Here is a 57,671-nt window from a genome sequence, read left to right on the forward strand (position 1 = left end):
ATTTTGATACGACGACCTTGAACCATTGGTGGTTGGTGCGCATCAGTTGCATCATTCAAGATCTGAGTGATTTTCGCAGGTGATACTTTCAAATGCGAAGAATCATAAGCACGGTGGATCGATGGATAAAGATCACCAACACCTGTACCGTGAAGTGCAGAAATTAAGTGAATTTTTGCCCATGGAATAAAGTCAAAACGACGTTCAACATCTAATTTACATTGTTTACGGTCGTAGTCAGACATATTGTCCCATTTGTTGATGGCAATCACCATCGCACGGCCTGCTTCAAGCGCATAACCGATCAAATGCAAGTCTTGCTCAACGATCCCTTCACGTGCATCGACAACAATAACCACAACATGCGCATCTTTCATCGCTTGTAAAGTTTTCACAATCGAGAATTTCTCGATCATTTCGTCCACTTTACCTTTACGACGTACACCCGCAGTATCGATTAATGTGTATTTACGGCCATCACGTTCAAATGGGATATAAATCGAGTCACGTGTAGTACCTGGTTGGTCAAATGCAACCACACGGTCTTCACCCAACAAACGGTTCACTAGAGTCGATTTACCCACGTTTGGACGACCAATAATCGCTAAACGTAAGCCTGTGTCTTTATCGTGTTGTTCTTCACTTTCATCTTCAGGCACTTCAGCTAACACTTCTTCAAGCATTTGCTGAACACCACGACCATGGCTGGCAGCCACTTGAAGTGGTTCACCCATACCCAATTTGAAGAATTCAACTAAAGCTGCTTCGGCATGTACACCATCAACTTTGTTGGCAACAAGATAAACTTTTTTACCTAGCGTACGTAAGTCACGTGCAATTTGCTCATCAGATGCCAATAGGCCTGCGCGCGCATCGACCACGAAGACAATAATATCTGCTTCATTAATGGCAGTTTTTGACTGTTCTGCCATGTACGAGTCGATACCGCCCTCAGTTTCGCCAATACCCCCAGTATCAACGACGATAAAGGATTTATTTTGATAAGTCGCGTCACCATACTTACGGTCACGAGTCAGACCGGCAAAGTCAGCAACGAGAGCATCACGGCTCTTGGTTATCTGGTTAAACAACGTTGATTTTCCGACGTTCGGACGACCAATGAGCGCAATTACGGGTTTCATAGATTAACCTTTATTCCAGATCAGCCAGTTTGGTCTGGTCTGAACATCAGAAAGCTTAGGAAGAATGGAAATAGGATAAATGCCTAAAATAAATAAAAACACGGGGCATTGATGATTCAATCCCCCGCGTTAAAAATACGGTTTGGCTTATTTTAACATAAGCCGCAGAAAAATTAACGGTTCTGCCAAATGCTTAATGCACCCTTACGTGTCGACACATATAATTGGTTGTCAATTACACGTAGTGAACGTACTTCACCACTGGTTTTAGAACGACCAACCAACTCGCCTGTCGCTGGGTTGATTAAGTGAAGTACACCATCCAGATCACCAACCACAAGGTCTTGACCTAACATCACTGGGTTACTCAAATTACGATTAAGCAATTGGTCATTTTCCCACAATGTTTGACCAGTGGTAATTTCATAAGCCACAATTTTACCATCAGTTTGTGCCACAAAGACACCATTGCCCGCAACTTCAGGACGCTGAATGCTGCTCGCATCATTGCTCCAGATCACTTGTTGTGAGGCAAGATCAAGCGCTGTCACTTGGCCTTGATAACTGGTGGTAATTAAAAATTGACCTGCTACAGTCGGTTCACCGTCAATATCAATGAGACGTTGTACATCTGAACGACCGTCTGACACTGCAACACGACGCTGCATTTTCGGAATACCGCTCAATGCATCAATCACATAGATATAGGCATTTGAAGAAGCGATGAGAACATGACGTGCATCAAGTGATACCGGTGCTGCCATACCACGTAAACTAAATTGCACATTTGGCAAGTTATAGGTCCAAGTTTGTTGACCCGTTGCCACATCGTTTGCGTATACCGTACCATCGTTGGTGACTGAAATAACGCGACCTGCTTGAATCAACGACGGTGAAAGTAACGCGCCGGTTAATTGCGCCGTCCACTTTTGCTCACCTGTTGCCTGATCCAATGCAAATAATTGACCTTTTGCATTACCGACAACCACAATACCGTCAGCAGCTTCTACACCTGCAGTCAAACCTTGTTTAGAGATTTTCTTCTGCCATAAACGCTCTTTGCCTTTGTAGGCTTGAACTTCACCGTTAGGATTTACGCTAAAAACAACGCCGTTATCTGCATCCATACGTAAACGCAGTGGATCTGCTTCTTCAGTTGAAGCCACACTGTTTGAAAATACAGGTGCTAAAGTTTTTGCCTGTTCCAATTTTGGTAAAGGATTTGGTTTTACTTTTTCTACTTTTCCTTTATTTGCACAACCAGCCAAAGCAAGTGTTAAAACTGTCAGCGCACAGGTAATTTTGTATTTTCTATTCATTCAGTTGCTTCCACTTGTGTATCTATAATCGGACGTTCAATTTCAGGATCATCAACTAAAACGCCTACACTTTCGAGTTTAATTTGTAAAATTTGACGTTCTTCTTGTCGCTCAACCAAAGCATCCCATGCACTTTGATAAACTTTCTTTGCATTTTCGATATCATTTTTCGCAACATAGACATCGCCACGGGCTTCATCTGCAGTTGCTTGAAAAGCAGGTTCTTTAACCGCTTCTAAAGTTTTTAATGCTTCATCAAATTTCTTTTGTGCCAATTGTGCATACGCTAAACGTAATTTCACCAATTGAACTAAGCCCGCATCGTCAACTTTTGAATTTTCAACTTTTTTCAAAGCTTTTTCAGCGTTGGCATAATCCGCTTTATCATACGCCAATTTTGCCATAAGCAACTGAGTTTGGATGGCTTGTGGCGAATCTGGCGCTTCTTTTACAATTTTATCTGCAGTCGCAGAAAGTTGTGTAAAAGCGTCACCCGTCGCCGACTGAGCATCATCCATTAACTGCTGGACTTTGGCTGTTTGCATTTGCGATTCAGCCAAAGTTTTCTTCTGCCAGTATTCCCATCCGAAAAAGGCAATCAACGCAATTAAAATGCCGCTAACAATGGCAGAGCCATATTTTTTAGCAAACGATTTTAAATTATCAAGTTGTTCTTCTTCACTCAATGCGCTCATGAAATTACCTTTTTCCTTATGTTATAGGGATTATTTTGAAGAAATTTTTTCGATAATGAAGGCAACAAAGTCTGCCACATTCACTTCGTGTTGTTCTGCAATCGCTAGCTCTTTTACCAGCACTTGCCCTGCTGCTTGCTCACGTTCACCGTAAATCACAGCAAATAAAGCACCCGATTGGTCAGCTTTTTTCATTTGCGATTTCATTGAACCTTGTGAACCAACTTTTAAGCGAATGTTACTACCCGCTGCTTCAAGTTGATCACGTATTTGTTCAGCAAGCACCAACGCTTTACCTTGAGTTGCAGGATCTGAAACCAAGAATAGCTCACAGTCACGCACTGGGGTATTGTCTTCCACTTGTTCAAGTAGAAGAAGCAAACGCTCCATACCCATTGCAAAACCAACAGCAGGCACCGACTGGTCTGCTTTACCTTTAAGCTGACCGACTAAACCGTCATAACGACCACCAGCACATACCGTTCCTTGAGAACCTAAGTGTGTAGTTGTCCATTCAAAGACCGTTTTATTGTAGTAGTCGAGACCACGAACCAATTTTTGATTGATCACAAAACCAACACCAGCATCAGTCAAATACTGCTGCAATTGAGCAAAGTGAGCCAACGTTTCTTCACCCATAAAGTCGTGAAGTTTTGGCGCATTTTCCAAAATGCTTTGTGTTTTTGCATCTTTAGAATCCAAAATACGCAGTGGATTCGTAGTTAGACGACGCTGTGAATCTTCATCTAAGTCATTTTTATGCGACTCTAAAAATTCAACCAATGCCGCACGATAGGCAGCACGTTCATCAGACTCACCTAAAGTATTAAGTTCTAATTGAACTTTATCTGCAACGCCCATGCGTTTCCACAAACGCGCAGTCATTAAAATCAATTCTGCATCTTGATCTGGTGTTGCAACACCAAAGGTTTCTACGCCAAATTGATGAAACTGACGGTAGCGACCTTTTTGTGGTTTTTCATAGCGGAACATTGGGCCGACATACCATACACGCGGTGTAGCACCACGAAGTAAGTTATGTTCAAGCATTGCACGTACACACCCTGCTGTTCCTTCTGGACGCAAAGTCAAAGACTCAGGCGGATTACCTTTGTCTAAGAATGTGTACATTTCTTTTTCAACGATATCCGTTGCATCACCAATAGAACGTTTGAACAGATGAGTCTGCTCCACAATCGGCAAGCGAATTTGCTGATAACCATAAGCATCCATCAGGCTAGATAGATGCTGTTCTAGACGTCTCCATGCAGGACTTTGCGTAGGGAGAATGTCATTAAAACCTTTGATTGCGACGATTGAACTCATGATCTACTCAGAAAAACTTGTGCGAATAATCTCTTTAGCTTTAGCGTCTTCAAGATCGCTAACACGTTGACGAACCATCGCTTCGATTTCGTCAACCAACTGATTTGTGTCAATTAAATGGCTCTTTTCGCCATTACGATACACCAGTGAACGCGGACTTGCACCTACTACACCAATATCGGCTTCTTTGGCTTCACCCGGACCATTTACTTTACAACCAATCACCGATACATCCATTGGGGTACGAATATCTTCTAAACGCTCTTCCAATGTTTGCATGACTTTGATGACATTAAACTCTTGGCGCGAACAACTTGGGCATGCAATAAAGTTAATGCCGTTTGAACGTAAGCCCAATGATTTTAAAATATCAAAGCCAATTTTGATTTCTTCTTCAGGCTCTGCGGCCAATGAAATACGCATGGTGTCACCAATGCCTTCCATCAACAAACCGCCTAAAGCGATAGCAGATTTGACTGAACCCGTGCGGTAGACACCTGCTTCAGTCACACCTAAGTGTAATGGGTTATCAATTTGTGCAGAAAGTAATCGGTAAGCATCCATCGTCAGAAAGACATTGGATGCTTTGACTGACACTTTAAATTCATGGAAATTTAAACGGTCTAAAATATCAATATGGCGCATTGCAGATTCAAGCAAAGCCTGACCTGTAGGCTCACCATATTTCTTTTGAATATCTTTTTCCAGTGAGCCTGCATTGACACCAATACGCATTGAAATGTCATTGTGCTTCGCTGCCGCAACCACTTCACGAATTTTGGCTTCAGAACCAATATTACCCGGGTTAATACGCAAACAATCTGCACCAAGGTCTGCAACACGTAAAGCAATTTTATAATCAAAGTGAATATCGGCAACCAGTGGCACTTGCACACGTTTACGAATTTCACCAAAAGCTTCAGCAGCTTCCATACTCGGTACAGAAACACGCATGATGTCCGCACCGACGTCTACACAGCGCTGAATCTGTGCCACGGTCGCTTCGACATCACAGGTTTCAGTATTGGTCATACTTTGGATGCTAATCGGCGCATCACCACCGACATACACCGAACCTACTTTAATTTTACGCGTTGGACGGCGCTTAATTGGATTTTCAATCATTGTTCAGTCTGCTCTGTTGTCCCTTAACGTGATAAACGGAAATCTGCTTTGCCGTTTACGGTATATGGTGACAATGAAATATTTTCATTATTTAAGCTTAATGACACTGCTGTTGCATCATCCAAACGAATTTGGAATGGTGTTTCACCGTTTAAGTTGAGCGTCGATGCTTGACGACCTGTCGCCAACACCTTACCCGTCGAATCAACAATATGTACTGAAGTCGGGCTACTGAAGGTCAATGTCAATTGATCGCCACTGACCGCTGCATTTCCGCCATTCATGTCGAGGACTTGAACTTCTGAAGCGACATCACTGGTCACAGCGTCTTCATTATCGCTGCCCGAGGTCATGCCTTGAATCGCTGCCACGATCGCACCAATGACCACCAACACCGCCAATGCAATCAGACCACGTTTGATCCATTTACGATTACGGTCACGGTTAGAACCGGGTAATTTACCCATAATTTTAATCGGTGAATTGTTTAACGCGTGATTTGGCAACAAACCCGTATCGTTAGCATAAATATCATCAAAACGTTGAATGATATTGGTTGCATCAACTTTTAAATATTTGGCATAAGTGCGGTAGTAACCTTTAATAAAGGTCGCTTCAGGCAATGACTTATAATCATCTTGCTCAAGTGCAGTCAGTGTTTTTAATGGAATATTGAGTTCTGATGCGACAGCTTCAAGTTCCAGTTTTTGCGTAATACGTACTTGACGTAAATACTCACCTGGGCGTTGTACATTTCCTAATGCATTTGGAGCTACGCTCGAACCATTCGATTGCGGTGAATTAGGATTTACTTCCATACGGCCTCAGTACTGTACTGTAATTGCAAATAGCGTTGGTATTCAGGACTTTCTGGGAATAAAGCACGTAACTGGTTAACCAGTACTTGCATACCCAAATTGTCGCCATTGGCACGCGCTGTTCGAATGCCAATCCAGAGTGCACGCGCACCCTGATTTTTTTGTCCTACTGCACGTACAAATTGTTCATACATTTGTGTGGCAGCAGGGAACTGCTGATTCAAATAAAAGATTTCAGACAACTCTAACATTGAAACATAGGAATCACGATTAGCCTGCAAAGCTTGTTTGAATGATTTTTCAGCATTCGCCACATCACCCACTTTCAGGTAAATTCGACCTAAATTTTCCAATGCTTTGAAACGTTGATCATAACCTAAAGTTGAACCTGCGATGCTGAACTGTTCAATCGCATCATTATAGCGCTCAACTTGATATAAATACGTACCGTAGTTGTTACGTGCTTGAGAATTTTTTGAGTCTGCTGAAATTGCACGCTTAAAATAACTATCTGCTTTTTCTAAGTTGGCTGGACTGCCTTCTCGTTGTAGTAAGACACCCATCATCATATTGGCTTGGGAATCGCGAGAATCCACCTCTAAAGCCTGATCTAATGCACGTTTAGCAGAGTCCAAATCCCCTGCTTTCAGGTGTTCAACAGCCAATTGCGTTCTGATTTTTACGGCTTTCTCTGGGTCTTTTTTCCCAATCTCAGGCGTTTGACATGCTGTTAATGCCAAAACCGATGCACATAAAGCTGAAACGAAAGTGAACTTATACGTTAACTTTTTCAATTGGCTGCCTCTTTATTATCCTTGTGAGCGCAGTATCTCATTTTGCTGCGCAACTTTCTTTTTCCATTGCTCCGCACGACGAGTACGGTCAGCAACTTGCCCCACGAGTTGTCCACACGCAGCGTCGATATCATCACCACGTGTCTGACGAATCGTACACACAAAACCGGCATCAGACAAAGTTTTTTGGAAAGAAATAATACGGTTACGGCTTGAACGACCGTATGGCGCATGCGGGAACGGGTTAAACGGAATTAAATTAATTTTGCTTGGTAGGTTTTTCAACAGCTTTAACATTTGCTGTGCATGTTCAGGATGGTCATTTACACCATCTAACATCACGTATTCGATGGTCACGTGTTTACGCGAACTTTCATTACCATCTTTGGCGATATAACGCTGACACGCTGCAATCAATTGTTCCAACGGATATTTTTTATTGATCGGAACAAGTTCGTTACGTAGTTCATCATTTGGCGCATGGAGTGAAATTGCCAAGGCTACATCAATGTCTTGTGCCAATTGGTCAATTTTAGGTACCACACCTGATGTTGATAAAGTCACACGACGCTTCGACATGCCATACGCAAAGTCATCCAACATGATACGCATTGAATTCAATACAGCATCATAGTTCAACAACGGCTCACCCATGCCCATCATCACCACGTTGGTCACTGAACGTTCACGATCCGCAACTGGCACATCTTCCATATAAGAGAAGTTCGCCATCCAAAGCTGTCCAATAATTTCAGCTTGGCTCAAGTCACGCTGGAAGCCTTGTTTACCTGTAGAACAGAATGAGCAATCTAGTGCACAGCCGACTTGTGAAGAAATACACAATGTACGGCGTAAACCACTACGGTGTTCAGCAGGAATGAGAACAGTTTCAACTAAAGAACCTGCACCCTCACCCACGCGGAATACCCACTTACGGGTACCATCTTTAGAATAGTTTTTATGCACCACTTCTGGCGCTTTAATTTCAGCAATTTTTTCTAGTTTTTCACGCAATTTGCCTGAAATATTGGTCATTTCAGCAAAATCAGTCACAAAAAATTGGTGCATCCACTTCATCACCTGCCCAGCACGGAACTTCTTCTCCCCCATATCTTCGAAGAATTTTTCCATTTGTGGACGTGACATGCCAAGTAGATTCACTTTTTCCACAGACTTTTGCTGCGTTGGAGCGGATGGAGATTGTTGCTGTGCATCAGAAACAGCTGATGTAGCGACTACTTCAGTACTCATGTGTAATTACCTAAACCATGTCTAAAGATGAAAGGAGAAGCTCAATAAGTGAGCAAAGGATTATTCAGGGAATAAAAAAACCAGATAAGTATAATAACACTTATCTGGTTTGAATACTTCGAATTAACGAGTACGTGGAGCAATCTCAGTTTGAGCGAAGAAGTAGTTAACTTCACGATCAGCAGATGCTACAGAGTCAGAACCGTGAGCAGCGTTTTCGTCGATGCTTACAGCGAAGTCAGCGCGGATTGTACCTGGAGCAGCTTCTTTAGGGTTAGTCGCGCCAAGGATTTCGCGGTGAGCAAGAACTGCGTTTTCGCCTTCAAGAACAGAAACAACAACTGGACCAGAAGTCATGAATGCAACTAGGTCAGCAAAGAAACCACGTTCTTTGTGCTCAGCGTAGAAGCCTTCAGCTTCAGCTTGAGTCAAGTGTTTCATTTTAGTTGCAACGATTTGAAGACCAGCTTTCTCGAAACGAGCAAAGATGTCACCGATGTTGTTTTTAGCAACTGCGTCTGGTTTAACGATAGATAAAGTACGTTCGATAGCCATGGTAGGCTCCTTAAGTCATAATGTTGACAGGAAAATTTGGCGCATTATACCGAATAATGCGCTGTTTTCTGCTTTTGAGATGTAAAAAAATTGCTTTTTTCGACGCAGTGTTAACTTGCTTCGTCTATCCAAGCCATTTGAATCGCTTCCAGTAAACCTTCAGTCGATTTTTCTGGGTTATCTGCAAAGTCTGGCAAAGCGCACACCCATGCATGTAAATCAGTAAAGCGAATCCATTGTGGATCCACATCTGGATGAGCTTCATAAAGCTCAATTGCGATATCAATCGTATCTGTCCAGCGTAAGCCCATGGGTCTTCCTAACATCGTCTATAGAATGATGGCTTACTTTAACAAATTTCGGCAATTGGACGTGATAAACCCTTTTAATTTTTTTATTACCAGATTTTGCAATTGAGATGTCCACTTCAAACTATAAAATCAAACCAAAAAGAGGTGCACAGAGAATAATTGCGGCACCCACTGCAGCGCCTATTGCAGCACCGACGGCAACATCACTCGGGTAATGCAATCCTAAGATCATGCGGGATAATGCCACCAATAAGCTAAAGGGCAACATTAAGACCAACAACATGGGTTGAATATAGCCCAGCACTGTTGTTGCCATGACCGCATGTAGAGTATGCCCCGATGGAAAACTAAAATGATCTAGAGGGCGTTCACCTAAGCGAATCACTTGATGCACTTGGTACGGTCTTGGGCGCACAGTTTTCTTTTTGAGGAGTTTATAGATCGAGGTGCCGACGAAACCACCCAGTAATACATAGACGATTTGTACACTGTAATACATGCCCTGCACGATCCAGACCGTCGCCAACATGACATACCAAAACACACCATCACCAAGTCGACTCACCATTTTAAATATGTCAGCGACAACTTGTTGATGCGAAAAATGATTGAGATAAATACAGCCTTTTAAATCGAGATGCAGCATTCTTGTTTTTGCATTTTTAAAATTCATCGCTAATCTCCTATCTACAGTCAAAGCCTGACTATGTTGGGGTTGAGCTAGATTTGTGTTGTTATTTTTACAAGTTGAGATCTGTGTTTGACTCAGCTTAAGTTATCTTTTTGACAGTGCAATGATGCTTTGATGACAGTTCAATGAATATTGGTTATGAGGATGCTCAACTTTTCTATACAACCAATAGCGCTAGCTCCATTGGCTCATCATGGCTTGATCCACCACGCGATATAGCGCGTGCTCAAATTGCTGTACAGGATATTGCCAACCAATTTTAGCTGCGTCTTTTGCCGCTTCGATGCCCATCGTTTTTAATTTGGCGCGTTGCGGCAATTGTTGCATAAGACGAATAAATTCATCGGTTCGAGATAAATGACATAACCATCCCGTTTGCTGATTTCTCACGTGCAATTGGGCACATGCGGCATTATATGCAATCACCGGCAATCCGCTGGCCATTGCCTCCAAAACCACATTACCAAAGGTCTCAACCTGACTTGCAAAAACAAAAACATCCGCACTGGCATAGGCTTCCGATAAAGCCTGACCACTTAAACTTCCCATAAAAATAACATCTAGGGATTTTGCCAGTTGCATTAATCGTTCAAGATCTGGCCCATCCCCCACAATGACCAATTTCGTTCGTGCATCCATGGCCAACATCGAACGATAGGCTGAAATTAAAACATCCACCTCTTTTTCAGGAGATAGCCGACCGACATACAGCATCACGCGGGTATGTTCATCTGCTTGCCACTGTTGTCTCAGTTCTGCTCGATAATGTGAGGGAGAAAATCGACTATGGTCCACACCTCGCCCCACCACAACCAATGGACAACTAAAACCTAATCGATACAAGGCATCCGCAGTATCTTGGCTCGGGACACAGGTGAGTTGAGTATTGTTATGAAACCACCGTAAATAATGTTGTACAGGCTTCATTAAAAACGCTAAATCAAAGAAGCGACTAAAATCATGAAAGGCCGAGTGAAAACCACTGGACACAGGGATGTGTAAAGAACGCGCCAATTGAAGCATGGCAAAACCCAAAGGCCCTTCAGTGACTATATGGACAACGTCGACTTGGGCTTTTTTTAAAGCTTTACTCAGTTTAATTAGTTGCGGCCAGCCAAATTGTAAACCTGAATATTTAGGAATCGACTGCGCTCGAACCAAACACTCTTGATCAGGTCTGAAATCATGACAACTTTCGGACTGTTCAGGACGTATTAAAAAAATTGAGTTGCCTTTTTGCTGCAAGCCTTTACACAACTGCAATAAAGAATGTGCAACACCATTAATTTCTGGCGCCCACGTATCTGTAACAATGGCGATTTTTAGACCTGGACGGATTAAAGTTGAGACCGTTTGCACATCCATTCGTGATTGCATATGCTTAAATTGGAATTGAAAGCGTGTAGGCTCATCCTGCATACGCCCTAAATTGATAGCCGATTCTGTCATGATCTTACATGCTTCTTATAAATGTATAGTCACAGTTTAAGCAGCAGTTTTTTGCATTTTGATGATTATTTGATGACAGTTTATTGAAAGAAATTATCTTATTTCATCTACAAAATCATGATTTATCCGTAATTTTTAATCAGTTTTAAAATCGTCTGACCCGCATTAGAAGTGATTTGCATATCTGCGTTCATCCGTTCTAAACACCCACTCATACTACGAAGCCCCACACTTAAACCAGCTTGATTAACCAGATCCACATCCCCCCACGCCATTGTCCTCAACTTCCATTATCAACGCCGAGTTTTCATAATAAATTCGGATCTGCACCACGGTCGCATGACTATGCTTCACAATATTGGTTAATGCTTCTTCAGCTACACGCTGTAAGCTTAGACATTCCAATGGGGTAACATCCCCTTCCCATTTTGCAGGAACTGACCATTTAGCGTGTATATCGAGCTCATCAAATAACTGATTAAAACGGTGTCTAAAGTTGTTATCGGGGAAGCATATGCTGAAATCAAATTTCCTTCATTTCTGACTTTATACGCATAGCAGAAAATTAAGCTACTTAGATTAAAGCCCAAGATTCACCTAAATATCTATCATCAAGCTTCAATCTAGCGGTATGAACGAAATCAGCACTCCGCATATAGCTACCTTGGGCTTGAAATAAATTTTGTCGCTAAGCAACTCAAAACACCATATTTACAAAGACTGTATCGCGGTAGATTCCTGCAGGTGTCGTTGCATTCACTCGCTCCACCAAACGCACAGCAATCACATAGTTATTTTTGCCAGCGCCTTGCTCTGTAGAAACATTCCACAGATTTTCCATCGCACCTGAAACAGTCATCCGTGTTTTGAGCTTAATCGGGCCATTCGTCACAAAACTACTGCCCGAAGTATCCTGCAAATTACGGCTATTAAAGCGTATGCGGTATTTACCGGAACAATCGACACTAAATGAACTTGCCGCTTGACTATTATAGTAATTCGCCAAGCGCATATTGGTTTCACTGATTCGTCCCATTTCACAACGACTCGGCGCTGCAAATGTCATTGAACTAAATAACGCTGCTGAGATGAGTAAAATACTTTTCATTGGAAATACTCCTTTATTTACACTGCAATGTAATTAATTCAGGAGTTTGGTTTTCTACCTTTTTCGGCACTGTTAACGCTGTTTGGCAAGATCGACCACCACTGGTCCTCACCGTCAACTTGTAGTAGCCTTCAACCAAACCATATAACATTACCGTGCCATCTGAACCCACTGGATAAACATCAGCTTCTGGGGTATCAATTGCAACTTCACTTCCTGCCACAAATTGATGACCTTGTTCATCCAATATTTTGACCAATATTTGTTGTGTATCAAATACTGAAAAATTAATGTTATAACCACGCTGTCTTAATGCGACTAAACGATGTGCAGCATTCGGAACTTTGCTTTCGATCGGCAATTGGTTTTCATCGAATGAAATATCGTAATTAATATAAGGAACGATATCGTGTACAAAGGCATAGCCTTTTTTATTGGTTTTCGCGACTGGAGACATTGATCGCATGACATCAATATCTTCACGACCACCAACATTCACTAAAGCAAAAGCATTATCGACAAAACTGGTCAATGCGTATTGACCACCCAACCACACCATAGCGCCACGGTAGCCAACCTGTGTTGTTGAATCATTTTCACTATAGAGATGACTCAAGGTTAAATCACCAACATTAGTGGACAAACCACCATAGGCATTTAATACCGTTTCATCATTACGATAATCCACACCGAGCGCATAATTTGCACCATATTCACCAAATGCATTTTGGATGAAACGTACACCGCCGGATTTATTGGTACCTGCATCAGCCTGAATACGTTTACCACCACCAAAATTATAAGAAAATGTAATAAAGGCACCTGAGTCATCGCTATCACCAAATTCTTGGAAGTAGTTGGCGGTATACATTAAATTCGGTGTAATTTCGCGGCTCACACCTACAGTGAGCATTTTGCGATCCTCTAATTCAAATAAAGGATCATTAGATTCATACTGGGTTTGTTCGATATAGTTCAGGTTTAAATTTTGAAAGAATGGAAAATTAGCAAAACTCAAATACGCCATATTTTCAAATTTTGGAAAAATATGATTATCTTCATAACCCAATGCCCGATAATCATTTGTAGCATAGCGTGAACTCACACCAAAATTGAGTTTCCCGAAATTACGACTGATAGCCAAACCTGCAGAATAGCCATCGTCGTCATCGGTTTTACTGCCTAAAAAAATACTGTCTAAAACAAACCATCGATTGACCGCTTGCGTCCATAGCAGTCCTGCATTTTTTACTTTGTCACTATAGGTAGCACTTGCACCTAAAGTGGTACGACTGGTAACACCTCTACGCCAATAGGCTGAACTGAAAAAATCGCGATAATCGCTATTTTCTTCGTCATAACTGAAGCGTAGTTTCCCTAATGATATGTTGTAATCATTTAAATCTTCTTTAAGCAATTTACTACTAATTAATACCGGGAAGCTTCGAACAGTGGTATTCCCCAATACATCTTGTACAACCATTTGCGCTGTACCGGCACTTTCAATATTGGCACCTGTTTGTAAGTTATAATCTCCAGGTGAAATCTTTTTCTGATAAATATTTACGCCATCAATATATAAATCAACAGTCGAAGGTAAAACCGCACTGCCTTTTAAACTTGGAATATTCCAATACACAAAATCTGGGCGTGACGTATAGTCTGTACCAAAACTCAAACCACCAAATCGCACACCATGAATTAATGCACTATATGCAGAGGTCGTATCACCAATAACCAGTTTGGTCGCACTTTTAGAAAAATCAAACTCAAGACTACTATTTAACCTGACGAATTTTTCTTCACGATAATCATCACCTTTATTATTTCGATAAAAGGCATTATTTCTTAAAATCCAATTGTCTTTAAACACGCCCAGTTCAGGTAGCACACCAAAATTATTATGTTGAGTATTATTTTCAAAATGCATTTCATAATTAAGAAATGCACCAAAATTTGCAGGCATCGGCTGGCTGATTAAGGTATCAGTTTCTAGCCCAAAGAAATATTTTGATGGAAGATTAATTTTGACGGCTTGCAATTGAGGATCAAATCCAGACTGAATATCTTGATCCGTTACCAAACAAAATGAATTTTTAGTTGCATGTCGTTTCAGAATTTCTACTTTGATTTGCAGCTTATCAAGATCTGCGCACTCTATATAAAACTTGTTATTTTCAATCAGTAATAATACTTCGCTCTTGCGGTCTACTTCGTTTACCCAAATACTGGTTGGAAATAAATCATCAGGCATATCAACGGCTTCTGCATGAGCAGAATTAGCACATAAAATACAATATAGAAGCAATGTAATTCTGTTCATAGCCACTACTCAACTAAATTAAACTCCAAAGGAGTGTCACCTTTATCTGTTTCCACAACGACTTTATAATTACTAGCGCCTTGTAAAGAAACATTCCCGATGTCGTATTGGTTTTTACCTAATGCCAATAAATATTTCATATCGGAAGATTCAGCGACTGTTTTCTTGCTTTTATCGATGACATAAAGTTTTTGGATTTGAATGTGTGATTTTGCTAAATTTTCAACCTGAATAATGGTGCGACCATTCATTTTTTTGGCAATAAATTTTAAATAAGCGGGTTCTTGTTTGCCGACAAAAAATGGCACATTAATACTTAATAACAGTGCAATTTTCGATTCAGAGTTCGTCACTTGAGGTAGCTCAGTATAAATAATACGCCATGCTTCTTCTTGTTGTAGATTCATACTCTCTACAGATTGAGTAAAACCCACACGAACCATTTGTTTTGAGTTTGGTTTTAGAATGAAATTTTTCGGATTGATAATAATATTGGATTCAGGTGAAAGAATATCTTCACCTGCAGCATTTTGAGTCCATTTAAATGCTTGAGCTTCAAAAATACGTGGTGTCTCATCATCCCCTTTCGATTCCAAAGTAAATGTCGCACTGCGTTGTTTAGATTTATCGGTTAAATATAACTGCACAGGGCTAATTGAAATTCCTGCAAATATTTGAGGACTCAATAAGCAAGTTATTAAACTAAATGAAACGACTTTGAATAAACTTTTCATATACCCACCCCAGTACATTTAAATATTATTATCAATTCAAAATAAAAAGAAGTTGACCCTAACTGTGTAGAATCAACTCCCGAAATTTGGATTAGTAAGCTACTTTGATATATAAAGTATCTTTGTATGTACCAGCACGTTGAGTACCTGAAATTGTATTTTTTGGAGCTACAGATACAGCAAAGTTATCAACGCTCATACCAGCTACAGGTGTAGAACCGATTGGATAATTCACACCACCTTTTGAAGTCGTGATTTTTGTAAATACTTTATCACTAGTGGTTTCATGTTTTACAAAAGTATCTGCACTTGAACCCGCGTTTAGCGTAGATAGATTTAATGTATATGGAGTGTTCGTTGTAACTGTAAAGCCACTAGCACCCGTATAACTGTCTTCAACGAGTTTGATGTCTTTACCTACCAAAAGCTCACATGCTTTAAGAATCTGTAACTCGATGTCGATTTCGCCTTCACACGGCGCACCGCCACATTGTTTAGATTCTTTTTTACCACCAGCGATTGCAGATGTTGCTGGAAGTGCTACGAACAATGTTGCAGATAGTATTGCGGTTAAAATTTTAGATGTAGTCATTTCACTTCTCCATTCTCATATGAGATTTATTAGTATGTGCATCAAAGGATATTTATTAAGAAAAACTAATTAATCTTACTTTCCCTAGGTGCTGATTCATTCTTAATCATATTGAGAAAAAAAGAACCTAATATAGAAATTTCACACGAATAATCATGTAATATTATTTTTTACAAATATTTAAATTATGTGTTTGTAATATATTAAATATTTTTAATTTTTATATTTTCATTTAATTTTTCTCTTTATCCCAAATTTTGGGGATTTTTTTCATATCCCTATTTTTTGGTATATTATATCTTATTGTTTTTATTAAATTTAGTAACATTAAAAATAATATAGGCTGTTACATATTTCACCAAATATTTGTGAAATAGTTCAAAATAATTTTCAAACAAAACAATACTACGTGAATATTCAACTATATTAATAGTGAAGACCGATTAAATTTAAATTTTAAATAGAATCTTAAATATATAATCACTACTTTCAGGTATGTCTTTTGAAACGCAATACAAGAATTACGTCACCAAATACTGAGCCTTTGTATTAAATTACAGGTTTTGAAACATGTCTTAGTTTCCAATGTTAAGCTTTTGTAAATCATATTTTCTTTCTTGAAATTTCAGTTTTTGTTTTTCAAATTTTTATAATCTCATTTATTACGTGAATTATCACATATATTGAAATTCAATCCCTCTCTTTCAGCGCACTTTTTACTTTGATTTTTTATTCAAAATACTGACTACCTCTTTTAAAACTGCCTACATTCTTCTTTAGAAAATTCTATAAATAAAAAAAGCCCCAAGTTATGGGGCTTTTTAAAAAATTTAATTTACTCACTGACTGGATAAAGCAATCCTTGATCGACTCGAAAGATTTGACCTGATCCAAAGTCGATCTGCTGCAACTCTCCTTTTAATTTTGGGAATCCAGCAATTTTCTCCAATTGTGGTGAGCGTTGAAAATTCTTCGTTTTAGGATTGTACATCCAATAAATAAATCGCTTATCTTCTATTTTTCGACCATCAGAAGTGTCTGAGAGTACAACATCATAGTATCCATCAAAGTTTACATCTAAGAATCCCATACTATTCCCAAAAGCATTAAAGCCTTGTAATGACTGTAGTACTTTGCCATTCGATTTATTAATCACATCTACGCGTTTTAGAGACTTCCCATAAGGTTGGTCTGCGGATTGCACTCCATAAAACTTAAACAGCAGGATAGGTTTATCTACAGCTTTAAACGCAGGTTCAAACTGTAAATAACTTGTAGATGCTGGTACCGTTTGTTCAGTCAGTTCTGCTTTAAACGAGCCTGTATTTGCATTCAAGGTTCCTGACAATCGATAAGCAGTTGCCGCACTTTGTTCAGTTCCAACATGGACTGAATTCAGATCTATAAAATCAGCTTTTTGAGTCCCTTTAAAGTTAATTTGTTTTGGTTCTTGTAGATCAGTTAAAGTCCCATGCGGATTCCATATACCAGCATATAGATCTAAGAAATAGCGTCCTTCAGTTGAGCGAAGCATCCGCTGCATTGAGATTCGAACATCAGGTAAAGGCTTTAACTCAGGTTGTGCTATCTCAGCATCTTGTGCAAAACTCACCACTGGTAGACAAAGAGCGAGTAAAAGAGAGAATTTTGATATTTTCATTGCAATTACACACTCCATGCAGCATGAATAATGCCTACTCTATCACAACCTAAATTCAAATCAGCTGACACAAATATAGGAGTTTTGAAACCACCCATGACTCAAAACCATCAAATTAAATTTGATTCGCTTTTAAAGACCATGTTTCCAAATCTAATGAAACGCATTTCAAACCAATATTAGATTCAATACTTAGATCTTTCAGTAATTAAAACTGATCTACCTTATGATCAATTACTGGCTTCACAAGCTCTTGCTTTCTTCTAAGATCAATATATGCATTTTTCCCAACATATACTTCAACAAAGGCTTCTTCAGGCAATTTTAACGTATAAATTGGACGCGTTTGCAATTGGACTCTTTGCCAAAGTTGGTCATTGATATATGCATGTGTTTTTGTAGAAAAGTGATACCCGAATTGAGCATCGCTAATATTTTTTACAATACGTACTTCCTCTTTGTATACCCATTCCTGCATTTTATAAAGCAAACCATGCTTTATTAAAACTTCTTCATTATCCCAATTTAAAATATTTGAATTTCCTACCGACATTAATTTTTCAACACTTGCCACATTGGCCTGCTTCGGCGCTGTTTTTAAATATCTCAACTCCCCTTTTGTTGAAGGAATAATAAATTGATCACCATCTTCAAAACCTGCTTTGCATGTGTCAATTCCGATTACAACACCTTTGTAACTATCCCCATAATGTGACCACATTAGTGGATTTAAAGTGGTTCTAGTCAAACTTTAAATCACATACTTTCTAGAAAACTGATTACGGAATGCCTCTATTGCTAAGGATGTCGGTATATCCAAATCATAAAAACCAAAACCAGTGCATTCAAATGGGTCATTAAAATCTTCTAAATTTGAAAAACCTAGAGATTTTGTTTTTAAAATCATTAAAGCTGCTTCAAAACTAACATTAAAGCGAGAATTTTTAGAATCTCGCTTTTTTTGTGAACCTAATGGATCACACTGAATTGAAATTACTGGACTACTCTTAATTGAAATTAGTGGACTAATATTGATGATATATACACTTATGATTTTGTCCGCTTAGATCTAAGACAAGAAAATGATGTAAGCATCGCTTACCTCATTTGAGGCACGCAGCCTTGATTTTCTCTTCTATGAGGAAAAAAAAGCCCCTGTTAAATTCTGGGGCTTTTTGACTTAGAAATCAGAACTTAGTTCTTTTCTTTATCAACGATTTTGTTCGCTTGGATCCAAGGTACGTAAAAATAGAAAAGCATGCTTTTCTATTTTTAAGGCACGTAACTTTAGATATTAAAAAACCCACTCAAAATGAGTGGGTTTTCGTATTCAAATCAATGGATTCAAGAAATTAGTTTTTCTCTTTATCAACGATTTTGTTCGCTTGGATCCAAGGCATCATCGCACGTAACTTGTTACCAGTTACTTCGATACCATGCGCCGCGTTTTGACGACGACGAGCAGTCATAGATGGGTAGTTCAACGCACCTTCTTGGATGAACATCTTCGCGTATTCACCAGATTGAATACGTTTAAGCGCATTACGCATTGCTTCACGAGACTGTTCGTTAATCACTTCAACACCAGTTACGTATTCGCCATATTCAGCATTGTTTGATACCGAGTAGTTCATGTCCGCGATACCGCCTTCGAACATTAAGTCAACGATCAATTTAAGTTCGTGTAAACATTCGAAGTAAGCCATTTCTGGTGCATAACCAGCTTCAACAAGAGTTTCGAAGCCCATTTTAACCAATTCAACAGCACCACCACAAAGGACTGCTTGCTCACCGAAAAGGTCAGTTTCAGTTTCTTCACGGAATGAAGTTTCGATAATACCAGTACGGCCACCACCAACACCTGAAGCGTAAGAAAGCGCAACGTTACGTGCATTACCAGAAGCATCTTGGTGAACAGCGATAAGATCAGGTACACCTGAACCACGTTGGAATTCTGAACGTACAGTATGACCAGGCGCTTTTGGAGCAACCATGATTACGTCAAGGTCAGCACGTGGAACAACTTGGTTATAAAGAACAGAGAAACCATGAGCAAATGCTAGCGTTGCACCTTGCTTGATGTTTGGCTCAATTACGTCACGGTAAAGTTGTGATTGGAACTCATCTGGAGTCAAAATCATAACTAAGTCAGCTTGAGCTACAGCAGCAGGAACTTCTGAAACTTTAAGACCAGCATTTTCAGCTTTTTTCCAAGAAGTAGAACCAGCGCGTAGACCTACAGTTACGTCAACGCCTGAATCTTTAAGGTTAAGCGCATGAGCATGGCCTTGTGAACCATAACCAATGATTGCTACTTTTTTGCCTTGGATGATAGATAAGTCTGTGTCTTTATCGTAAAAAATTTGCATTGCTGTCTCCGCTAAAATGCTTTCGTTTCCTTTAACTTGATACCGTGATTCTGTTTGATTATTCACGTTTCAAGTACCTCACCCATAGGAGTGAGGTGAATATATAAAATTAGATAGTTAAAACTTTTTCGCCACGTGCGATACCTGAAACACCTGAACGTACAACTTCTAGAATTGTATTTTCAGCTAAGGCATCAATAAAACCATCTATCTTTTCAGTTGTACCTGCGATTTGAATGGTATATGTCGTTGGCGTTACGTCTACGATTTGTCCACGGAAAATATCCGCAGTACGTTTAATTTCGGCACGTGCTGAACCGAGTGCTTTGACTTTAATTAACATCAATTCACGTTCAATATGAGCACCTTCAGACAAATCAACAACTTTTACAACTTCTACAAGCTTGTTGAGCTGCTTAGTGATTTGTTCAATTTTGTGCTCATCACCATACGTGGTTAAAGTCAAACGCGAAAGTGTCGGATCTTCTGTTGGCGCTACGTTTAATGTCTCAATGTTATAACCACGCTGAGAGAATAAACCTACCAAACGTGAAAGCGCACCTGCTTCGTTTTCTACAAGTACAGAGATAATATGTCTCATTGTGTGCGCTCTCCTTTGCCTAACCACATATCTTTCATTGACTGGCCAGCAACCAACATTGGATATACATGCTCTGAACGATCAACCATCACGTTAATAAACACGCACTTGTCATTGATCGCCATTGCTTCAGCAAGCTTCGATTCGAGTTCATCTGCATGATCAATTTGAATACCCACATGCCCATACGCTTCCATTAATTTAGGGAAGTCAGGAAGTGACTCAACATAAGAACTTGAGTGACGACCTTCGTAGTTCATGTCTTGCCATTGCTTAACCATACCTAATGCACGGTTATTCAAGCATAGAATTTTTACATTCAAGCCATATTGCTTACATGTAGAAAGTTCTTGGATACACATCTGAATCGATGCTTCGCCAGTAATACACACTACTTGTTGATCTGGGAAGGCAAGTTTTGCTGCCATAGCATATGGCAAACCTACACCCATGGTTCCTAGACCACCTGAGTTGATCCATTGACGTGGACGTGTGTATTTGTAGTAAAGCGCACCAAACATTTGGTGTTGACCAACGTCTGAAGTAATGATGGCTTGGCTATTGGTAATTTTATCCAACGCTTCAACAACTTGCTGTGGCTTCATTGAACCATCAGTTGGTTTATCATAGTTCAAACCATGAACTTGACGCCATTCATTGATTTGTTTCCACCAAGCCGCGATATCTTCTGGATTTGGTTTAGACACATTCAATTGCTTTAATTGAGCCAACATTTCAGTCAATACAGGCTCTACTGCACCCACAATTGGGATGTGCGCCATAATTGTTTTTGAAATCGTTGCTGGGTCTATATCAATATGAATGACTTTGGCATTTGGACAGAATTTCGCTGGATTATTGGTTACACGGTCATCGAAGCGCGCGCCCACACACAGAATCACATCTGCATTGTGCATCGTCATATTGGCTTCGTAAGTACCATGCATACCCAACATGCCGATGAATTGTTCATCATTGCCCGGATACGCACCAAGACCCATTAAGGTACTGGTTACTGGATAACCCAGTAAATGTGCAAGTTCTGTCAACTGTGCAGAAGCATTGCCTTGAACCACACCGCCGCCTGAATAAATAATTGGGCGTTTAGCATGAATCAATTCATCAATTGCTTTACGAATTTGACCTGAGTGACCACGATGCGGCGGTTGATACGAACGCATTTTCACTTTTTCAGGATATTCGTAAGCAAATTTCTCTGCAGGATTCGTTGCATCTTTTGGAATATCAACGACAACAGGACCCGGACGACCACTTGAAGCGATATAAAATGCCTTCTTAATAATCGAAGGGATTTCGCTTGCATGACGTACTTGGAAGCTGTGTTTTACGATTGGGCGCGAAATACCAACCATATCCGTTTCTTGGAACGCATCCTCACCGATAAGATGGCTTGCAACCTGACCTGACAAAATCACCATTGGGATTGAGTCCATATAGGCAGTTGCAATTGGAGTTACGGTATTTGTTGCACCCGGACCAGATGTCACCAGTACGACACCTGTTTTACCTGTGACACGTGAGTAAGCATCAGCCATATGACCAGCAGCTTGCTCGTGGCGCACTAGGTAATGATTGATTTTTTCTTGTTGAAATAGCGCATCATAAATATGCAGTACTGCGCCGCCTGGGTATCCAAAAACATGTTCAACGCCTTCGTCCGCTAAAGCGCGTACGAGCATTTCACCACCAGATAAAAGTTCCAACGTGATTCACCCTAATCTTTTTTCACGCACAAATGGAGGGCATTTGTCGTGGTTAATTCATTAACTGTGTGCTCTGTTATAGCACACAAATTTCATAGTTTTCATAGCAATAAGAAAAAAATCTGACCTGCTTGCTGTTTGAGCAATATGGGGTCTAAAACATGTTGGGATAAACATATTTTGTTGGCTTTGTTCAACGTCTCGGCTAGAGAAGAAGTCCATTGCTAAAATGCACTCATTCGAAGGGTGATCGATCTAAGGCATATAAAACTAAAGACAGCATTTTTGTAGTTTCAACCATTAAAGTCAAGTTTAAAAATCGGCTTTTTTCTGATTACTTACAGACCGTTTGTTTTTTAAGCACACTCCCGTTCTTTGCATTCTTTGTAGTTTGTTTATTTATAACCAGTTAGCATGTATTTAATAAAATACTTTTATAAATCTAATAAATAAATTAAATGAATGGATGTATGTTTTTAATTCAATTGCCTTACATTGAAGTTGCTGCATAGGTTAAATGATAAGAATCCAATATTTTTATTGCTTATAAATCCCCCAATTCATCATTCACAAAGTTATTCATCCCACACGATGTCCCTTTTATCCTTTGTGCTAAAAAATGCATAGATTCTACTGTCAAAAAAGCGCAAAATTTTCAGCATAATTTTGCATGATCACTCTAACTATGGGACTGAATTTATGATGAAGACGACGATTGTACGAACTGCATGTATTTTATCTAGCATGGCATTTTGCCTGACCAGTTTGGACCTTTCAGCGAAAGAATATTACAAATGGGTGGACGCTAAAGGTTCAACGCATTACACCACCACGCCACCGCCAAAAAATGCGCAGCGCAAAGGTAAAGTAAATACCTATGGTGCAACAACGACTACGCAATCAACTCCAGCAAAAAACCAAGAAGAGGTTTCACGTGAAGCCGAACAGTCGAATGAACAAAATGAGCAACTAGCGGAACAACAACGCGAAGCCAATGCAGCGCTCCGCCAAGCTCAAGCGGTAGCTGCCGCACCACAATAATTTACGCCAAAGCCTTCAATTTTGACTTAAATTATTTACATCTACACAGCATCGCAAAATTCACTCTAGGCGTATTTTGCGCTATGCTGTAGCACAAACTTTTTAACCGTTATTTCTATTTACGTTTATGACTACTCACATTGACCCTGAATATCAAGCCAGTGCGATTGAACCTACAGTCCAACAAGACTGGGAAAATCGCAAAGCCTTTAAAGTTGCCGACCAAGTAGAAGGACCACGTCGTTATATCCTCTCTATGTTCCCTTATCCAAGTGGCAAACTGCATATGGGTCATGTGCGTAACTATACGATTGGTGACGTGATCAGCCGTTTCCACCGTTTACAAGGTGAAACTGTGCTACAACCCATGGGTTGGGATGCTTTCGGCCTACCTGCTGAAAATGCGGCGATTGCCCATCAAGTCGCTCCTGCAAAATGGACTTTTGAAAACATTGATTACATGCGTAATCAGCTTAAAAAGTTAGGTCTTTCTGTAGATTGGGATCGTGAATTTGCAACTTGCACACCTGAATATTACCGTTGGGAACAATGGTTATTCGTACAGCTTTATAAAAAAGGTTTAATTTACCGTAAGCTTTCAACAGTGAACTGGGACCCAGTAGACCAAACTGTTTTAGCAAACGAACAAGTTGAAAATGGTCGTGGCTGGCGTTCTGGTGCATTGGTCGAAAAACGTGATATTCCAATGTACTACTTCCGCATCACTGACTATGCGCAAGAATTACTTGACGATTTAGAAACATTAAAAGACGGCTGGCCACAGCAAGTTCTTACCATGCAACGTAACTGGATTGGTCGCTCTCAAGGGATGGAAATCACCTTCCCTTCAGCGAATCCAGACGTTTATGCAGATGGTTTAACTGTATTTACCACTCGTGCTGACACACTCATGGGTGTGACTTATGTTGCAGTTGCAGCAGAACACCCAATGGCGTTAAAAGCTGCTGAAACAAACCCTGAACTTGCTGCATTTATTGAAGAATGCCGTATGGGTTCTGTTGCAGAAGCCGATCTTGCGACGGCTGAAAAGAAAGGCATGGCAACTGGTCTTTCTGTGAAGCACCCAGTTACAGGTGAAGAAGTTCCTGTTTGGATCGCGAACTACGTCTTGATGTCTTACGGTTCAGGTGCGGTGATGGCAGTGCCTTCACACGATGAACGTGACTTCGAGTTTGCCAACAAATATGGCTTAACCATCAAGCAAGTGATTGATGCCAAAGGTACAGACGATGCAGACTTTGACGCAACAACTTGGCAAGAATGGTACGGTTCTAAAGAAGGCAAACTGGTGAATTCAGGCGAATTTGATGGTTTAGATTTACAAGGTGCATATGATGCATTCCTTGCAAAATTAGAACCGACTGGACTTGCCAACTCGAAAGTTCAATTCCGTTTACGTGACTGGGGTGTTTCTCGTCAGCGTTATTGGGGTTGTCCAATTCCTATGATCAACTGTGAAAAATGTGGTCAGGTTCCAGTACCTGAAGAACAACTTCCAGTTGTATTGCCAACGGACGTGGTTCCAGACGGTTCAGGCAATCCACTCAACAAAATGCCTGAGTTCTATGAAACCACTTGCCCATGCTGTGGTGGCGATGCTCGTCGTGAAACAGATACTTTGGATACCTTTGTAGAATCATCTTGGTACTATGCACGCTATGCATCTCCAGATTTCACTGACGGTATGGTAAAACCTGAAGCGGGTCAAACTTGGTTACCTGTGAACCAATACATCGGTGGTGTTGAACACGCAATTCTTCATTTACTTTATGCACGCTTCTTCCACAAATTGATGCGTGATGAAGGTGTGGTACAAGGGAACGAGCCATTCACCAACTTGCTTACTCAAGGTATGGTTCTTGCGGATACTTACTACCGTGAATCAGAGTCAGGTAAGAAAACTTGGTTTAACCCTGCTGACATCGATTTAGAACGTGATGAAAAAGGTCGTATCATTTCTGCGAAATATCAAGGTGATGGTCAAGACGTCGTGGTTGGCGGTCAAGAAAAAATGTCGAAATCGAAAAATAACGGTATCGACCCGCAAGCCATTATTGACCAATACGGCGCAGATACTGCACGTGTATTCATGATGTTTGCTGCACCACCAGATCAATCACTTGAATGGTCTGACGCAGGTGTTGAAGGTGCAAACCGTTTCTTAAAACGTGTATGGCGCCTAGCATCTGGTTTCCTTGAACAAGGCAACTCTGCTGCAAACATCGACAAAGCGACACTATCTACCGCTGCACAAGACTTGCGTCGTAAAACACACGAAACCATTCAAAAAGTGGGTGATGACATTGCACGTCGTCATGCCTTCAACACCGCCATTGCTGCGATGATGGAACTTTTGAATGCAAACAATAAGTTTGAAGCCAAAGATGACAATGACGTTGCCGTTGCACGTGAATCAATCATTACCCTTCTAACTTTACTTGCTCCTTTTGCGCCACATTTAAGCCAAACCTTATTGGCTGAGTTTGGTATCGAATTAACATCAGCACGCTTCCCTGCTGTAGATGAATCTGCGCTGACTCGCAATACACAAACGATTGTAGTGCAAGTGAACGGTAAGCTTCGTGGCAAATTAGAAGTATCTGTCGAGGCCTCTAAAGATGACATTCTGGCACAAGCAAAAGCATTACCTGAAGTTCAACAATTCTTGACTGGTCCAACCAAGAAAGAAATTGTGGTGCCGAATAAATTAGTGAATTTGGTGGTTTAATTTAATCCCCCTAAATCCCCCTTTACAAAAGGGGGACTTCCCGCTCCCAATAAAAAATCGGGTCTCCTCCCTTTTTTAAAGGGAGGTCGGGAGGGATTAAAAAACAATTCCCAAACAAAGCCCGTTGCCAGTCAACGGGCTTTGACTTTACAATCCACACAGGATTTCAACATTATCCCTTCGGGAAACAGAGGACACTTTATGCACTTGGTTCAACGTGTTGCTGCAATTGTATTAACTATGGGCCTGAGCGCAGGCATGGTCGGTTGTGGTTTTCATTTAAAAGGCACCAACCCTGCTGCTGTACCTGTGGCCTATTCCAATATGCGATTGGCACTTCCTGAAGATACGGATGACTTACATGAAAAGTTAGCGATTTATTTAGGTTCTGCAGGCGTGCAATTGAGTAATAATCAAAATGCATATGTCTTACATGTGTTGGATTACACTCCACGACGTTTAGAACTCAATGGTAAATTGGTTGAAACTTTACTGCGCCTGAATGTGACGTTCCAAATTGAAGATGCTCAAGGTAACCCTGTGACAGAACCACGTACATTGATGGCAACACGTAGCTACCAATACGACGTAGCAACCGTGAACACTGATGACCAAGAAGAAAAATATTTAAAACAAGTGATTATTGATGACATTGCACAACAGATCGTGCGCCAAATTTCATCAAACCGCTTACCGAAAGCAAATCCACTAACTGCACCGACCAAAGCTGAGTAATTTTGATTTATGAAACTTGACTATCTTCAGGCATTAAAACGTGTAGATGAAGCGCAAGGTACCTGGGTGCTACATGGTCAAGAGCCATTACTCGAACAAAATCTCCTCGATGCATTTCGTAAGAGTTGGAACGCTCGAGAAGTCGAGCGTCAACGGTATGACATTAGCTCTGCTGCTGATTGGAAAAATGTCTTTAATGCTTTAAATAGCTTGTCATTATTTTCCAGTCAACTGGCAATTGAGGCACATGGCAGCATTAAACCCGATGCCAATGGGCTAAAACTGTTAAAAAGCTATTTGCAGCAAAATGAAAGCAACTTGCTGCTCGTGGTAATGCCGAAGCAAGACAGTGCGAGTTTAAAGACCAGTTTCTTCCAAACCATTGATGCCAATGGAGTCAATGTTGCACTGACTGCAAACTATCCTAAAGATCGTCAGCAAATCTTAGCCACCGAGGCGCAAAAGCTCGGCATTCAACTCGCCAATGATGCTTGGCAATGGCTAGAGCAGCATCATGAGCATAATTTACTGGCTGCAAAAAATAGTTTAATGCGTGTCGCAGATACTTTTCCTGAAGCTGAAATGATTCAGATTGATCATCTGTACTCTTGCTTACAAGATCAGTCACGCTACACCACCTATGATTTAAATGATGCAATGCTGCAAGGCAATTTGGCGCAATCAATTAAAATTTTTCAATACTTAATTGCCTCTGGTGAGCCGATGTCACTCATTTTATGGAGTATCAGCAAGGAAATGCGCTTGCTGATGCAACTGTTTGAGCAACCACAAAATGCCTTACAAATTGGCATTTGGAAGACCAAGGTCGGGCTGTATCAACAAGCTTTACGCCGTTTAAATGCCAATGAGTTTTTGACGTGGCCTGCCCTGTTGTTACGTTTAGATGCCTCGATTAAAGGTTTGGGACATGAAAATGCCGAACATCTGATTATGCAAGCCATTGCTCAGATGTGCGGTAAAAGGTTATTTCCGTCCCTGTTGACTTAACTAAAAAAGCGAGCAAACCAACTTTTGCCTTTTTTCTGTTCCTGCGAGCGCAGATAGTGCAGCATATTGTCTCGCACTGAATCTACATAATCTTGATCATCATGCTGAATGTGATTAATCAGCCATTTAGACAATAAACGATATAAATCTTGTTCAACCGAAACACCATTTTCAAATTTGGTTCGATACTCATTCAGTCGCCTCACAAAATGCTCATGAATCCCACGATGAGACGGCAAATACTGATAATGTACCTGTTCCAATAAATTTTCTTCAAAGCTGAAATGCGATTGTGTATAGTCAATCAAATCATCCAAAACCTCTTTGATTTTCTCTCGACTGCCATTCACGAGGATTGCTTCCAACGTATTGATATAATCTAAAATCTGGCGATGTTGATTATCAATAACATCAATGCCGATATTATATTTTTCATTCCATTCCATATCTAACCCCGACTTATATTCCTATTTTATTTTGTATATTTAATGAAAAAAAACCACTTATCATTAAACCCATAATTTTTTTATGGGTTTTGATCTTAGCTGCATTTTTAGAACAAGACTATTGCAAAAAATCACACACGCTCAACAAAAACTGTGCACACTAAAGCACAAACACAATGCATATTTTTATTTTAATATCATTAACATAGGCTACAAAAAAGCTTTATAGCACCACTTTTTTTAATTTTCATTCAACTTTTTTCTAATTTGAAATTAGATTCAAATAAATAGGCATGAAATATGCTTTTTGTACTTTAATTGGCATTTAGTTACAGTTAAAAAATTATTTTACGCAGTAGAATGAGTCTGTTTACAGATTCTGCTAAGTCCCTTCATATCAATCGGAAAGCCTAAAGGGAAATAATAATCATTACTTCTTTGCTAAAATATTCACAATTTATCCGTATTTAACTCTTATAATTCAAATAACTTTCTTAACGCTTTACTGCCAATCATGCCAAAAATAAAACCAGCAAAATTGATCGTAGCCATCATCGCTGCTCTGGCGATCGCTGTCACAGCATGGCATTTTTTCAAACCAAAACAAGAGCAACCTCAGTACATTACGGCCGAAGTCAGCCGTGGGGATATTGAAAACTCAGTGCTTGCCACTGGTGTGCTTGAAGCAACTAAAATGGTCAGCGTAGGAGCGCAGGTTTCAGGTCAAGTAAAAAAAATGTATGTGCAACTTGGCGATGAAGTAAAACAAGGTCAATTGATTGCCCAAATTGATTCAGTGCGTCAGGAAAATGACCTCAAAACAGCCGAAGCCAGTATTAAAAATCAACAAGCGCAATTGGCAGTAAAAAATGCAAATTTAGCCAAAGTCGATGCTGAATATAAGCGTCAACAAGCGATGTATGCTCAAGACGCGACTAGTCGTGCAGAACTTGAATCTGCGCTAGCAAGTTATAAAACTGCGCAAGCTGATATTGCAGCCATTAATGCACAAATCGAACAATCACGTTTAACTTTAGCGACTGCAAAAGAAGACTTAGGCTATACACAAATTGTTGCACCTATGGATGGAACCATCGTGGCGATTGTGACTGAAGAAGGTCAAACCGTAAATGCCAACCAAAGTGCGCCAACCATTGTGAAATTGGCAAAACTCGACACCATGACCATTAAAGCTGAAATTTCTGAAGCAGATGTGATGAAAGTCCAAGAAGGTCAAAACGTTTATTTTACAACCTTGGGCGACAGTGAAACAAAACACTATGCTACCCTGCGCCAAGTTGAACCTGCGCCAAACTCAATTAACACCGAAAGTAACAACAACACCTCTTCGTCTTCAAGTACTGCGGTTTACTACAATGCGTTATTTGATGTCCCAAATGAAGACGGTAAATTGCGTATCGATATGACCGCTCAGGTGTATATCATTTTAGATGAAGCCAAGAATGTCTTGACTGTACCTGCCGCAGCCGTTCAAACCTCGAACCGTCCACAACGTAGCCGTAATAATGCATCTGCAAATGGTGAATCTGCTGATAAAAAAGCCAGCGCAGAAGCTAGATCGAACAAAGACACTCCAAACCGTCCTAAACGTTTAGAACTGACTGAAGCTGAAAAAACATTGGTCAAACAAGGTAAAGCCAGCGTTGCGATGGTTCGTGTACTACAAGCCGATGGTTCAGCTCAACCACAACAGGTATTACTCGGTTTAAATAACCGTGTGACCGCACAAGTGATCCGTGGCTTAAAACAAGGTGACAAAGTCGTGATTGCCGACGGTTCAGATACCTCTAATGATTCAGCGAAACGCAGCAACCGTGGTGGTGCTGGCGGCCCAATGAGAATGTAATCATGAGTCAACATCAAACACCTCTACTCGAGGTCAAGAATCTGACGCGTGAATTCCCTGCCGGTGAAAGCACAGTCCAGATTCTAAAAGGGGTGAATCTTGAGATTTACCCAGGTGAACTGGTAGCAATTGTAGGTCAGTCCGGTTCTGGTAAATCTACCCTCATGAACATTTTGGGGTGCCTTGATAAACCCACAAATGGCAGCTACAAAGTCAAAGGGCGCGAAACGCGTGAGCTTGAACCTGATGAATTAGCACAATTGCGCCGTGAATATTTTGGCTTTATTTTCCAGCGTTATCACTTACTCGGTGATTTGAATGCTGCAGGTAACGTTGAAGTTCCCGCAATCTATGCCGGTGCAGATGCAACCGAACGCAATGCACGTGCCAAGCAACTACTAACCGATCTTGGACTGGGTGAAAAAACCCAAAACCGTCCGAGCCAACTCTCGGGTGGTCAGCAACAACGTGTATCGATTGCGCGTGCCCTCATGAATGGTGGCGATGTTATTCTTGCCGATGAACCGACCGGTGCACTAGATAAGAATAGTGGTATTGAAGTGATGCGGATTTTGCGCGAACTCAATGCCAAAGGTCATACCATTATTTTGGTCACGCACGACCATAATGTTGCAAAAAATGCGACTCGAATTATTGAAATTTCTGACGGTAATATCATCTCAGATCAGCCCAATGTACCTGAAACAGATGATAAACCTTTAGAAAAGCAACAACTCGTTCCAAATACCCAGAAAAAAACCTCGAGCTGGCGCTCAGCCGTTGACCGTTTAGGTGAAGCATTCCGTATGGCGATCCTTGCCATGAATGCTCACCGTATGCGGACTTTTCTTACCATGCTTGGGATTATTATCGGTATTGCCTCGGTGGTATCCGTTGTGGCCTTGGGTAATGGTTCACAAAAGCAGATTTTAGAAAATATCAGCAGCTTGGGGACCAATACCATCACGGTGTATCAAGGTCGAGGCTTTGGTGATAATTCCAGATCCTCCCAAGTAAAAACATTGGTTCCAGCCGATGCGACGGCCCTTGCTGAGCAGCCTTATGTCGATGGCGTTAGTCCTTCGGTCAATTCATCTGTCACAGCACGTTTTAAAGACACAGAAGCGTCGACCACAGTGAATGGCGTGAGTGAAGATTTCTTCTATGTCAAAGGAATGAACTTCGCTTCGGGTCAACCTTTTGATAAAGAAAGTGTGACTGAGCAAGCGCAAGATGTGGTGATTGATAGTAATACTAAAAATACCTTCTTTGCCGATGGCACTAACCCAGTGGGTCAAGTGATATTATTAGGCAGTGTGCCAAGCCGTATCATTGGCGTGATCGAAGAACAAAAAAGCATGATGGGTAACTCAGATAGCCTGAATGTGTATTTGCCCTATTCAACGGTCATGAGTCGTATGCTAGGTCAGTCGAATGTGCGCAGCATTATTGTTCGAGTGAAAGATGAATACCCAAGTGCTGCTGCTGAAAACGCCATATTAAACTTGTTAGTGCAACGTCATGGCGCGCAAGATGTCTTTACACAAAACTCCGATAGTATCCGTGAAACCATTCAACAAACTACTCAAACGATGACCTTGTTAGTTTCTGCAATTGCGGTGATTTCATTGATCGTCGGTGGTATTGGGGTCATGAACATTATGTTGGTTTCTGTGACGGAGCGTACTCAAGAAATTGGTGTACGTATGGCTGTGGGTGCCCGTCAAAGTGACATTTTACAGCAGTTCCTGATTGAGGCGGTGTTGGTATGTATCTTAGGCGGGGTGCTTGGGGTTTTATTATCTTTAGGTATTGGACAATTGATTAGTCATTTTGCCGGTGGAACATTCCAAATGGCCTATTCAACGACGTCTATCGTAGCTGCATTTGTCTGCTCAAGTATGATTGGTATTGTGTTTGGCTTTATTCCTGCACGTAATGCCGCACAGCTTAACCCTGTCGATGCGCTTTCTCGCGAATAAGGAAATAATGATGCAAATGACCTTAAGTAAACTTGCAAGTGCCTTCATTCTCGGAAGTAGCTTAGTCGGCTGTGCCGCTGTGGTTAAGACGCCTTATGAAGCCCCTGCAACACAAATCCCGACGCAATTTCAAAATGCGAAAGCCATGAGTCAGCAAGTTCATGCAGATACTTATGCTGACCAATGGTGGACATTGTTTAATGATGCTCAATTAAACCAGTTGGTGAATCAAGTTTTAGCTGCCAATACAGACCTTGCTGTTGCAGATATTAATTTACAGCAAGCTCGACTACAAGCAGGTTTAGCTGAAAATAAACAAGGGCCACGCGTGAGTTCAAGTGTCTCTACTGGACATAACTTTGACCTTAACTCAGGTGATGACTCATCAAAAGGTGTATCACTCAGTGGTGGCGTCAGTTATGAAGTAGATTTATTTGGTCGTTTGGCTAGCCAGACTGAGGCCGCAAAATGGGAAGCTTTAGCAACTGAACAAGACCTGCAAGCCACTGCCCAAAGTTTGATTGCGACAACAGCAAACTTATATTGGCAGCTTGGTTATTTAAATGAGCGCTACAGTATTGCGCAGCAAAACTTAGCCAGTACGCAAAAAACCTATGACTTAGTCAAAGTGCAATATAAAGCCGGCGCCGTTTCAGGTTTAGATCTAACCCAAGCGGAACAGTCGGTACAAAGTCAAAAAGCGACCTTAAGCCAAATTGCCCAACAAAAAGTGGAAACACGTACTGCATTGGCTGTGTTATTGCATCAACCTGTGCAACAACTGAATATTTCAGAGCCGCAGCGCCTACCTCGAATTGCATTACCGACGATTGCAGCGGGTTTACCAGCCGAGTTGTTGTCTCGCCGTCCAGATTTACAAGCGAGCGAATTAAGATTACGTAAAGCTTTGGCAAATAAAGATGCAACGAAAGCGAGTTACTACCCTTCAATTAGTTTGACTGGCAGTTTAGGCTCGAGTAGTACCTCTTTGAGTAATTTATTACAAAACCCTGCTTTGGCTTTGGGTGCAAGTTTAAGCTTACCTTTCTTGCAATATAACGATATGAAGAAAGACCTTGCGATTAGCGATTTAGATTATGAAAAATCTATTATTCAATATCGTCAGACCTTGTATCAGGCTTTTGCCGATGTGGAAAATGCGCTATCCAATCGTACTGAGTTAAGTCAACAAGTTGCTTTGCAAGAGCGTAATGTGCAGCTTGCAGAAAAGACTGAGCGTTTGACTGAAGTGCGTTATCGTAATGGTGCAATTGCGTTGAAAAACTTGCTTGATGCACAGGAGACCACACGTAATGCGCGACTGTCTTTGGTTCAAACCAAGCAGAGTCAATATAATGCTTATGTGACTTTAATGCAGGCGTTGGGTGGTAGTCCGATTAAGCAGTTGCCTTAAGTTCTTTATAAAAAGCCCGAAAGGGCTTTTTATTTATCCATCATTTTAAACATCGTAAATTCAAAATTATCTTTTGCGCTGATTTCCTCTGGGCGCTCTAAATCCATTTTGTTTTTTCGTACTACATCTTCATGCCAAACGGGCAATGGTTTGATATGCAATAAAATTCTTCGTGCAACAAAGTTACACACATCAAATGGATAAGCAAATAAAGCTGGAACCCAATTATAATGATAAATGATTCGAAATGATTTCCATGTATCTCTCCAACTTTCTTTTGCACCCACGACCTTTTGACAATAGGTTAGTTGGGTAAACGGATCGATGGTACCGTACATAGGATGCGGTTTGGGGTAAAGCTCCTCTGGTCCTTTCATCATAAAATGACAAATAAAAGTCCATAAACCTTGAGTACGAAATATTCCAATCATTGGAAAGCCAATCACAAAGGTATGTTTTAGGATGCCGTCTTCGATGATATGTGCCCGAAGCTCTCGTAATGGAATGCCAGACAACCCAAAACTACTGCCCATAATATAAACTACATCTGTCCATTTCTTTTCTATATATTCTTGATCATTAATATAGAAAAAAACTTTACCTGTTTTTCTATTAAAAAGAACAGGCTTACAAATAGGTTGTTTATGATCATATTTAAAGTAAGGACGTAGAAATGCAACACAAGGAAGTCCTATTACAAAAAGTACAGCTATAAGGAAAAAAAAAGCCTCTCCTACACTAGAATTATCAAGAAAAGAAAGAATACCAATGTAGTAAAATAAAAATAAAAATAATGGAAACATTGGAATTAATAAACTTATTCCTTTTCCTAACCTTGCATAAGATTGATCAATCAATTCGATATAATCATCATTCATGCTAACAAATGACCAATTATGATTACGTTTAGAATCATTTTCTGGTTTAAGTAGAACGTCTCCTTCATCTAACTGAGAAAAAGGAACATCCTGTTTAAATACATCATAACCAAAGTCATGATTTTTTATTTTACTTTTCATATTAATTGTATACCGACTTTAGGCCCAACATTTGTTGTTGAATAGTATCAAACCTAATTATACTTTGATCCGTTGATAATAAACATTTACGAATCCATTTTTGGATATCATTATCTTGGGCAAAATATGCAATTAAAGATAAAATAGACTTTTTCATTTCTTATCAGAATAATCCTCAGGATAAGGATCATCTTTAATAACTTTTCGATAATCGTAAATAGACTCTAAAATTAATTTCTCTGATGTATCTTCATGTCGTGCAGTAAATAGATATATTTCTTGAGGATTTTTAAAGCCATACAGATCAAAAACTTGTTCAGAGTTTTCACTGAGATATATTAACGAAGCTGCGGAACTTTTAATAATATACATAAATAAAAAGTAAAAATCGCAGAAAAGAATATTAAAAAATTTACTAGATCAAAATTTTGAGGGAGTACAATGGCTTTGTTGAACAAACCTATCTGTAAAGGCTTTTTCAGCGATATAATTTTCAAATGAAGAAACCTACACACAAAATCTACCGCACAACCAATTGGCCCGCATATAACCGAGCACTCATGAGTCGCGGAAATATTGCCCTTTGGTTTGATCCTGCTACGCAATGGTATGCGCCATCAAAAGGCAAACAAGGGCGAAATCAAACCTACTCCGACGCAGCCATCCAATGCTGCTTAATAATTAAATCCTTATTTCGTCTGTCTTCACGTATGGTTACTGGCTTTATGCAAAGTCTGATTAAAATTTGCGGATTAAATTGGATAGCTCCAGATTACACCACGCTTTGTAGAAGACAAAAGCATATTGATATTGTAATCAGCTAACAAAAAAGTAGCGATGGGCTGCATTTACTCATGGACTCTACAGGCATGAAGTTTCGAGGTGAGAGCGAATGGAAGCGCAAGAAACATGGACCTGAATATCGTCGCCAATGGCGTAAACTTCATATTGGTATAGATACTAAAACCCTACAAATACGAGCAGTTCAGCTTACAACCAATAATGTCAGTGATTCACAGGTGCTTGGCGATTTACTTAATCAGATTCCACAAGATGAGCGGATTGACTCTGTTTATACTGATGGAGCTTATGACACCAAGCAATGCCGTCAGGTCATTGCAGATCGGCAAGAGGATGCGGTGATTCCACCTAGAAAAAATGCGAAACCATGGAAAGATACAAAGAGTAGCTCGCTAGAGGGAATGAATTATTTCGAACAATTAAACGTTTAGGCCGGACACTATGGAAAAAATGGTCAGGCTATCATCGGCGAAGTTTGGTTGAAACTAAGATGCATTGCATTAAATTATTAGGAGATAAACTCTTTGCAAGGAGTTTTGATAGCCAAATGAATGAGATCCATGCACGTGGAGCAGTGCTCAACAGATTTACGGAATTAGGTCGACCACTTACCCAAGTTACGCCTTAAATTTGGCTCAATTAGGGGGGGCTTTGTATTTCAAATCTTTGTGCAACAAAGCCTTTTAAAAGTAACTGTAGGTCAAATTTATGTCTTTTGTGCAGTTAATCGGTTCCTTTATGCTTTTAAAACCGTCACACCAAGCGTTTATGTTATTAGTATTATTTTTTAGTGAACCAAGTAAAAAACATAAAAAATAGCCCTCCTATTATTCCTATACCAATGCAAGTAATGAAATATAATATTATCAAATGTGTTTCCATAATTTTATCATTAATAACATCAATCAACATCCCCAAGAGGAAAGCTGATATACCTAAAACTATTCCCTTTATGAAACCTGCTAGATAAGGATAATTTTCAGATTCATAATTGGATATAAAAAATGATAAAATTACTTCAACTAGAATTGTTAACATTTTATTTATCCTGCTTCTTATCATCAGAGGTGCTACTATTAATTGCTCTAGATGATGTTTGTTGTAATGCAAATTGATTTGCCCAAATTACTAATCCACCAGTATTTTTTCCAGCAATGGCTGTAGGCACACCCGTTGTACCAACAAATGGAACTTTAGCTGTTTGTGCCATCGCCCCCCCCCAAGCTCCAAAAGCAGCTCCCGTACCTACGGCAACTAAAGATCTAGATCCATCCCATTGTAAACATTTACATTTATACATATCTTTTGCTTGTAAACTACTATCCACCAGTACACTACCACCAGTTGTTTTTACCACAGCCTGTCCCACTGGCGTTGCCGATATATTTTTCGCATTTTGTAAAGCCGTTTTCGATAAACTCGGTATACTTTTTATTCCTTCTCGACCTACTTTTAAAACCACTGGTGCTGCCTCTTTTCCACCTACAATAGCATAAGGGGCATAACCCGCTACGGCTACAGCTCCTAGGTTATTATTTCTCATAGCACCTTGAGCCTTTAAATCCTGAGCGAGTTGCGGATCTTTAGCCAAAGGTGACATAGTATTTGGAAGTAATTTTGCTAATACTCCACCGTTACTGCTACCTCTACTATTATTGATTACAGGAAAATCATTTCTTTGACTTTCTGTAGGACTTACAGCAGGCGTATTTGCTCTTAAAACCCTCCCTTTTTCCGCATCACTTTGTATTAATTCTAGTTGGGTTTTATTATTTGGATTATTTCTAGATTGTTGCACCATATTCTTAATTTGATTGTTGCTTTCCTCGCTGGCAGAATCAGTTAACCAAAATAATCCATTATCTTTCCCACCCATCAACCCCATCGGATCTACCCACTGATTAGGATCACTTACATATTTAGTATTATGTAAGCCTTCTAGCAACCCAATCGGATCATTACTCACATACCTTGCCTTGCGTAATTTTAAAGCAGTGCTTTAAAATTTCTTAGGCTCATAATAACGGTAACGGTTATAATGTAATCCTGTCTCTCCGTCATAATATTGCCCTTGGAAGCGAAGATTGCTTTGCTCAAGTAAATTATGAGAAGCCTTTATTTCTAAAGCGTCACCCCATACATTCTGCTTAATTTCCCAAATACACTCACCTAATTCATTAGTTAATGTTTGTGGTGTACCAACTTGGTCACAGTGATAAAAAAGCACCCGTTCCAATTCAGCTTTATTTTTTCGTGTTTCCCTTTTCCATATGGGATCATTATAAAACGATATTCTTCATGCTGAAATTGAGCATAGTAAGGGATTTTTAAAAGCTTGATAAAACCGGTATAACCTGTCTGCAGTAACGGTACGAAACTCTGTGGTTTACAGACTTAATACACGATTTTTATGCTTCAATTTTAAATCAACAAATAAAAAGCTAATACAATGATTATGTAACGTTGGTGCAGGGATTAAGTGTAGTACTTTTTCCACAATTACCTTAATTCATATTAAAAAAGCCTAGAGAGGCTTTTTCTTTTTACATACCATTCTAGAAATATATTAAGATTTTATTTATATCAAAATATTAAGCAACAAATTAGCTAAAAATTTCTTTCTCAGTCATCCTAATGAAATCCATACACTTATAGCCATGTTAAACAAATACACAGAATTAGACCGACCTCATAACCAAGTTAATACTTGAATAAGATTAAGTCATGGATAACCTATCTTTAAAATTTTTATGTAATTAATAAAGTCAAATAAACCTATTAAAAAAATTATAAATAAGTTATCATAAATCCTCCAACTCTATATTTTCCAATTCATCATTGCGGCAATAATTTACTTTTCCTTCACTATACGACATAATGACTAGCCATTTTTTTTGATTAAATGGTAAAACTTCATTACCTGCAAAATTTCTATATTTTTCTTTTTCTGGAAATAGTGCACCCAAATAAATTTTCTCACCAAAACAATATTCAAAAAATTTATCTTTAGCTGATATTATTCTCCACCCATCTTTTTTTAATTTATTATCAATCTGTTTAAAATCACTTAAGGAAAGATCAGACTTATTTATTTGAGTCACTGAATATTTATTATCAATTTTATCTATTAAGACCTCTTCATTGGGTTCAAAATCTTTAAAGAATTTATAAGTAATTGTTTTAAAGTACTCCCCTTCTTTAGTAACTTTTGTATTTGTACAAGATACTAATATAAAAATACTCATTAATAATAAACTTAGTTTTGAAAAAATCATTTTCTATTAGCCTTATTTAAAAATTCAATTTGATAAATACGCTGACTTGAAGTTACACCTTCCGACATATCAATTCTTGGGCTACCGCCACCCACCTCAATTCCAATTTGGGCATTTGGGTCAAACCATTTTTGAGTATGTGGAACAGTCACACCACCAACAACACCAAAAAATCCAACAGATGTAGTAACACTCTTACCAGGTAACCATCTGTTAACAAATTCTGCTATATCCGCTCTATCTGCTTGGGATTTATTAGTAATAGTGCCAAAACTACAGCTCCCACCTTTAGCTGCCACACTTTGAGAAATTCCCTTTGCCAATTGAAATGGCGACAAGTTTTTCGTATTTAGCATTTTAGTAACTTCATTTGGAATAGATGTTCCACTAACGCTTCCTGTTAAATACACGCTACCATCATGTAAGTTAACTACAGCTCCTGTAGATAATGGCCCCATTCCACCTGAACAAACTGCATAGTCTAAGGTACATTTATTTTCTAATATACATTTTGCAACTCTATCAATATGATCTAACTCTCTATCTCTAGCTATACCAGTTGGACTATACTTTCCAAAGTTTTCATGACCTTTTTGTATTTGATCCCTTTTTTCACCAACCCACTTCTGGGTTTTTTCCAGAAAATTATAGCCTTTAAAATCAGGTTGTTGATTACTATTAATTTTATTTGTACCCTTTGATATCTTTTCCAGTTGTTTACTTCCACGATCCAAAGTTTCAAATGCTGCTTTATTTTGTTGTATAGCATTACGATAATCCTGACTAGCTTTATTACTATAATCTGATGATTTATAAGATGATGATTTATTTTTAGATGTAGCTTGTGTACTTGAACGTTGGTTAAGTTTGGCAATGTATTCCTGAGCTTCAGAATTTAAACCTTTACTTCCAGGCACATACCTATCGGAATATGTCCCATCGGGATGAATAAATACTTTCGCCAACCCCAACGCATCTACCCACTGATTCGGATCACTTACATAAGCTAAATTATTAAGTCCGCCAGCTAGTCCAATCGGATCTTTACTTACATATCTCGCACTATGCGGCTCATAATAACGGTAACGGTTATAATGTAAGCCAGTTTCACTATCGTAATATTGCCCTTGGAAACGAATATTGGTTTGCTCAAGTAAATTATGAGAAGCCTTTATTTCTAAAGCGTCACCCCATACATTCTGCTTAATTTCCCAAATACACTCACCTAATTCATTAGTTAATGTTTGTGGTGTGCCAACTTGGTCACAGTGATAAAAAAGCACTCGTTCCAATTCAGCTTTATTTTTTCGTGTTTCCGTTTTCCATAGCGGATCTTTATAAACCGAATAATCTTCATGCTGAAATTGAGTGTAATCTGGGGTTTCTAGAAGCTTGATAAAACCTGTATAGCCCGTTTGCAGCAGCGGTACAAAACTCTGCGGTTCATAGACATAATGCTTAGTGTAGTTTTCTTCAACGTCATTAGATTGCTGTGACTCCCAAATCATCAGGTCACCGTCCCAGCCGAATAAGGTCAGGGTTTGCGCATTTTGATTTTTCTTGTATAAACGCCTTCCAAATACATCATAACCATATTCAGTCGCCTGACCATTAAGCTCACTTTGGATCAAACGGTTCAGGTTATCCCACGTCAGTTTTAATGTTTTACCTGCATGGCTGCTTTCAATCACATTGCCTTGCGCATCGTATTTATAGTTTTTACCCTGATATTGAGCGATCAAATTACTTTTCACTTGAGACGCCTGCGTGGCAATCGGGTCAATTAAATTCCCCGCAGGGTCAAAAGTAAAGCTTTCCGTTTTATGCACACTTTGACTCTGTATCAAACGGCCAACCGCATCATATTGATAATTCAGCTTGCCTAAACGGCTGTCGTCCACCTGCGTGAGTAGATAATTTTGATCATAATGATACTGCCGTTCCGCCTGATGCTGTACTCGCCCTAAAGTCTCTTGCTCTGGCTGAATCAGCTGCGAACTGAGTAAACCCACATCATTATAATTTTTGGTTTGAACCAATCCATTGGCGAGCATCCGCGCAGTTTCACGGTGTAAATCATCGCGCTGAAATGCCACCATGTCTTTTTTATTTAACGCAATGCCATAAATATGCCCTGAACCATAACTCAAATTGCTTTGAACCTGTCCATCAGGGCGAATCGTTTGAGTTAAATTTCCCAGCACATCATATTCATAACGCAGCACAGCCGTCAGCGGAGTTAAATGCGGCACTTTATAATGCTGATGCTCACGGACCAATTGGCCAAGCGCGTTGCGATAAAAATCGATTTGACTGTCTTTATTCGTCGCCTTACTCAACTGATGATTCAGGTTGTATTCAAATTCTTCTGTTTGACTTACACGAGTTTGTGCATGGGTATAAGTTTTTGAAGCGATTGCACCATCAGCAAAATATGCAAATTGAGTAAACACATTCGGCTGACGGATTTGGAACAGCTGACCGTTTTCATTGTAGCTATAATATTTTTCTTCGCCGTCGAAGGCCTGTTCACGTGTCAATTGACCATAACGGTTATATTCAAATAAATATTCTGCATGGTTTTGATTGATCAGCTTTTGAATACGGCCTAGCTGATCCCATTGGTAGCCAATTTGATGACGGTTCGCATCTATACGCTGTTCGAGCAAACCCGCAGCATTATAACGGTACTGCGTGCTTAAACCTTTGGTATCCGTATGCTTCAGCAAGCGCCCTTCTTCATCATGCTCAAATTGTTCCTTTAAACCATCAGGATAGACAATTGCTCTAAGCTGACCTTTGTCTTTACCTTCTGAGCTGTAGATATATTTGATTTGCTGCGCAGCAGCAGACTGCTGGGCCGTCAGTGCGCCTTCTTCATCGTATTCCCATGCGCTTTCTTTACCTGAACAATCGCTATATGCGGTCATTTGCCCCAAATCATTGTATTGAATTTTTTTAGAGCCGCCTTTGGCATCAATGATTTCTACAACTTGATTATCGTTGTTGTATTTATATTGCGTGCTATAACCTAAAGGATTAATTTCCTTCGTTACATTACCGTCTGCATCGTATTCTTTTTTCCAAATATGACCTTCTGGATCTTTAGTTTCCGTCAAATTTCCTGCTTCATCATAGGCAAAACGGATGATGCCTCCATTCGGCTGTACGATTTTAACCAACTGATCTTGCTCGTTATAAACTTGTTCGGTTTCTAGGCCTGCAAAATCAATTTGACGGGTAATACGTTTTTGACTGTCACGCGATAGCCATTTTTCACGGCCATCGGCTAAGCGTGTGCGATAGGTAAAACCATCTAAATCAAAGTAGTAATAGGTTGGCACATCATAAGCATCGTACACAGCAACTTGGCGCAGTCTCGGGTGCCACTCCAAACGTGTTTTAAAACTACCATCATCTGCCCATTCTGCGATGGCTTTGGCATTCGCCTCTTTTGATTCATAACGGATATTTTGCCCACGACCAGTACGGTCGGTATAACGGGTCAGCTGATGCGCATCATTATATTCATAGCTGCGTACATGGCCATTTTGATCCACTGCCTGAATTAAATTACCTTGCGTATCATATTCATAGCGTGAAACTGGCTCTGCCTGTTCATCCACAAAAGCAGCGATAACTTTTACTTGATCATTAAAGGCAAACTTGAGCTGATGCTTGCCTCGTTTCAATTGAAAATCAATGCCTTGTAGATAAGCCTGCTGCTCAAACAAAATATAACTTAAAGCAACTTTTTCATCTGTTTCTTCATTAAATTGCTGAATCAACTGATAGTGTTTTCCGCCATTAAAGCTATGGAAATGAAAACTCCACGCTGAACCAAAATTCAGCAGCAAGTCTTCATTTTCTAATGGTTCTATACTAAAGCCTTCATAAGGCACCGTATAAGCCTCATACACAATTGATGCAGGCAGCTGATGCTTGCGGCCATTGCTGTCTATAAACAAATAGCCGTTTTTATTTTGGCAAATGACATTCGAAAAAGGCATCATCCAACGCGCACCCATGAGGCTTTGGTCAAACTCATGCATTTGCGAGTTATATTGACGGCTAAAGCTGAAACCCACTTTAGGTAAATAAAAATCGGTATGATTGACCCGTTCAGCACCGATAGAATAGCTGATACTGTGCTTAGACTGCGAGTCAGCCCCTTGGCAAGGCGGATTATTCAGTGCATCGGCCTGCAGCGTCACAAACTCTAAAGTATCCCCTGTGGTGTGCTGCTCATGTTCCCCAGTTTGATTAATCGGCACACTGGCATTGGCTTTGTTACCTTGCGTTTTAATGGCTTTTAAGGTTTCTTGAATTAGCCATGCCAAACTGTATTTTAGACCTGCGTTAGCTTGACGTTGAATTTCATTTGGAAATGAACTCAATGCCTGAGTTGCTTGAGTTTGTAGCAGCGTGCCTGTTTGTTCTTTCCTTATTTTAGGCAGCATATTGGCAAGTGCGCTAGTTTTACTTAAATCAATCAGCGGTTTTGCCCAATTGCTAAATTGTTCTGTCGGATCACGCTTTTCCGCAGTTGCACCAAAACTAATAGTGGGTGAAACCAGTCCTGACTGAATCGGCGCTGCAAAAGTATTTAGAATAGACGTGCCTAAAGTTGTTGCGCCACTTAATAATGCGGGAAGTTTGGCCTGTGTTTCAGTCAGAAACTTTTCTAAATCCCCTGCCATTTGCGCATTTAAATGCAAAGACATGCGACGGATATCGGCTTCTTTGACTTTACCATTTTGCGGATATAAACATTCAGCCATGAGTCCCAATAAAGGACGTAAAGCCATTCGTACATGAGCTTCGGCTTTGGGTTCTAAGTATAAACCAATCAAGTTCATACAAAGTAAAGCGCCTTGCTGTACTCCTGACTCACCTTGTTTTTGCTCAGTACAAAACAATAGTAAATCTAAGACTGAACCTGAAAGTGCAAAAATATTGGCAACCGTTGGTACATTAGCAAGACTTTTCAACTGCCCTAAGTTGGTATTACCACATTGCTTTAAATAGTTTTCAATTTGATGTGCAATAAACTTATGATCTTCTGTATGCGTCACACTCTCTAAGTTAAAAATCGCCAGTTCAACTGCTGGCTTAGTTGTTGTCTGTTGTTCTTGTTGAACATTTTGCTCAGTTGTCATGTAAAAACCTATTACTCAAATTCTAAATATTTAAAATTGTGTTTTGCTGTCGCTCTTATGAAGTACTAACCATTGTTCTTTTTCGGTCGTGTGGTTTCACTGTAAGTGAGGTAAGGACTTGAATATTGTTTCCGGTCCACCCAATCATCATCACTAGCAAGGACAGGTATCGCTTTTTCTGGTGCAGCTTCCGCTACTTTTATTTCAGTAACTTTAGGCACTGCGACTGGTGCAGCTGTCACATTCATGGGTGTTACCGCACCTTCTCGAATGGTTTCCGTATAAGTCAATGCGCGTGTGGAATAAGAAATTTTACGGCCCACTATATCCTTATCAATGGTTGCTTGTGAGTTCTGAACTGCGGCAGCAGTTGACCCAGAAACGATGCCGTTACTCATTCCACTTCCACCTAATACACTGGATAAGCCTTGTGCCCCCTGACCCAAACTTGCCATTTGTGAAGCAGAAAGCCCCAAGTTGAGTTTCGATGAAATTGCAGATAGTGCAGAGTTGGTGACTTGGTCTTTAAATTGATTTAACGCTTGTCCACCAACATCTTTTAATGCATTTTTTCCGATATTTTTTAAAGAATCTGCATTTAAATTAAAGAGATTATCTTTTAACTGTGATGTTAAATTTTGCCCCAACGAACCCAATGTATTTTGTAAAAAGTCCGAAGCGCCTGGTACCACTTTTTCCGCCCAATCATAGTTGCGATTAAAGTGACTAGACTGATCCCACGCACTGCGTGGATCTTTATCAAACTCAACTTTAGCCGGTCCTGATGCAATACCCGTTACTTGAGCAAAGCCATTGCCGTCTAATTTTCCTGTAACTTGCTTGCCCAAAGCATCAATCACTTTAAATCCAGTTCCGCTAAAGAAATCTTGACCACCATAGCTCTTAAGCAGTTCTAAGGCCCCTTTCATCGGATTAGAAGCAGGAAGTTGTGCAGACTTGCTAGCACTCAATGCTGGTTTAAATAGATGCTGCCCTGCATTTACTTCAAATTTACCGCCGGTCTTAGCAAAAATTCCCGAGCCATTTAAAGTAATTTGGGAAGTAGCTCCTGTGATCACAATCTCTTTCGGACTGCTAATCTCTATTTTGTCCTCAGTAGAAGAAATCGTAATTCCTTTTTTTGCCAAAATATCCAAAGCATCAGACTGTGCCTGAATTTCGACTTTACTTTGTGCAGCTACGGCTTTAATGCCACCTTGTGCTGCAAATAAACTGACTTTGCCCAGTGCTTGGCCCACAATATTTTTTTGCGTACTCAGGTTAATGCTATCACCGGCAATTTGGTTGATCATGCCTGTTGCAGATAAATGAATATCCTCTGGTGTACTAAGTGCAATACCATCCACTGAGTTAAGTAAAAGAATGGCTTTTTTAAATTTAGCGATATCTTTTTCTATTTCACTGGCAAAAGCTTTTAGCTGTTCAACAGATTCAATTTCATCTGTTTTTTGTTGCTTTGCAATATCACTTAAAGACTTACTATTACTATGACTCGTCTCCAGCTGTGTTCTTGCAATCTCTGCATCTAAATGTTCGCCACTGGCCTTTTCCTGTTTATAAGTCGACACCAATAAACCTTGTCCAGCCCGAACCGCTCCCCATTGATCGGTCCGCAGCTCAAAACCTTCACCCCGATCTTCACTTTCTGCTTTATCTTTTGGGTGACTGAGCTTACCGAGGTTCAGTTGGCTCGCACCATGGCTACTTTGCAACTGCGTACTAATTTGTCCTGTGGTGTCATCAAAGCGTAATTGACCAAAACCCTCTCCCGCCACTTCTTTGGAACGAATTCCCGCAAGTTTTTTGGTATCGGGTAATTGTCCTTTATTGTCAAATTTAGTGGGACTACGCTGCGCTTCATGAATACGACCCACGACAAAAGGTCGGTCAATGTTGCCATCAAAGAAATCAACGACGACTATTTCACCAATTCGAGGTAAGAAGCGTGCGCCATAACCTTCGCCGGCCCAAGGCGTCAGTACATCAACCCAAGCCGAGTCTGTGTCATTATTGTTCGCACCTGCACCACCATCATGGCCATGATCATCAGAACGGGTAAACAGAAAACGGACTTTTATCCGCCCCCATTCATCAACATGAATTTCTTCACCGGCAGGCCCCACAACTTTAGCACGCTGCGGATGTGTTACTGGTCGATGTGTAAGTGGATTAAATTCAGGGACGGTCGTAATATTTCGACGTTGCAAAGTCAAGGTATTGGCTTGGCGTTCATCCGCATCGCTTTGTTTGACTTGCCACTGACTTTGATGGATCAGTTGTGTAACTTGATCGGTTAAGTCTTTGGGTAAATTATTTTGGTTATAAAAAGACTTAGATAAAATCAAAAATTCTTGATCGGCACCACGATGCTGGTCAATCTCTGGATGCTCATCCAATTTGAACCAATAACCAACTTGTGTATCACGCACGGTACTTTTAGCAATAAATTGTTTGGCTTGAGCTGCATAATAATCACTAAAATTTTGATTGAGACGTTCTACTTGAGCACTATTAGAAGCTGTTGCAGCATCTTCACCATTCAGATCTTGTATCCATGCAGGGCTCACATGCCATGCCTGCTCTAAGCTTAAGCTCGCATTATCTTGATTTTGACTATGTAGGTGCTTGCTTTGTACTGCACCACCCCCCTCGTCCTGTTCAAGCACATCCGCCTGCCACCGCTGCACATGTACCGACGTCGGCTGCAGACTGCGCTGACCGATAAAACTGGTCATACTGTCATTTTTTTCAGTCGCACTACTGCGATGAAAACGGATATTACGTCGCTCCAAAGCTTGATATTGACTATTATCATCAATCAAACGTAGCTTTTGGGCTGCGATGGGTGCCGCAGACGATGTTACAAAAGATTGAGCTTCATCAACCAACCAATGAATGCCTTCACTGCGTAATAAGCGGGTAATAAAATCATAGTCGGTTTCATTACTTTGCATCATGAATGGTCGAACGTCATACTCTTTTTTTAAGCCACTTAAGTCCAAACTTAAGCTCGCTGCAAAAAGTGGGCTCTTTTTTTGCCATTCCTTAAAAATAATCTCGACCACATCTTTGACCGATTTATTCATAAACACGCGGCTATTACGACGCTTATGCCACAATGCCGTTGCATCTTCTAAGGTCAACTTATATAGCGTTAATGCACCATCACTTTGGCCTTGAAATGCTTCTGTAATGATCCCGGTAATACGAAAAAGTTGCCCCGCATCGGTCACCTGATCGATTGCGACTTGCGTACCAATAAATTGTTTCAGTTCGAGCGTGGCAGAAGTTGAGAGACAGATGAGCTGAACATTCAAACCTTCACTTAAGGCATGTTCCCCATCAATACGTTGCAAGAATACTTGTTCATTCAGCGTGGTATTGGAAAATTGAATATGCAAGGCACGTTTTTGTGGACTAATGCCCAATTTTTCAAGTGCAGAATATATATTGTTCAGCATCGTTATTATCTAAAATCAGATTTTTATAAAATATGCGGGGTATTTAATCAAAAAAACTCATATTTTTCTAGGCATAATCTGCCTGCTTTGTTGGGTTTTATGTAAGTAAAAATTCAAATTTCCACATCAATTCTTTATGTTATTTTTACTCTATTTATTTCTGCATTAAAAAAATATAGAGACCATCAAACTAAACTTCAGGTCTCTTCATACCACCTTACTGCTTTGCATCACGATTAATTGGTATTTAAAAATGCGTGAATATTCTCCAATTGCTCTTGTGCTTCGACATAGCCTTGCAAGGCCGCTTTTTCCAAATATTGCTGTGCAATTTTAAGATCACGCTCTACGCCCATGCCATGAATATATAAATAGCCCAATCGCGTTAACGCCTCAGCATTCATCCCCTGAGCCGCTTGTGCATAATAGCTATGTGCCTGAGTTAAATCTTGCTGTACACCTAAACCATGTTCTGACATTTCACCAAGCTGGTACAAGGCAGTCACATTTCCTAATCCCGCCGCTTGCGAGAAATACTGCAACGCTTGTTGGAAATCTTGTGTTCCCCATTGTCCTTTTAAATTAACTAGACCTAGTTGCGTAAGTGCATCAGGATGGCCTAATTTCGCCGCCTTCAACAATGCTCGCTGGGTTTGAGCTTCATCAAACTGTACATCAGGCAAGATATTGTCCATGGCTAAACGGTAGAGATGCCAAGCAGCATCCTGCGAACCTTGTTCTGCGGCTTTTTCCAGATAACTCAAACACTGATCACGATGTGGTAAAGGATATTCTGGCAATGCATAAAACCGTCCAATCACATAGTTTTGATCCGCGACACAAGTAATGGACATATCATTTAAGTGTCTTGCCGCTTCAACTAAAAGTTGCTGTGCTTGCTTGATATTTCGCTCAACACCGACGCCGTGTAGATAGCATAGGGCCAAACCGACTTGGTTAATGAATAATGGTTTGAATTGATACGCTGTTTGATATAACTCAAATGCTTTTTGCGGATCATCACTAACCAAATACTTTTCAAAATACAGTGCTGCAATAAGACTAATTGCATCAGCATCTTTAAGTTGAGCAGCTTCGGTCAGAAAGCGAAAACCTAAAGTTTCCTGCTTCTCCAAGTACCAACCATGAAAATGTGCAATGCCTAATAATCGGCTGGCTGCCGCAACTTTGTGCTCTTTGGCCTGCTGCAAAAGATCATGATAAACCCGCTGACGCTGATCGACGTCGATTTTACCCATCAATACTGCTTGATAATATTCATACAACTGCTGCTGGTGCCCGAGTAGCAATCCTCGCTTTAAATATTGCAATGACTTTTCATCATTTTGCGCAAGATACTTTCCTTGTGCATAGAATTGCTGCAATTGCTGAATAGCCGCCATATGGTCTTGTTGAGCAGCTTTCAGTAAATATTCCAATCCTAGAGCAATATTTGGCGTGGCTTGGTTTAAATAGAACTGTGCCAATTGATACTGTGAATTGGCATGTCCATTGCCCGCATTTTTTTGCAACAAATCTAAATGTTGCTGCTCGGCATGTGTTTGATCTTCTGGGTTTAGTTCGGCGAGTCGATATTGCGCATCCAAATGACCGCGTGAAATCGCATGTCGATACCAATACTGCGCTTTTTCAAGATTGGGTACACCGCCATAGATACCTTCTTCAACTTGTCCCAACACATATGCAGCATCATCGCTGCCTAAACTATTGGCTTTTTCCAATAGAGCCAGCGCATTTTCCACACTGACTTCTCTGCCTAAGCCTTGTAAATGCATCTGTCCCATAGCGACATAGGCCTGTGGAATTTCATGCTGTTTGGCCAAATTTTGATACAACTCATAGGCACGCGCATAGTCGGTTGGTGCATCAAGCATTAAACGTTCTGCGAATTTCAGCTGCGCATCTAATTGGTCTATCCACAAGTCATGCCCAACCGCTTTAGCCTGATCGCGTTTCACTGGATCGGGTCTTTTCCACATCCAAAACGCAAGTGCTCCCATCCCCAAAATTAGTATCAGTAAAAACCACATACTCGCCCCAAAAAAATCAATATTTTAATTATTCCAACATTGTGTCTGATTTTAATTCTATATACAAAAAAAGCACCGCTTTCGGTGCTTTATTTTTTTCAAAATGAGATAGCTGTCATGCTTTTGCTCGTTTTGCATCAAGTTTTTTGAGCACCTCTGACACAGCCACCATCGCAAAGCTGGACGTCACCACTACTGCTGAACCATATCCACCACAACGTAAGCCCGCACTTGGACAAACATCAGCACTGGAAAATGGATTATCAATCGAATAAACACAGGTAATCCCAAACTTTTCTTTCGGCTTTTTACAAATGCCTTTGCCACGTAATTGTGTCCGCAATTTAGCTAACATCGGGTCTTGCTCTGTTCTTGATAAATCTGCGACTCGGATTTTCAGCGGATCAAGTTTGCCCCCAGCTCCACCGGAAACGATCAACGGAATTTTATTAAAACGACAATGTAACATGAGGGCGAATTTCGCCTTCACATCATCTATGCAATCTAAAATCAAGTCAGGATCACCTGCCAAAATTTCTTTGACATTTTCAGGTGTAAGATAATCATCAATCAAATTTATTTTGATTCGGGGATTAATCGCACGGCAGCGCTCTGCCATCACTTCAATTTTTTCATGTCCCAATGTCGTGCTCATGGCAGGCAATTGTCGATTAATATTCGATGCAGCAACCACATCCATATCGACCAAGGTCAGCTCACCAATACCTGTACGCGCTAAAGCTTCGACCGCCCATGAGCCTACACCACCAATCCCAATCACCATGACATGACTTTTTTCATAATGATGAAAACTTTCATCACTATAAATTTTGGCTACGCCAGCAAAACGGCGGTCATATTCATCATCTTGGAGCAGTTCAGTCATAGGTCTGGAGGCAGTGTTAAATCAGCCGCCATTTTAGCAAATTCACTGCTTTTTTTCTTTGATAAAACGCAATTCAGCATACATCGCAATAGAGCGGCATTCGCATCAGGTCTAAATCCATCAAAATAAACATTTACAGCGAACGGAGATCTGCTTTAAAAATATAACCATAGATCAAAAAATCAAGTGTGTATTGCCATGGACATCCATCCTCTGCCAAATAATTTAAAAATTACCGATGACAAAAATGAAATGGATTTAGACACCGTGCATCGTTTTTTAAGCCATACCTATTGGTCAAAAGATATTCCAAAACATGTGGTGAAAAAAGCGATTGAAAACTCTTTGGCCGTGGCCTTACTTCTCGATGATGAACTCATCGGTTTTGGTCGTGCTATTACGGATTATGCAACTTTTGCTTATTTAGCCGATATTTATGTCGCCGATGAGCATCGAGGCAAAGGCTATTCAAAATTAATTGTGAGTACTTTATTTGAAAAATGTGGCTCCTCAGATCTAAGACGCATGTTGCTTGCGACGGCGGATGCACATGGTTTATATCGTCAATTTGGCTTTACAGATTTGGCTCAGCCTGCAAATTTTCTCGAGATTCATCAAGCCAACATCTATCAAAGATAGAGAAAATATCTCGGATAAAAAAAAAGAGGCTTTCGCCTCTTTTTCGATCTTACAACCTTAGTCTTTATTCATAATAAAGAAATATTCACGGTAGTATTTAAGCTCTGCAATCGAGTCACGGATATCATCCATTGCTAAATGCGAGGCATTTTTCTTCAAGCCCCCCATGATCTCTGGGCGCCAGCGTTTCGCCAATTCTTTCACTGATGATACATCGAGATTACGGTAGTGGAAGTATTGTTCCATTTCAGGCATTAAACGATGCAAGAAACGACGATCTTGGCAAATTGAGTTACCACACATCGGTGATGATTTTGGATTCACCCATTTTTTCAAAAATTCTAAAGTTTGCTGTTCAGCATCTTGTGCTGTCAATTTACTACGACGTACACGTTCGATCAGACCTGATTGACCATGTTGGCGAGTGTTCCATTCATCCATCGCATTGAGCACACGGTCAGACTGATGTACCGCAAGCACAGGCCCTTCCGCCAGAATATTTAAATTATCATCCGTCACAATTGTTGCAACTTCAATAATCTGGTCGTTATCTGTATCTAGACCTGTCATTTCAAGGTCAATCCAAATCAGGCGTGTATCAGGTGTGCTGCTCATAAATGTGCAATCTTATTAGGCTGTAAAAATGAACATAGTAGCAAATTTATTGGGCTTGCGCTGTAAATAGACCCTGCTTTCATGCTATTTTTGCCATCTAGTTTTCATGGTTTTTTAGGATATGAATGGCTTTAATTCGTAAGCGCCGACTGACTGAACAGCAGCAACGTCGCATTCAGAAGCAACATAAATCTCGTCAGGAAGAAATCGATACTTCTGCAGATTTGGAAGGCTTGGTCGTCCAACATTATGGTCGTCAACTTGAAGTTCAAGCGCTGTCTACACCCGACCAGCATCCTGAAAAACCCATTGTGCAAGCAGGTGAACCTGAACCACATTGGAAACCCATCGAATTAGGCAGTGTTTGGCGCTGCCATACCCGTACCAATCTCGAATTATTGGTGACGGGTGACCGTGTCAAATGGCAAGCTGACCCGATCACAGGTTTAGGGATTATTACCGCGATTCATCCACGCCAATCTTTACTGACACGCCCTGACCGTTATCACAAAGTGAAACCTGTCGCAGCCAATGTCAGCCTGATTGTGATTGTATTTGCACCGCTTCCTGAGCCAGCACCAGGCCTGATAGATCGCTATTTGGTGGCCTGTGCAGATGCCGATATTCCAGCATTATTGGTCTTAAATAAATCCGATTTGCTTAAAGACAATGACCCGATCTTAACGCTATTACAAGAATATCGTGACTTGGGCTATGAGGTCATGCAAACCCAATCTGATGGTGACTTAAGCGCACTTTCTGCTCGACTTTCAGGTGAAACTGTCGCATTTGTAGGTCAGTCTGGGGTTGGTAAAAGTACTTTAATTAATGCCATTGTTCCGGATGCCGCGCAAAAAACCAATATTATTTCGGAAAACTCCGCACTTGGTCAGCACACTACCACGTCTACGCGCTTAATTGCGTTTGGTGAAGGTTCTGCATTGATTGATTCCCCGGGAATTCGTGAATTTGGTTTATGGCACTTAGAACTGGAGAAAGTTCAGCAAGGTTTCCCTGAGATCGAGTCACATTTGGGTTATTGTCAGTTCCGTAACTGTACGCATAAACATGAAAAGCAATGTGCGCTTAGAATGGCGGCTCAAAATGGCGAAATTTTGCCGCGCCGATTAGACAGTTATTTACGTCTGATAGACGAAATCACGGAAGCGCAGCAAAAAAATTAATTTTTATTCTGTTCATGCCCTTGAAGGGGTGATTTTGATCACCATATTTATGGGCTATACTCTTGGCAATTTAAAATTGTAGTTAGGTGAATTGTGGAACGTTGGTTCGAATTTATGGGGAATCACCCCTTCTTATTTGGAACGCTGGCTGTATTGGTCGTGCTGTTCTTTATTCTTGAAGGCCAGCGTAATGGTCGCAAAATTTCACCTCAATCTTTAGGGATTTTAGTTAAAGCTAAAAATGCTCAATTGATTGACTTACGTGATGCGAAAGACTTCCGCGAAGGTCATATTAGCGGTAGCCGTAATATTCCCTATAGCCAAATTACAAAACACATTGAAGAGTTAAAAACTTCTGATCGTCCGTTGGTTTTTGTATGTAACCTTGGTCAAGTGGCAGGTTCTGCATTGCAACAAGTCGGTCATGCAGATGCATACCGTTTAGACGGCGGCATTAGCAACTGGAAAGCTCAAGGCTTACCTCTAGTTAAAAGCAAATAAGCGCTTCTTAGGAGATTAACATGGCTGAAGTTACGATTTATTCAACAACTATATGTCCTTACTGCATTCGTGCAAAACAGCTCCTAGAGCGTAAAGGCGTGGCTTATAAAGAAATTAATTTATCCAATGAAGCGCCTGAAGTACGTGTTGAATTGATGCAACGCACCAACCACCGTACCGTTCCTCAAATTTTTATTAATGATCAGTTTATTGGCGGTTTTGACCAACTTTATGCTTTAGAGCGTGAAGGCAAACTCGACGGCATGCTATCTTAATTTTAAACATAAATGTCACCTCATATTAAGGAATAAACAATGAGTGAAGAACAACAAGCTCAACCACAATTGGCATTAGAGCGTATTTATACTAAAGATATTTCTTTCGAAGTACCTGGGGCTCAAGTATTTACTAAAGAATGGCAGCCTGAACTAAATATCAACCTTTCTTCTTCTGCAGAAAAAGTTGATCCAACACACTTCGAAGTTTCACTCAAAGTTGTCGTTCAAGCGAACAATGCGGGTGACACTGCATTTATCGTTGACGTTACTCAAGCAGGTATCTTCCTGATCGATAGCGTTGAAGAAGAACGTCTTCCTTACATTCTTGGTGCTTACTGCCCAAATATCTTGTTCCCATTCCTACGTGAAGCTGTGAACGATATGGTTACTAAAGGCAGCTTCCCACAATTATTGCTTACACCAATTAACTTCGATGCTGAATTCGAAGCGAATTTGCAACGTGCGCAAACTGCTGCTGAAGGCCAAGCTTAATCGCTTATCTTCAAATCTAAAAAAGACCGCTTTTGCGGTCTTTTTTATGCTTTATTTATTCCCTCTCCTTCCAGGAGATGAGAAACACTGTTTCCAAGGGGAGAGGTTTTTATTCCCTCACCCTCGCCCTCTCCCAAAGGGAGAGGGAACTTAAAGAGAATTACTCAGCATCTGCCATTAGATCAGCGCTCATACCTACAGTATTAAAGCCTGCATCAACATACAGAATTTCACCTGTAATACCATTTGCCCAAGGTGAGCAAAGGAACAATGCTGCATTACCGACATCTTCAATGGTGACATTGCGTTTAAGCGGTGCAACTTTTTCATTTAGATCTAACATTTTACGGAAAGATTTAATCCCTGAAGCCGCTAAGGTACGAATCGGACCTGCTGAAATTGCATTTACACGAATACCTTCAGCACCAAGACTTGTAGCCAAATAACGTACGCCTGCTTCTAGTGACGCTTTTGCCATACCCATAACGTTATAGTTTGGCATTACGCGTTCAGAACCTTGGTAAGTCAGCGTCAATAAGCAACCTTGACGTGCAGCCAATAAAGGTTTTGCCGCACGAGCCATCGCAATAAAGCTATATGCGCTGATGTCGTGAGCAATTTTAAAACCTTCACGGTCGGTAATATCAGTGAAATCGCCATCTAAAGTATGTGCCGGTGCAAAACCAATTGAATGCACAACACCATCTAGACCATCCCAATGTTTAGCAAGTTCAGCAAAAGCGGTATCAATTTCAGCGTCCACTGCTACATCACATGGGAAAACTAAAGTTGAACCAAATTGTTCAGCAAAATCATCTACACGTTTTTTTAATTTTTCGTTTGGATAAGTAAAAGCCAGTTCTGCACCTTCGCGATGTAAAGCTTGCGCAATACCAAATGCGATTGATAACTTACTTGCAATACCCGCGATTAAAAAGCGTTTGCCAGCCAATAGTCCTTGTGCCATGTGAAACTCACTCAAAATAATTTAACAGCATAATGCCAAGTCTAAAGCATTTTAGAAATTGCATAATGCGCCTTTTTTTAGAAAACCATCATTGCATGCACGATGCGAATGAAACTAGATTCAATCAAGCAGCGTCAATATTAATTGGCCCTTAAGCGTCCAGATGCAATGCTTGTAATGAATTACTCCATAAGATCTGTGCAATCTCAGATTCAGTACGGTTTAAGCTCTGAGCTAGCCCCAGCAAGACATAGGGCAAATTGACCGGCGTATTACGAGTACGCCCTTCCGTCGAATGCTGACAACATAAGGGGGTCATATCGGGACAGTCGGTTTCTAAGACCAAATGTGCCGCCCCTAAAGTCTGAACCACTTGATGTAATTTTTTTGCATTCGGATTGGTGATTTGCCCCGTTACACCAATTTTAAAACCTAGCTTGGTAAATGCCTTCGCTTCTTCAACACCACCACTAAATGCATGTGCGATACCACCGAGCTTAAATTGATGCTTTTTCAACATCGAAAGCACCTCCGCATGGGATTTGCGAATATGCAGCAAAATGGGTTTATCAAACTGCTGTGCTAATTCAAGTTGTGCGGAAAAATACTGCTGCTGCTTTTGAAAAAGTTCGGGCTGTTTATGCTGTTTCAAAAAGGTATCTAAACCTATTTCACCGATAGCGACACAATCATGCTGCTTTAGCAGCTGTTCCACATCGAACAAATGTTCTGTACGATGTTGCTCAATATAAAACGGATGTAAGCCGGGGGCTAAATAGCTTTTGGGAGCATTGGATAAACGAGCTAAAAACTCTTGGGTTTGCAGCAAATCGTGAAAACGTGACTGCACAAAACCAATTAATACCAAAGCATCGACACCCACCTGTTTGGCAGCATGCGCCAACTGTTCCCGATCAGCGTCAAAATCAGGAACATCAAAATGCGTATGCGTATCAAACAGTGAGTAAGTCATTGAACTAATTAATTTGCTTTTACGGCTGAGGCTTCAGCAGCTTCAACTACTGGTAGATATTGCTTTTTCAAGATACTTTGCAATTGATCATACGGAATGGTCAAACGTGGTAAACCCGCCACATATGGCCCAATTTCATATTCGGCATATTGCAAAATTAGACCTTGCTGACTCAGATAAAAATTATCAGACAGTTTAAATTTCCAAATCTGTTCATATTCTTGAACATTGTCCGCCAACTTGGCATCTTTCACCCAAGTTTTAAAGACTTCATAGCCCCGCTTTTCAAGCTCAGCACGTTGATTTGGCAATAATATGTCGTTGAGCTGCACCAATTTTTGAGTGCTTAAATCAAAGTTGTAATATTGCTGTGCAGAAGAACCATGCGCTCCACCTAAATATGAACTGGTATTTAAAACCACTGTTGCCAAGGGTTTTTCAGCATTTAATATTTTAGGTTTAATCATCAAACTGATTTGCTGATTGGCACTTAAAGATTTCAATTCTTTATCTAACTTTAAGAACGCTTGCATATAAGGCTGCGTGGCTTTTTCCAATTTTAATTTGGGCGTTTCAACATTTGCCAAAGCAGATTTTGCTTCAGACGCTGCAGGAACTTCACTTGCAGCGGGAGCATCAGTGCTCAGCGTCTTATCTTCTAAAGGCGAAACAGATAAAATTTCGCCTAACTGTTTTAGAATTTCCGCATCAATAAATTCATCAATAAAGGCTTGATTACTGTTTAAGCGTTCAACTGAAATTTCAGGACAGACCCCGCCATCACATTCAGGTAAATTCAGTTGTAATTTTTCCGCATCACCAATCAGTTTTGCACTCAAATCTGGCTGTTCAGTTTTGGCTTGATCCGGCTTTTTTTCAGGTTCAGCTTGTTGTGGCTGACACGCCGTGAATGCAACAGAAACTGCCAATATTGAGCTTGCCCAAATTTTATTTTTTTGCACCATTGCTTCAACCTTTCATTTCGAATAATTGATATTTATTTTGGTAAATATCTTATCAAATTAAATACTTTCGTTGATTAGAACATATGCTGATAAACGTCAGCTTTCAATACTTGTTGTGTTTGTGCTTTGCTGAGATAAATATCCAGTTGTTTACCATCTTTGACAATTTCATCTGTACGGTAATGCAAACCGACACCTTCTTGATCAAAGAACCAATCTGCTTGGCCCCAATAGAGTTTTTTCGGTGCCGATTTTTTGACATCTACCTCTTGTTCATCTAACCATTTGCTATAGGCTTGCTGCACAATAGCATCCATATTTTGCTGTTGCTTTGCATCAATAATATCTAAAGGTTTAAGATTCTTTTTCGCACGGCGGTCTGCCACAAAAAAATAATAACGCTCTTTGACCGTGATATTTTCCTGTTTGGTATCAACACCGATTTGCAGCAACACATATTGATTACGTTGATAAGGAACTCGTGTGTACATGGCCAATTCATAGGCTTTATTGGTTTTAAACTCTGCCTGCCAAGCATCTGATTTTTTCACATAC

The 57,671-nt window shown here is 40.2% G+C and carries 48 protein-coding genes and 2 pseudogenes (2 of these 50 cut by a window edge); 13 read left to right on the plus strand and 37 right to left on the minus strand.

The window, feature by feature from the left end; translation table 11 throughout:
* From der to FTT76_RS03220, 23 genes are all read right to left on the minus strand, one after another.
* On the minus strand, positions 1–1,142 hold the 5' portion of the coding sequence (der, locus tag FTT76_RS03110; protein ID WP_078189606.1) for a ribosome biogenesis GTPase Der. Its footprint begins 268 nt before the window's first position; only the first 1,142 of its 1,410 coding nucleotides appear in the window; it begins with the start codon at positions 1,140–1,142; the stop codon falls past the left edge of the window.
* Positions 1,143–1,315: 173 nt separating this feature from the next.
* Positions 1,316–2,461 carry an outer membrane protein assembly factor BamB gene (gene bamB, locus FTT76_RS03115; RefSeq protein ID WP_078192659.1) on the minus strand — a complete coding sequence of 382 codons (1,146 nt, stop codon included), beginning with the start codon at positions 2,459–2,461 and terminating at the stop codon, positions 1,316–1,318.
* Positions 2,458–3,156: a tetratricopeptide repeat protein gene (locus FTT76_RS03120; protein WP_078189608.1), complete on the minus strand. Its 699-nt coding sequence runs from the start codon at positions 3,154–3,156 to the stop codon at positions 2,458–2,460. The genes bamB and FTT76_RS03120 overlap by 4 nt, the downstream gene beginning before the upstream one ends.
* Before the next feature lie 30 nt (positions 3,157–3,186).
* Positions 3,187–4,482, minus strand: coding sequence for a histidine--tRNA ligase (gene hisS / locus FTT76_RS03125; protein ID WP_180005380.1), 1,296 nt, complete (start codon positions 4,480–4,482; stop codon positions 3,187–3,189).
* Between the two features lie 3 nt (positions 4,483–4,485).
* On the minus strand, positions 4,486–5,607 hold the full coding sequence (ispG, locus tag FTT76_RS03130) for a flavodoxin-dependent (E)-4-hydroxy-3-methylbut-2-enyl-diphosphate synthase (protein ID WP_180007218.1): 1,122 nt from the start codon (positions 5,605–5,607) through the stop codon (positions 4,486–4,488).
* Positions 5,608–5,630: 23 nt separating this feature from the next.
* Positions 5,631–6,425 (minus strand): RodZ domain-containing protein, encoded by a 795-nt coding sequence (locus FTT76_RS03135; RefSeq protein ID WP_180025979.1) that lies wholly within the window; start codon positions 6,423–6,425, stop codon positions 5,631–5,633.
* The gene (pilW, locus tag FTT76_RS03140) at positions 6,416–7,219 is read right to left on the minus strand and encodes a type IV pilus biogenesis/stability protein PilW (RefSeq protein WP_078189612.1); all 804 of its coding nucleotides are present in this window, start codon (positions 7,217–7,219) and stop codon (positions 6,416–6,418) included. Before pilW ends, FTT76_RS03135 begins: the two co-directional genes overlap by 10 nt.
* A gap of 15 nt (positions 7,220–7,234) precedes the next feature.
* Positions 7,235–8,470: a 23S rRNA (adenine(2503)-C(2))-methyltransferase RlmN gene (rlmN, locus tag FTT76_RS03145; RefSeq protein WP_180190024.1), complete on the minus strand. Its 1,236-nt coding sequence runs from the start codon at positions 8,468–8,470 to the stop codon at positions 7,235–7,237.
* 123 nt (positions 8,471–8,593) lie between these two features.
* Positions 8,594–9,025, minus strand: a complete 432-nt coding sequence (gene ndk, locus FTT76_RS03150; protein WP_106986093.1) for a nucleoside-diphosphate kinase — start codon at positions 9,023–9,025, stop codon at positions 8,594–8,596.
* Between the two features lie 110 nt (positions 9,026–9,135).
* Complete coding sequence (gene iscX, locus FTT76_RS03155) at positions 9,136–9,336, minus strand: Fe-S cluster assembly protein IscX (RefSeq protein ID WP_106986114.1); 201 nt, start codon at positions 9,334–9,336, stop codon at positions 9,136–9,138.
* Positions 9,337–9,457: 121 nt separating this feature from the next.
* Positions 9,458–10,009 carry a phosphatase PAP2 family protein gene (locus FTT76_RS03160; RefSeq protein WP_180021007.1) on the minus strand — a complete coding sequence of 184 codons (552 nt, stop codon included), beginning with the start codon at positions 10,007–10,009 and terminating at the stop codon, positions 9,458–9,460.
* A gap of 192 nt (positions 10,010–10,201) precedes the next feature.
* Positions 10,202–11,479 carry a glycosyltransferase family 4 protein gene (locus tag FTT76_RS03165; protein ID WP_373686530.1) on the minus strand — a complete coding sequence of 426 codons (1,278 nt, stop codon included), beginning with the start codon at positions 11,477–11,479 and terminating at the stop codon, positions 10,202–10,204.
* A gap of 243 nt (positions 11,480–11,722) precedes the next feature.
* Entirely contained in the window at positions 11,723–11,881 is a 159-nt protein-coding gene (locus tag FTT76_RS03170) for an ATP-binding protein (protein WP_180190026.1), read from the minus strand.
* Positions 11,882–12,173: 292 nt separating this feature from the next.
* A complete protein-coding gene (locus tag FTT76_RS03175) occupies positions 12,174–12,584 on the minus strand; it encodes a hypothetical protein (RefSeq protein ID WP_180007213.1) in 411 nt (136 codons plus the stop codon).
* A 13-nt stretch (positions 12,585–12,597) separates the two neighbouring features.
* Positions 12,598–14,907 (minus strand): fimbria/pilus outer membrane usher protein, encoded by a 2,310-nt coding sequence (locus FTT76_RS03180; protein WP_180190027.1) that lies wholly within the window; start codon positions 14,905–14,907, stop codon positions 12,598–12,600.
* A 5-nt stretch (positions 14,908–14,912) separates the two neighbouring features.
* Positions 14,913–15,641: a molecular chaperone gene (locus FTT76_RS03185; RefSeq protein ID WP_180084669.1), complete on the minus strand. Its 729-nt coding sequence runs from the start codon at positions 15,639–15,641 to the stop codon at positions 14,913–14,915.
* 91 nt (positions 15,642–15,732) lie between these two features.
* On the minus strand, positions 15,733–16,233 hold the full coding sequence (locus FTT76_RS03190; protein ID WP_180089882.1) for a hypothetical protein: 501 nt from the start codon (positions 16,231–16,233) through the stop codon (positions 15,733–15,735).
* Positions 16,234–17,068: 835 nt separating this feature from the next.
* On the minus strand, positions 17,069–17,893 hold the full coding sequence (locus tag FTT76_RS03195) for a hypothetical protein (RefSeq protein WP_257235015.1): 825 nt from the start codon (positions 17,891–17,893) through the stop codon (positions 17,069–17,071).
* A 208-nt stretch (positions 17,894–18,101) separates the two neighbouring features.
* Positions 18,102–18,641: a DUF2971 domain-containing protein gene (locus FTT76_RS03200; RefSeq protein WP_180190029.1), complete on the minus strand. Its 540-nt coding sequence runs from the start codon at positions 18,639–18,641 to the stop codon at positions 18,102–18,104.
* A 3-nt stretch (positions 18,642–18,644) separates the two neighbouring features.
* A complete protein-coding gene (locus tag FTT76_RS03205) occupies positions 18,645–18,800 on the minus strand; it encodes a hypothetical protein (protein ID WP_180190030.1) in 156 nt (51 codons plus the stop codon).
* Positions 18,801–19,245: 445 nt separating this feature from the next.
* Positions 19,246–20,262 (minus strand): ketol-acid reductoisomerase, encoded by a 1,017-nt coding sequence (ilvC, locus tag FTT76_RS03210; protein ID WP_078192867.1) that lies wholly within the window; start codon positions 20,260–20,262, stop codon positions 19,246–19,248.
* A 109-nt stretch (positions 20,263–20,371) separates the two neighbouring features.
* On the minus strand, positions 20,372–20,863 hold the full coding sequence (ilvN, locus tag FTT76_RS03215; protein WP_078189625.1) for an acetolactate synthase small subunit: 492 nt from the start codon (positions 20,861–20,863) through the stop codon (positions 20,372–20,374).
* Complete coding sequence (locus tag FTT76_RS03220; protein WP_168378448.1) at positions 20,860–22,587, minus strand: acetolactate synthase 3 large subunit; 1,728 nt, start codon at positions 22,585–22,587, stop codon at positions 20,860–20,862. The genes ilvN and FTT76_RS03220 overlap by 4 nt, the downstream gene beginning before the upstream one ends.
* A gap of 699 nt (positions 22,588–23,286) precedes the next feature.
* On the opposite strand from FTT76_RS03220, the gene FTT76_RS03225 reads away from it, so the two are divergent.
* The 4 genes from FTT76_RS03225 (at position 23,287) to holA (ending at position 28,120) form a co-directional block, all read left to right on the plus strand.
* Positions 23,287–23,628 carry a DUF4124 domain-containing protein gene (locus FTT76_RS03225; protein ID WP_180012081.1) on the plus strand — a complete coding sequence of 114 codons (342 nt, stop codon included), beginning with the start codon at positions 23,287–23,289 and terminating at the stop codon, positions 23,626–23,628.
* 127 nt (positions 23,629–23,755) lie between these two features.
* Positions 23,756–26,377, plus strand: coding sequence for a leucine--tRNA ligase (gene leuS, locus FTT76_RS03230; RefSeq protein WP_180190031.1), 2,622 nt, complete (start codon positions 23,756–23,758; stop codon positions 26,375–26,377).
* A 201-nt stretch (positions 26,378–26,578) separates the two neighbouring features.
* On the plus strand, positions 26,579–27,112 hold the full coding sequence (gene lptE, locus FTT76_RS03235; protein WP_078192675.1) for an LPS assembly lipoprotein LptE: 534 nt from the start codon (positions 26,579–26,581) through the stop codon (positions 27,110–27,112).
* A 9-nt stretch (positions 27,113–27,121) separates the two neighbouring features.
* Entirely contained in the window at positions 27,122–28,120 is a 999-nt protein-coding gene (gene holA / locus FTT76_RS03240) for a DNA polymerase III subunit delta (RefSeq protein WP_180111778.1), read from the plus strand.
* Here holA and FTT76_RS03245 read toward each other — a convergent pair.
* Positions 28,117–28,566: a bacteriohemerythrin gene (locus FTT76_RS03245; RefSeq protein ID WP_180007206.1), complete on the minus strand. Its 450-nt coding sequence runs from the start codon at positions 28,564–28,566 to the stop codon at positions 28,117–28,119. The genes holA and FTT76_RS03245 overlap by 4 nt on opposite strands.
* A gap of 514 nt (positions 28,567–29,080) precedes the next feature.
* Between FTT76_RS03245 and FTT76_RS03250 the strand changes: the two genes are divergently transcribed.
* From FTT76_RS03250 to FTT76_RS03260, 3 genes are read left to right on the plus strand one after another with little or no spacing between them, the layout of a single operon-like run.
* Positions 29,081–30,433: a MacA family efflux pump subunit gene (locus FTT76_RS03250; protein ID WP_180190032.1), complete on the plus strand. Its 1,353-nt coding sequence runs from the start codon at positions 29,081–29,083 to the stop codon at positions 30,431–30,433.
* 2 nt (positions 30,434–30,435) lie between these two features.
* Positions 30,436–32,415, plus strand: coding sequence for a MacB family efflux pump subunit (locus tag FTT76_RS03255; protein ID WP_078192678.1), 1,980 nt, complete (start codon positions 30,436–30,438; stop codon positions 32,413–32,415).
* A 10-nt stretch (positions 32,416–32,425) separates the two neighbouring features.
* Positions 32,426–33,829: an efflux transporter outer membrane subunit gene (locus FTT76_RS03260; RefSeq protein WP_180190033.1), complete on the plus strand. Its 1,404-nt coding sequence runs from the start codon at positions 32,426–32,428 to the stop codon at positions 33,827–33,829.
* 29 nt (positions 33,830–33,858) lie between these two features.
* Here the strand turns inward: FTT76_RS03260 and FTT76_RS03265 are convergent, their stop codons facing one another.
* Positions 33,859–34,848: a hypothetical protein gene (locus FTT76_RS03265; RefSeq protein WP_078192680.1), complete on the minus strand. Its 990-nt coding sequence runs from the start codon at positions 34,846–34,848 to the stop codon at positions 33,859–33,861.
* Positions 34,849–35,345: 497 nt separating this feature from the next.
* Here FTT76_RS03265 and FTT76_RS03270 point away from each other — a divergent pair.
* Positions 35,346–36,277: pseudogene (locus tag FTT76_RS03270) on the plus strand (IS5 family transposase).
* 152 nt (positions 36,278–36,429) lie between these two features.
* Here FTT76_RS03270 and FTT76_RS03275 read toward each other — a convergent pair.
* The 7 genes and pseudogenes from FTT76_RS03275 to FTT76_RS03305 all read right to left on the minus strand — a co-directional run bounded on the left by FTT76_RS03275 (position 36,430) and on the right by FTT76_RS03305 (position 50,502).
* A complete protein-coding gene (locus FTT76_RS03275) occupies positions 36,430–36,687 on the minus strand; it encodes a hypothetical protein (protein WP_078192682.1) in 258 nt (85 codons plus the stop codon).
* Position 36,688: 1 nt separating this feature from the next.
* A pseudogene (locus FTT76_RS17790) lies at positions 36,689–38,043 on the minus strand (RHS repeat domain-containing protein); the annotation flags it as partial.
* A 407-nt stretch (positions 38,044–38,450) separates the two neighbouring features.
* The gene (locus FTT76_RS03285; protein ID WP_180010225.1) at positions 38,451–38,924 is read right to left on the minus strand and encodes a hypothetical protein; all 474 of its coding nucleotides are present in this window, start codon (positions 38,922–38,924) and stop codon (positions 38,451–38,453) included.
* Positions 38,921–44,083 (minus strand): RHS repeat-associated core domain-containing protein, encoded by a 5,163-nt coding sequence (locus tag FTT76_RS03290; RefSeq protein ID WP_180190034.1) that lies wholly within the window; start codon positions 44,081–44,083, stop codon positions 38,921–38,923. The genes FTT76_RS03285 and FTT76_RS03290 overlap by 4 nt, the downstream gene beginning before the upstream one ends.
* A 65-nt stretch (positions 44,084–44,148) precedes the next feature.
* Positions 44,149–47,565 (minus strand): type VI secretion system Vgr family protein, encoded by a 3,417-nt coding sequence (locus FTT76_RS03295; protein WP_180190035.1) that lies wholly within the window; start codon positions 47,563–47,565, stop codon positions 44,149–44,151.
* A 236-nt stretch (positions 47,566–47,801) separates the two neighbouring features.
* Entirely contained in the window at positions 47,802–49,616 is a 1,815-nt protein-coding gene (locus tag FTT76_RS03300) for a tetratricopeptide repeat protein (RefSeq protein WP_180190036.1), read from the minus strand.
* A gap of 115 nt (positions 49,617–49,731) precedes the next feature.
* Positions 49,732–50,502: a ThiF family adenylyltransferase gene (locus FTT76_RS03305; RefSeq protein WP_180190037.1), complete on the minus strand. Its 771-nt coding sequence runs from the start codon at positions 50,500–50,502 to the stop codon at positions 49,732–49,734.
* 198 nt (positions 50,503–50,700) lie between these two features.
* Between FTT76_RS03305 and FTT76_RS03310 the strand changes: the two genes are divergently transcribed.
* A complete protein-coding gene (locus tag FTT76_RS03310; RefSeq protein ID WP_180077847.1) occupies positions 50,701–51,141 on the plus strand; it encodes a GNAT family N-acetyltransferase in 441 nt (146 codons plus the stop codon).
* Positions 51,142–51,198: 57 nt separating this feature from the next.
* Here the strand turns inward: FTT76_RS03310 and orn are convergent, their stop codons facing one another.
* On the minus strand, positions 51,199–51,756 hold the full coding sequence (gene orn / locus FTT76_RS03315; protein WP_067763591.1) for an oligoribonuclease: 558 nt from the start codon (positions 51,754–51,756) through the stop codon (positions 51,199–51,201).
* Between the two features lie 125 nt (positions 51,757–51,881).
* On the opposite strand from orn, the gene rsgA reads away from it, so the two are divergent.
* From rsgA to secB, 4 genes are all read left to right on the plus strand, one after another.
* The gene (gene rsgA / locus FTT76_RS03320; protein ID WP_180004539.1) at positions 51,882–52,940 is read left to right on the plus strand and encodes a ribosome small subunit-dependent GTPase A; all 1,059 of its coding nucleotides are present in this window, start codon (positions 51,882–51,884) and stop codon (positions 52,938–52,940) included.
* A gap of 93 nt (positions 52,941–53,033) precedes the next feature.
* Positions 53,034–53,441: a rhodanese-like domain-containing protein gene (locus FTT76_RS03325; RefSeq protein WP_078189639.1), complete on the plus strand. Its 408-nt coding sequence runs from the start codon at positions 53,034–53,036 to the stop codon at positions 53,439–53,441.
* A 20-nt stretch (positions 53,442–53,461) separates the two neighbouring features.
* A complete protein-coding gene (gene grxC, locus FTT76_RS03330; RefSeq protein WP_180190038.1) occupies positions 53,462–53,716 on the plus strand; it encodes a glutaredoxin 3 in 255 nt (84 codons plus the stop codon).
* 39 nt (positions 53,717–53,755) lie between these two features.
* Positions 53,756–54,211, plus strand: coding sequence for a protein-export chaperone SecB (secB, locus tag FTT76_RS03335; RefSeq protein WP_078189641.1), 456 nt, complete (start codon positions 53,756–53,758; stop codon positions 54,209–54,211).
* 160 nt (positions 54,212–54,371) lie between these two features.
* Here secB and FTT76_RS03340 read toward each other — a convergent pair whose 3' ends face one another.
* From FTT76_RS03340 to FTT76_RS03355, 4 genes are all read right to left on the minus strand, one after another.
* Complete coding sequence (locus FTT76_RS03340; RefSeq protein WP_078189642.1) at positions 54,372–55,178, minus strand: enoyl-ACP reductase; 807 nt, start codon at positions 55,176–55,178, stop codon at positions 54,372–54,374.
* Between the two features lie 151 nt (positions 55,179–55,329).
* Positions 55,330–56,151, minus strand: a complete 822-nt coding sequence (locus FTT76_RS03345; protein ID WP_180190039.1) for a TatD family hydrolase — start codon at positions 56,149–56,151, stop codon at positions 55,330–55,332.
* Between the two features lie 8 nt (positions 56,152–56,159).
* Positions 56,160–57,116, minus strand: coding sequence for an RsiV family protein (locus FTT76_RS03350; RefSeq protein ID WP_180190040.1), 957 nt, complete (start codon positions 57,114–57,116; stop codon positions 56,160–56,162).
* Positions 57,117–57,190: 74 nt separating this feature from the next.
* Positions 57,191–57,671: the 3' portion of a hypothetical protein gene (locus tag FTT76_RS03355; protein ID WP_180034906.1), read on the minus strand. The gene runs 347 nt beyond the window's last position; 481 of the gene's 828 nt are visible here — the last part of the coding sequence; its start codon lies off the right edge, out of view; its stop codon occupies positions 57,191–57,193.

This window comes from Acinetobacter sp. YH01009, assembly GCF_013420765.1.
Classification (GTDB): Bacteria; Pseudomonadota; Gammaproteobacteria; order Pseudomonadales; family Moraxellaceae; genus Acinetobacter; species Acinetobacter amyesii.

What these genes read in the sequence shown, in the direction of transcription:
- bamB (WP_078192659.1), bottom strand. Translation starts at nt 2,461, where the DNA reads ATGAATAGAAAATACAAAATTACCTGTGCGCTGACAGTTTTAACACTT.
- FTT76_RS03120 (WP_078189608.1), bottom strand. Translation starts at nt 3,156, where the DNA reads ATGAGCGCATTGAGTGAAGAAGAACAACTTGATAATTTAAAATCGTTT.
- hisS (WP_180005380.1), bottom strand. Translation starts at nt 4,482, where the DNA reads ATGAGTTCAATCGTCGCAATCAAAGGTTTTAATGACATTCTCCCTACG.
- ispG (WP_180007218.1), bottom strand. Translation starts at nt 5,607, where the DNA reads ATGATTGAAAATCCAATTAAGCGCCGTCCAACGCGTAAAATTAAAGTA.
- FTT76_RS03135 (WP_180025979.1), bottom strand. Translation starts at nt 6,425, where the DNA reads ATGGAAGTAAATCCTAATTCACCGCAATCGAATGGTTCGAGCGTAGCT.
- rlmN (WP_180190024.1), bottom strand. Translation starts at nt 8,470, where the DNA reads ATGAGTACTGAAGTAGTCGCTACATCAGCTGTTTCTGATGCACAGCAA.
- ndk (WP_106986093.1), bottom strand. Translation starts at nt 9,025, where the DNA reads ATGGCTATCGAACGTACTTTATCTATCGTTAAACCAGACGCAGTTGCT.
- iscX (WP_106986114.1), bottom strand. Translation starts at nt 9,336, where the DNA reads ATGGGCTTACGCTGGACAGATACGATTGATATCGCAATTGAGCTTTAT.
- FTT76_RS03160 (WP_180021007.1), bottom strand. Translation starts at nt 10,009, where the DNA reads ATGAATTTTAAAAATGCAAAAACAAGAATGCTGCATCTCGATTTAAAA.
- FTT76_RS03175 (WP_180007213.1), bottom strand. Translation starts at nt 12,584, where the DNA reads ATGAAAAGTATTTTACTCATCTCAGCAGCGTTATTTAGTTCAATGACA.
- FTT76_RS03180 (WP_180190027.1), bottom strand. Translation starts at nt 14,907, where the DNA reads ATGAACAGAATTACATTGCTTCTATATTGTATTTTATGTGCTAATTCT.
- FTT76_RS03185 (WP_180084669.1), bottom strand. Translation starts at nt 15,641, where the DNA reads ATGAAAAGTTTATTCAAAGTCGTTTCATTTAGTTTAATAACTTGCTTA.
- FTT76_RS03190 (WP_180089882.1), bottom strand. Translation starts at nt 16,233, where the DNA reads ATGACTACATCTAAAATTTTAACCGCAATACTATCTGCAACATTGTTC.
- FTT76_RS03195 (WP_257235015.1), bottom strand. Translation starts at nt 17,893, where the DNA reads ATGAAAATATCAAAATTCTCTCTTTTACTCGCTCTTTGTCTACCAGTG.
- FTT76_RS03205 (WP_180190030.1), bottom strand. Translation starts at nt 18,800, where the DNA reads ATGATTTTAAAAACAAAATCTCTAGGTTTTTCAAATTTAGAAGATTTT.
- ilvC (WP_078192867.1), bottom strand. Translation starts at nt 20,262, where the DNA reads ATGCAAATTTTTTACGATAAAGACACAGACTTATCTATCATCCAAGGC.
- ilvN (WP_078189625.1), bottom strand. Translation starts at nt 20,863, where the DNA reads ATGAGACATATTATCTCTGTACTTGTAGAAAACGAAGCAGGTGCGCTT.
- FTT76_RS03225 (WP_180012081.1), top strand. Translation starts at nt 23,287, where the DNA reads ATGATGAAGACGACGATTGTACGAACTGCATGTATTTTATCTAGCATG.
- leuS (WP_180190031.1), top strand. Translation starts at nt 23,756, where the DNA reads ATGACTACTCACATTGACCCTGAATATCAAGCCAGTGCGATTGAACCT.
- lptE (WP_078192675.1), top strand. Translation starts at nt 26,579, where the DNA reads ATGCACTTGGTTCAACGTGTTGCTGCAATTGTATTAACTATGGGCCTG.
- holA (WP_180111778.1), top strand. Translation starts at nt 27,122, where the DNA reads ATGAAACTTGACTATCTTCAGGCATTAAAACGTGTAGATGAAGCGCAA.
- FTT76_RS03245 (WP_180007206.1), bottom strand. Translation starts at nt 28,566, where the DNA reads ATGGAATGGAATGAAAAATATAATATCGGCATTGATGTTATTGATAAT.
- FTT76_RS03250 (WP_180190032.1), top strand. Translation starts at nt 29,081, where the DNA reads ATGCCAAAAATAAAACCAGCAAAATTGATCGTAGCCATCATCGCTGCT.
- FTT76_RS03255 (WP_078192678.1), top strand. Translation starts at nt 30,436, where the DNA reads ATGAGTCAACATCAAACACCTCTACTCGAGGTCAAGAATCTGACGCGT.
- FTT76_RS03260 (WP_180190033.1), top strand. Translation starts at nt 32,426, where the DNA reads ATGCAAATGACCTTAAGTAAACTTGCAAGTGCCTTCATTCTCGGAAGT.
- FTT76_RS03265 (WP_078192680.1), bottom strand. Translation starts at nt 34,848, where the DNA reads ATGAAAAGTAAAATAAAAAATCATGACTTTGGTTATGATGTATTTAAA.
- FTT76_RS03275 (WP_078192682.1), bottom strand. Translation starts at nt 36,687, where the DNA reads ATGTTAACAATTCTAGTTGAAGTAATTTTATCATTTTTTATATCCAAT.
- FTT76_RS03285 (WP_180010225.1), bottom strand. Translation starts at nt 38,924, where the DNA reads ATGATTTTTTCAAAACTAAGTTTATTATTAATGAGTATTTTTATATTA.
- FTT76_RS03290 (WP_180190034.1), bottom strand. Translation starts at nt 44,083, where the DNA reads ATGACAACTGAGCAAAATGTTCAACAAGAACAACAGACAACAACTAAG.
- FTT76_RS03295 (WP_180190035.1), bottom strand. Translation starts at nt 47,565, where the DNA reads ATGCTGAACAATATATATTCTGCACTTGAAAAATTGGGCATTAGTCCA.
- FTT76_RS03300 (WP_180190036.1), bottom strand. Translation starts at nt 49,616, where the DNA reads ATGTGGTTTTTACTGATACTAATTTTGGGGATGGGAGCACTTGCGTTT.
- FTT76_RS03305 (WP_180190037.1), bottom strand. Translation starts at nt 50,502, where the DNA reads ATGACTGAACTGCTCCAAGATGATGAATATGACCGCCGTTTTGCTGGC.
- FTT76_RS03310 (WP_180077847.1), top strand. Translation starts at nt 50,701, where the DNA reads ATGGACATCCATCCTCTGCCAAATAATTTAAAAATTACCGATGACAAA.
- orn (WP_067763591.1), bottom strand. Translation starts at nt 51,756, where the DNA reads ATGAGCAGCACACCTGATACACGCCTGATTTGGATTGACCTTGAAATG.
- rsgA (WP_180004539.1), top strand. Translation starts at nt 51,882, where the DNA reads ATGGCTTTAATTCGTAAGCGCCGACTGACTGAACAGCAGCAACGTCGC.
- grxC (WP_180190038.1), top strand. Translation starts at nt 53,462, where the DNA reads ATGGCTGAAGTTACGATTTATTCAACAACTATATGTCCTTACTGCATT.
- secB (WP_078189641.1), top strand. Translation starts at nt 53,756, where the DNA reads ATGAGTGAAGAACAACAAGCTCAACCACAATTGGCATTAGAGCGTATT.
- FTT76_RS03340 (WP_078189642.1), bottom strand. Translation starts at nt 55,178, where the DNA reads ATGGCACAAGGACTATTGGCTGGCAAACGCTTTTTAATCGCGGGTATT.
- FTT76_RS03345 (WP_180190039.1), bottom strand. Translation starts at nt 56,151, where the DNA reads ATGACTTACTCACTGTTTGATACGCATACGCATTTTGATGTTCCTGAT.
- FTT76_RS03350 (WP_180190040.1), bottom strand. Translation starts at nt 57,116, where the DNA reads ATGGTGCAAAAAAATAAAATTTGGGCAAGCTCAATATTGGCAGTTTCT.